Origin of the sequence: Aeromonas sp. QDB31 (assembly GCF_027707605.1) — a bacterium.
GTDB classification, from domain to species: Bacteria; Pseudomonadota; Gammaproteobacteria; order Enterobacterales; family Aeromonadaceae; genus Aeromonas; species Aeromonas media.
Genome location: NZ_JAPCIX010000014.1, coordinates 1 through 56,410, shown reverse-complemented (window position 1 = coordinate 56,410; position 56,410 = coordinate 1). Strand labels below are relative to the sequence as shown.

Below are 56,410 nucleotides of genomic sequence, written 5' to 3'. Positions count from 1 at the left end.
AGCGGCCAGGCGAGGGTCGGGGTGGCCAGCGATTCGGTCGGAATGGGCCACTGGGTGTGGTGTGCCATGGCCAGTACGTCCGGCTCCTCGCACAGGCGCAGCAGCAGCGGGCCGTTGTGCACCAGGGGACCGAGACTCAGGGCCGCCAGGGCATCGGCCAGCCTGGCGAAGGCCTCGGCCCGGCTCTGGCCGTGGGCGACCAGCTTGGCGATCATGGGATCGTAATAGGGGCTGACTTCATCGCCAGCGGCGACGCCGGTGTCGATGCGCACCCCCTGTGGCCAGTGCAGCCACTGGATGGGACCGCTGGCGGGCAAGAAGCCTGCCCCGACGTCCTCGGCGTAGAGGCGCGCCTCCACGGCATGGCCGCGCAGCACTACCTCTTCCTGAGTCAGCGGCAGCGGCTTGCCCTCGGCGACCGCCAACTGCCAGGCCACCAGATCCTGGCCGGTGACGGCCTCGGTGACCGGGTGCTCCACCTGCAACCGGGTGTTCATTTCCATGAAGAAGAACTCCTCCCCGCACAGCAGAAATTCGATGGTACCGGCCCCCACATAGTCGATGGCCCGGGCGGCGGCCACGGCGGCCTCGCCCATGGCGCGGCGAAGCGTGGGCGCTATATCCGGCGCGGGGGCTTCTTCTATTACTTTCTGATGGCGGCGCTGCAAGGAGCAGTCCCTGTCCCCCAGATAGATGGCGTTGCCGAGGGTATCGGCGAAGACCTGCACCTCCACGTGACGGGCGCGAGCCAGGTAGCGCTCGAGCAGCACCCTGTCATCCCCGAAGGCGGCCAGGGCTTCCCGTTTCACCGCCGCCAACGCTTCGTCAAACTCGCCTGGCTGTTCGACCCGGCGCATCCCCTTGCCGCCGCCACCGCTGGCGGCCTTGATAAGGAGCGGGAAGCCGACCAGATGTGCCTGATCACGCAGCAGCGCCACTCCCTGATCTGCGCCGTGATAGCCGGGCAGCACGGGGACGCCGGCCGCCTGCATCAGCGCCTTGGCGCCGGACTTGTCCCCCATGGCGAGGATGGCGGCGCCACTTGGGCCGATAAAGCGCAGCCCCTGGCTGGTGCAGGCGCTGGCAAAGTTGCTGTTCTCCGACAGAAAACCGTAGCCGGGGTGCACGGCGTCGGCCTCGGCCGCGTTGGCAATCTTCAGCACCTTGGCGGCGTCGAGGTAGCTCTCCCGCGCGGGGGCGGGCCCCAGGTGCCAGGCCTCGTCCGCTTCCCGCACATGCATGGCGCGAGCGTCGGCGTCCGAGTAGAGGGCTATGGTGTGAATGCCGAGGCGGCGTGCGGTCCGGATGATGCGCACGGCGATTTCGCCTCTATTGGCGATCAGCAGGCGTTTGATGGGAGCCTGATGTGTCATGTCTGCTCCTGGTGAATAAAGGCAAACTCGTTCATGAAGAGATCGAGGGGGGCAAGGCGTTGCTCCGCCCCCCGGTTATCCTCGCCGCAGCTGGCGACAAGAAGGCGTTTGATGGGCTGGTATTGAGTCATGTTTCATCCTTGAAACGGGGGCGCCAGCTGGGGGGGCGCTTGTCGAAGAAGGCCTGCATCCCCTCCTGGGCTTCGAGTCCGACCCGTACCCGGGCTATGGTCTCGACGGTGATCTCTTCGTGCTGATGACCGGGCTGGTGTTCGATGGTGGCCAGCAGCCGCTTGGTCTCCTTCATCGCCTCCGGGCCGTTGCGGCACAGCCGCATTCCCAAGGCCCGGCCCTCCGAGAGCAGCTGATCCGGCGTGCAGAGCCGGTGCGCCACGTTGAGGCGGCAGGCGGTGATGGCATCGAAGGGCTCGGCACTCAGCATGTAACGGCGGGCCTGACGCATTCCCATGGCGCGTACCACATAGGGGCTGATCACCGCAGGTACCAGCCCCAGGCTCACCTCGGAGAGGCAGAAGCGGGCGTCGTCGCTGGCCAGTACGATGTCACAGGCACAGAGCAGACCGAGGGCCCCGCCATAGGCCGCCCCCTGCACCAGCGCCACAGTGGGGAAGGGGAGCTCGTCCAGAGCTTGCATCAGCCTGGCCAGTACCCGGGCATCTTCCCGGTTCTTTTCAAACGAGGTGGGATCGAAGTCGCCCTGAAGCTGGTTGCGCATCCAGTTGAGGTCGGCGCCAGCGCAAAAGTGCCGGCCCTCTGCCCGCAGCAGCAGGACATGGGGGCGTTCTGCCAGCGGCTGGCCGTGGCGATGGGCCAGATCATCGAGGCAATCGAGCAGCTCCTGCATCAGATCGGCGTCGAGGGCGTTGTGGCGGGCGGGGCGTGCCAACACCAGCTCAACCAGCGGACCGTGGCGCTCCAGCCGACAGCCTGCCAGGGGGTCATTGTACAGTGGGTCGGACATGTCGAACTCCTTACATCCGGAAGATGCCGTATTGCTCGGGCCCGGGATTGGCTCCCTGGCAAGCGGCCAGCGCCAGGGCCAGCACGGTGCGGCTCTGGGCAGGATCGATCACGCCATCGTCCCAGAGACGGGCACTGGCGTAGTAGGGGTGACCCTGGCATTCATACTGTGCGATGACCGGGGCGCGGATGGCATCCGCCTCCTGCTCGTCCAGGGTCTTGCCGTCGGCCGCCAGCTTGTCCCGACGCACCTGCACCAGCACGTTGGCCGCCTGCTCGCCCCCCATGACGGAGATGCGGCTGTTGGGCCAGCTGAACAGAAAATCGGGCTCATAGGCGCGGCCGCACATGCCGTAGTTGCCAGCGCCGAAGCTGCCGCCGACGATCAGGGTGATCTTGGGTACCCGGCTGCAGGCCACGGCGGTGACCAGCTTGGCACCGTGCTTGGCGATCCCCTCCTTTTCCGCCTGACTGCCCACCATGAAGCCGGTGATGTTCTGCAGGAACAGCAGGGGAATGGCGCGCTTGTTGCACAGCTGGATAAAGTGGGCCCCTTTCTGGGCGCTGTCGCTGTGGAGCACGCCGTTGTTGGCGAGGATCCCCACGGGCATGCCCTGGATGCGGGCAAACCCAGTGACGAGCGTGGTGCCGAACAGCGCCTTGAATTCATCGAACACGGATCCATCCACCAGGCGGGCGATGAGCTCCCGGGCGTCGTAGGGGCGCTTGAGGCTGGTGCCCACCAGGCCGTAGAGCTCCGCGATGGGATAGAGCGGTTCGTCGTAGGTTGGTGCTGAGCTTGCGAAGCCCAACACCGGAACATCTCTCGATTGCGAGGGGGGATCCCCAAGATTGCCAACCAGGGTGCGGGCGATAGCCAGGGCATGGGCATCGTCCTCGGCCAGGTGATCGGCCACCCCGGAGTGGGCGCAGTGCACCAGGGCCCCCCCCAGGGCCTCGGCGCTGATCTCCTCGCCGGTGGCGGCCTTGACCAGCGGCGGGCCCGCCAGAAAGATGGTGGCCTGTTCCCTGACCATGATCGACTCGTCCGCCATGGCGGGCACGTAGGCGCCGCCTGCGGTGCACAGCCCCATCACCACGGCCAGCTGGGGGATGTTCTGGGCCGACATGCGGGCCTGGTTATAGAAGATGCGGCCAAAATGGTCCCGGTCGGGGAACACCTCATCCTGCATCGGCAAGAAGGCACCGCCGGAATCCACCAGATAGAGGCAGGGGAGGCGCAGCCGCTCAGCGATGGCCTGGGCACGCAGGTGCTTTTTCACCGTGAGCGGGTAATAGGTGCCTCCCTTGACGGTGGCGTCGTTCACCACCAGCAGGCAGAGCCGGCCCGCAATCTGGCCCAATCCGGTGATGATGCCGGCGGCGGGCACCGGCTCGTCATAGACCTGCCAGGCGGCCAGCGCCGAGAGCTCGAGGAAGGGGGAGCCCGGGTCCAGCAGCTGGTTGATGCGCTCGCGGGGCAACAGCTTGCCGCGCCCCTGATGGCGGGCGTTGTTGGCCGCGCCACCGCCCAGGGCTATCTCGGCGAGGCGGGCGTTGAGATCCTCGACCAGCCCCTGCATCGCTGCCCTGTTGGCGGCAAACTCGGCGCTGGTGGTATCCAGGCGGGAGTGGATCTGGCTCATGCGATCTCTCCCATCTGGTTGTTGTTGCCGATGGCAGGTGACAAAGGAAGCAGCATCATGCGTTATCTCCCATCAGCTCGCGGCCGATGAGCCAGCGGCGGATCTCGGAGGTGCCGGCGCCTATCTCGTAGAGCTTGGCGTCCCGCAGCAGACGACCGGTGGGGTATTCGTTGATATAGCCATTACCGCCGAGCAACTGGATGGCATCGAGCGCCATCTGGGTAGCGTTCTCGGCGGCAAACAGGATGGCGGCGGCGCAATCCTTGCGGCTGGTATGGTCCTGGTCGCAGGCGCTTGCCACCGAATAGACCAGGGCGCGGCTGCTGGCGAGCCGGGTATACATGTCGGCGAGCTTGCCCTGCACCAGCTGGAACTCCCCTATGGCCTGGCCGAACTGCTTGCGCTCGCGCACATAGGGGAGCACCACGTCCATGCAGGCCTGCATGATGCCAAGGGGGCCGGCGGCCAGCACCACCCGCTCGTAGTCGAGGCCACTCATCAGCACCCGGGCCCCGCCGTGCAGGGGGCCGAGCAGATTCTCTGCCGGCACGGCGCAGTGGTCGAACACCAGCTCGCAGGTACTGGAGCCGCGCATGCCGAGCTTGTCGAGCTTCTGGGCCGTGGTGAATCCCGGGGTGCCCGCCTCGACGATGAAGGCGGAGATCCCCTTGGCCCCGGCGGCCGGATCGGTTTTGGCATAGATGACGAAGGTGTCGGCATCCGGACCGTTGGTGATCCACATCTTGTTGCCATTGAGCACGAAGTGATCGCCCTCGCGTACGGCGGTCAGGCGCATACTGACCACGTCGGAGCCGGCCCCAGGCTCGCTCATGGCGAGGGCCCCCACGTGCTTGCCACTGACCAGATCAGGTAAATAGCGGGTCTTTTGAGCAGGGGTGCCGTGGCGGTGGATCTGGTTGATGCAGAGGTTGGAGTGGGCGCCGTAGGAGAGGCCGACCGAGGCGCTGGCGCGGCTCACCTGCTCCATCACCAGCACATGGGCCAGATAGCCGAGGCCCACCCCTTCATACTCTTCCGCCACCGTGATGCCGTGCAACCCGAGCTCACCCATCTGTGGCCAGAGGTCGCGCGGGAAGGCGTTGCTCTGGTCAATCTCGGCGGCGCGCGGCGCTATGACTTGCTGGCAGAAGGCCTCGACCTGCTCGGTCAGGGCGCGGAGGGTTTCATCCATCAGGGCATGCATCCTTGCTCTCCTTGGTTTGTGGTGCTCACCGGTGCCGCGCTCCCGAAAAAGGAGGGTTAACTGGTCAGTCCATCTGTGATTTAAGTTTACGTTAGCGTAAACGTAAATGAGTTGTTAGTCTAAGGTAAATTCGTTGAGTGCCGACTGCAAGGGGCATTCCCCGTGCGGGCAAACACAAGGAGTGAGAAAGATGAGCAGCGAGTGCATCCGGCCTGCCGGTCTGCCTGAGGGGGCCTGGCGTAGTGCCAGCCAGTGTGCAGCCAAGGAGAGTGCGGCATGAGCCAATACCACACCCAGTACGGCGATCTGCCGCTCTATATTGGCGGCGAGGCGTACCCCTCCGCGAGCGAGGCGTGGATCGAGGTGACCAACCCGGCGGATCAGAGCCTGCTGGCGCGGGTGCCGAGGGCCACCGCCGAGGAAGTGGAGCTGGCCGTGCGCCGCGCTCACGACGCCTACCTGCTGTGGCGGGAGGTGCCGGCCCCCGAGCGGGCCCGGGTCATGTTCAACTATCAGCATCTGCTGAAAGTCCATCATGACGAGTTGGCGACCCTGCTGGCCCGGGAGACCGGCAAGAACCTGGCGGATGCCAAGGGGGACGTCTGGCGCGGCATCGAGGTGGTGGAGCAGGCCTGCGGCATTGCCAGCCAGACCATGGGGGAGACCATGGGCAACGTGGCGCGCCGGGTGGATGGCCACTCCTGGGTGCAGCCGCTGGGGGTCTGTGTCGGCATCACGCCGTTCAACTTCCCGGCCATGATACCGCTGTGGATGTTCCCGTTGGCGGTGGCTTGCGGCAACGGCTTTGTACTCAAGCCTTCCGAGCAGGATCCCCTGACCCCCATGCGCCTGGCCGAGCTGTTCACCGAGGCGGGGGCGCCAGCGGGCATCCTCTCGGTGGTGCACGGCGGCGCCGAGCAGGTGGATGCGCTGCTGAGTCATCCGGATGTGAAGGCGGTCAGCTTCGTCGGCTCGGCCCGGGTCGGGGCGCACGTCTATCGCACCGCCACCGAACACCTCAAGCGCGCCCAGTGCTTCGTCGGTGCCAAGAACCACATGGTGATCATGCCGGATGCCAACAAGGCGCAGGTGCTGAGCAATCTGGTGGGGGCAGGGGTGGGCGCCGCCGGTCAGCGCTGCATGGCCATCAGCGTGGCGGTCTTCGTGGGCAGTGCCCGCGACTGGATCCCGGAGCTTGCCACCGAGTTTGCCAAGGTGAAACCCGGGGTCTGGCACGATCCGCAGGCGGCCTACGGCCCTCTTATCAGCCCGGAAGCCAAGGTACGAGTCGAAGGGCTGATCGAAGCCGGCATCGAGGAAGGGGCCGAGTGTCTGCTGGACGGCCGCTTCTGTGACGTGCCCGGCTACCCGGTGGGCAACTGGGTGGGACCCACCCTGTTTCGCGGCGTGACCCCCAAGATGCGCATCTACCAGGAGGAGATCTTCGGCCCCGTGCTTGCCTGCCTGGAGGTGGAGAGCCTGGACGAGGCGCTGACCCTCATCAACACCAACCCCTACGGCAATGGCACCTCGATCTTCACCGGCTGCGGCGCCGCGGCCCGCAAGTTCCGTCACGAGGTGGCGGTGGGTCAGGTGGGGATCAACGTGCCCATCCCGGTGCCGCTGCCGTTCTTCTCCTTCACCGGCTGGCGTGGCTCCTTCTACGGGGATCTGCACGCCTACGGCAAGCAGGCGGTGCGCTTCTACACCGAGACCAAGACGGTGACCGAGCGCTGGTTCGACGAGGACATTCCCAGCGGCCCCAACATGACTATCCACCTGCGTTGACGGCGGGATGCAGCAAATGATGTCCGGGCCATGGCACCGGGCACTCGGATTGAACGAACAAGCACAAGGAAGCGAACAAGATGGACTTTACCCTGACCGAGGATCAGCAGGCCTACATGGAGGCCGCCACCGCCTTTGCCAACGAGGCGCTCAAACCTCACGCCGCCCGCTGGGACAAAGAGCACGAGTTCCCCGTTGCCACCATCAAGCAGGCGGCTGCGCTCGGCTTCTGCGGCCTTTACACCCCGGAGCAGTACGGCGGGCTAGCCCTGCCGCGGCTCGACGCCAGTCTGGTCTTCGAGCGTCTGGCCATGGGCTGCACCTCCACCACGGCGTATCTGACCATCCACAACATGGTGAGCTGGATGCTGGGCACCTGGCTGCCGGCCGAGGTGGCGGCAGAGTGGGTGCCGAAGCTTGCCAGCGGCGAGCTGCTGGGATCTTACTGCCTCACCGAGCCGGGGGCGGGATCGGATGCCGCCGCCCTCAAGACCCGCGCCGTGCGCGATGGCGATGATTACCTGATCGAGGGCAGCAAGGTCTTCATCTCGGGGGCCGGCAGTACCGACGTGCTGGTGGTGATGGCTCGCACCGGTGGCGAGGGGTCGAAAGGGATCTCTGCCTTTATGGTGCCCGCCGACAGCCAGGGGGTTGTCTATGGCAAGGCGGAGGAGAAGATGGGCTGGAACAGCCAGCCCACCCGGGAGGTCGCCTTCAACGGGGTTCGCATTCCCGCCCGCTACCGCCTGGGGCAGGAGGGGGAGGGCTTCAGGTTTGCCATGCAGGCGCTGGATGGCGGGCGCATCAACATCGCCACCTGCTCGGTGGGAACGGCCCAGCAGGCCCTCGACGACGCCCTGGCCCATGTGCAGCAGCGCCAGCAATTCGGACACCCGATCAGCGAATTCCAGAGCGTGCAGTTCCGCCTCGCCGACATGGCCACCGAGCTCGCCGCAGCCCGCCTGCTGGTGCGCCAGGCCGCCGCCAAGCTCGACAGCGGCAGTCCGGACAAGAGCGCCTGGTGCGCCATGGCCAAGCGCTTTGCCACCGACGTGGGCTATCGCGTCTGCGATGAGGCTCTACAACTCTTTGGTGGCTATGGTTATATCCGCGAATACCCCCTCGAGCGTTACCTGCGCGACACCCGGGTACACCGCATTCTGGAAGGCACAAACGAAGTGATGCGGCTGATCATCGCCCGCCGCCTGCTGGGAGACCCGGGTCTGTCGCTGGAGTAGGGGGGCATTCTCTCTGACGGGTACAGTGCCGTCGTCAGGCTTTGTGAACCAGCCGAATTTAGGCGCCATTCAACCCTGTCATCATGGCGGCAGGTTTATTGACAAGGACAATGCAATGACAAGGATCAGGCTCGAATATCACGGTCACGTGGCCTACATCACCCTCGACCACCCGCCTGCCAACACCTGGACTCTGGCCAGCCTGCAGGCCTTCCTGCAGATGATGGTGGAGCTGGATGGTCGCCCCGACGTGGTGGCGCTGGTGATCCGCGGGGCGGGGGACAAGTTCTTCTGCGCTGGCGCCGATCTCAAGATGTTTGCCGACGGCGACCTGGAGCACGCTCGCGAGGTGGCAGAAGCCTTTGGTCGCGCCTTCGAGGCGCTGGCCCGCTTCCACGGTGTCAGCATCGCCGCCATCAATGGTTTTGCCATGGGAGGGGGGCTGGAAGTGGCGCTGGCCTGCGACATTCGCATCGCCGAGCAGCAGGCGCTGCTGGGACTGCCAGAAGCGTCGGTGGGCTTGCTGCCTTGCGCTGGCGGTACCCAGCGTCTCACCGAGCTGGTGGGCCCGGGTTGGGCCAAGCGGATGATCCTGTGCGGCGAGAAGGTGAGTGCCACCCTGGCCTACGAGATGGGGCTGGTGGAGGAGGTGGTGACCGAAGGGCACGCCTGGACGGCGGCGCAGCAGATGGCGCAGCGGGTGGAGTGCCAGAGCCCGAGCGCCCTGCGTGCCTGCAAGCGCCTCATCAACCAGGGGCGCAGCGGCCATAGAGATGCGGCGTTGCCGCTGGAGCGCAGCCTGTTCCTCGCGTTGTTTGACGATGCCAACCAGCGCGAAGGGGTGGTCGCCTTCCTGGAGAAGCGGGCCCCGCGCTGGCACTATGACAAACCCAGTGGAGAGTCCCATGACTGACCCCGTGCGCGTCGCAACCCATCCCACGGCGGACGGGTACCTCATCGGTGTCTTGACGCTCGACAGCCCCGCCTCTCTCAATGCCCTGAGCCTGCCGATGATCCAGCGCCTGCAAGAGGCACTCACGGCGTGGGAGCAAGATCCTGCCATCGTCTGCGTGCTGTTGCAGGGGGCCGGGGAGAAGGCGTTTTGCGCCGGGGGCGACATTCGCTCCTTCTATTACCGCCGGCAGGAGGAGAGCGAACAGGCGCTCTTTACCTATGCCCGCGACTTTTTTGAGCAGGAATACCGGCTCGATCACCACATCCACCGTTACACCAAGCCCCTTGTCTGCGTGGCGGATGGCATCTGCATGGGGGGCGGTATCGGCCTGTTCGCCGGTGCCGATTTTCGGGTGGTGACTGAGCGAAGCCTGTTTGCCATGCCGGAGGTGACCATAGGTCTCTACCCGGACGTTGGCGCCAGCTGGTTCTTGAGCCGGATGCCTGGGCGACTCGGACTCTGGCTCGGGCTCACCGGCGCCCGCTTCAACGGGGCGGATGCCATCGGCCTGGGGCTGGCGGATCACGCCATGGCCAGCCGTGAGCGGGCCGAGCTGCTGCCACGGCTCGCCACCCTCGACTGGGCTGCCAAAGAGGATCCACGTGAGCAGATAGATCAACTGCTGGGCGGGTTGCGGCGCGCCCTGGGGGAGGCGTTGCCGGCCTCCGTGATCCTGCCTCATCAGGGCAAGATTGATGACCTGCTGGCCGGGCGTTCCCTGCAAGGGGTGCTGGACAGGTTGAACCATGCCGTCTTCGATCCCGCCCTTGGCGAAGGGAGCCTGACGCAGGCCCGCGACACCTGCCGTGCCGGCAGCCCCATCAGCCGCGCCATCCTGTGGCGCCAGTACTGGCAGGCACGTCGCCAGTCGCTGGCCGAGGTGTTTGCCGACGAACTGGCGCTCTCGGTCAACTGCGTGCTCAAGGGGGATTTCGTGGAAGGGGTGCGGGCACTGCTCATCGACAAGGACAAATCCCCCCGCTGGCAGCCGCCCCGGCCCGGTGCTGACTGGCTCGACGATTTCTATCGCTGGCCCGAGGGGAAAAATCCCCTGGCCTGCTGAGGGGCCAGCGCTGCCAGGCAAGGGATGCGCTGGCCGAGAGGCCGGATTACGAACGGAGCAAGGAGCAAACTGATGACAAGGATTGGATTTATCGGGCTCGGCAACATGGGGGGGCCCATGGCCGCGAACCTGGCCAGGGCGGGCCACGCCGTGCGCGTGTTTGACTTGATGCCGGAGAGTGTCGCCAAGGCGATCGCCGCTGGCTGTATCGCTGCCGGGGATGCCCGCGAGGCGGTCACCGGCTGCGATCTGGCCATCAGCATGCTGCCGGCTGGCGAGCATGTGCGCGGACTCTGGCTGGCAGAGGGAGGCGGCCAGGATCTGCTGGGAGCGCTGCCGGCGGGGGCGCAGGTGATCGACTGCTCCACCATAGATGTGGCCTCGGCCCGCGCGGTGGGAGACGCGGCAAAGGCGCGCGGCATCCGCTTCCTCGATGCCCCCGTCTCGGGCGGGGTGACCGGCGCCGCGGCGGGCACCCTTACCTTTATCGTCGGTGGCGAGTCCGCAGATTTTGAAGCGGCCAGGCCCATCCTGGCCTGCATGGGTCAGAACCTGTTCCATGCAGGGGCGCTCGGGGCGGGCCAGATCGCCAAGATGTGCAACAACATGCTGCTCGCCATCCACATGGCGGGCACCGCCGAGGCGCTGGCGCTCGGGGTCAAGGAGGGGCTGGATCCGGGCGTCCTCTCCACCATCATGGGCAAGAGCTCGGGCAACAACTGGAGCCTGGAACGCTACAACCCCTGGCCCGGGGTGATGGAGAACGCCCCCGCGTCGCGCGGGTATGAGGGGGGCTTCATGACCCGGCTGATGGTCAAGGATCTGGGGCTTGCCATGGCGCTGGCCGAGCACGCCCACAGCGCCGTGCCCATGGGGGCACTGGCCCGCAACCTGTTCAACCTGCACGCAAGCCAAAGCCGGGAGAGCAAGGATTTCTCCAGCATTCTCGAGCTCTATCTGGATAAATCCCAGGACAAGTCCGGCGCGATGTGACGCGGGATCCTGCCTTTCATTCGTCATCCCGTCATCCGGGTCCAGGCAATAAGGAGCATTTATGGATATCACAGAAAAAGTCATCGCCATCACGGGGGCCGGGCGGGGGCTCGGTCGCGCCATCGCCCTGCGTCTGGCCAGTCAGGGTGCCGTGCTGGCGCTGATTGACGTCAACCGTGCCGATCTGGAGGTGACCGAGGCCGAGGTGCGCAGCCGGGATGGTCGCTGCGCCCTGTTCGTCTGCAACGTGGCGGATGAACCCGAGGTGGAGGCGACCTTTGCCGCCATGGAGGAGCAATTGGGCGCCCTGCATGGCCTCGTCAATTGCGCCGGCATATTGCGGGATGGCATGCTCATCAAGATGAAAGAGGGGGAACTGGTGGAGAAGATGAGCCTGTCCCAGTGGCAGGCTGTCATCGACGTCAATCTCACCGGTACCTTCCTCTGTGGACGCGAGGGAGCGGCCTTGATGGCGAAAGGGGGGCAGGGGGGCGTCATCATCAACATCTCCTCCATCGCCCGCGCCGGCAATATAGGTCAGAGCAACTATGCCGCCAGCAAGGCGGGGGTCGCCTCCCTGGTGGTGACCTGGGGGCGCGAACTGGCCCGCCACGGCATCCGGGTGATGGGCATAGCCCCCGGGGTCTTTGCCACCGACATGACGGCGGCCATGAAGCCCGAAGCCATGGCCCGGATGCAGCAGGCCATTCCGGTTGGCGCCCTGGGGCAGGGGGAGCAACTGGCCCAGACCGTGCAATTCATCCTCGCCAACGACTACCTGTCCGGCCGGATCATCGATCTCGACGGTGGCCTGCGACTCTAACCCCGGCGGTGATCCGCGACTGCCCCTTGCCACTGGCACAGGGGCATTTTTATTGCAGTTTGACCCAAAAGACCTGCCTGACGCCCAAGGTGGCACACTGCATGGGCATGCAGGGCTTCTTTGAAAAACAGGGCTGACATCATGGAAAAACATGAAAGATCAACGGGTCTTTCTGAATTTGAACCAGCTCACAGGCCGGGTGAGTGAGTGCTGTAGAATTGCGCGCGGTCAAGGCGGTGTGTGATTGGCACTGCGAAGGATTGCGGTCGGAATAGTCATGCAATATAGTTGCCGCCTTTTTCACGGGGTACGGATTTATCACCCCTCCCATATCGCGCGCTGTATGAATACGGATGCTCAGTCGCCGCTTAATAAAACAGGTTTGAGATGGACAAGAAACTAGGGCTCGGCGCCCTCATTTCGCTGGTGATCGGCTCCATGGTCGGTGCCGGGGTCTTCAGTCTGCCACAAAACATCGCAGCGCACGCCAGCGCCGGGGCCGTCGCCCTGGGGTGGGCCATCACCGGGATCGGCATGATCTGCCTCGCCCTGGTCTACCAGAACCTCTCCATGCGTCGCCCGGATCTCGACGGGGGCATCTTCAGTTACGCCAAAGCCGGTTTCGGTGATTTCGTCGGCTTCAACGCCGCCTGGGGCTACTGGCTCTGCCAGCTGCTGGCCAACGTCTCCTACGCCATCGTGGTATTCAGCGCCCTGAGTTACTTCTTCGACACCCCGGACAACGTCATCTTCGGCGACGGCAACACCCCGGTCGCCATCACGCTCGCCTCCCTCCTCATCTGGTCGGTGCACGCCCTGGTGCTGCGCGGCATCCAGGTGGCGGCCCTGGTGAACATAGTCACCACCATCGCCAAGATGGTGCCCCTCATCGTCTTCTGCGTCGCCGTGTTGCTCGCATTCAACATGGAGACCTTCACCCTGGACATCTGGGGGCAGGGCAACACCGAACTTGGCTCCGTGATGGATCAGGTCAAGTCCACCATGAAGGTGACGCTCTGGGTCTTCATCGGCATCGAGGGGGCCGTGGTGGTCTCCGCCCGTGCCCGTCATCGCAAGGATGTAGGCCGTGCCACCGTACTGGCGCTGCTCGGCGCCCTGGCGCTCTACGTCATGGTGACCCTGTTCTCCCTCGGCGTGATGAACCAGCCGCAGCTGGCGGCCCTGAAGAATCCCTCCACCGCCATGATCCTGGAAGCCGTGGTCGGTCCCTGGGGCGCCTGGCTCATCAACATCGGTCTGGTGATTTCCGTGATGGGGGCCCTGCTGAGCTGGACAGTACTGGCGGCGGAAGTACCCTATATCGCAGGCAAGACAGGGGTCTTCCCGGCCTGGTTCGCCAAGGAGAACAAGAACGGCTCGCCCCAGGTGTCGCTGTGGTGCTCCACCTGTCTGGTGCAGGCCTTCCTCATCATCATCTACTTCCAGAGCAGCACCTACCTGGCGCTGGTCAACATCGCCACCTCGGCGGCTCTGGTGCCTTACGTCTTCTCCGGCGCCTATGGCCTCAAGCTGGCGCTGCAGGGCACCACCTACGAGAACCAGCCCCATCAACGCAAGCGTGACCTGCTGCTGGCCCTGGTGGCCACCGTCTACGGCTGCTGGCTGGTCTATGCCGCCGGGGTGGAGTACCTGCTGCTGGTGGCGCTGCTCTACAGCCCCGGCATCTTCATCTATTGGAAGGCGCGCCAGCACCACGGCCTGCGCAGCCTCAACCGGCTGGAGCGGGGAATGACGGCGGCCCTGCTCGGTTGCGCCGTGCTGGCCTTCTACAAGGTGATGGACGGTACCATTCCCCTGCATTAATCGGCACAATAAAGAGATGGCGCAACGCCATCTCTTTTTTTATGGGCAATGGCGGTCAACTTGACCGCCATTCAGCTATATAAGGAATTTTTATGCTGTTTGTGGGTTATCTGGTGTTGGGGGCCTTCGCGGGCATGCTGGCGGGACTGTTCGGCATTGGTGGCGGGCTCATCATAGTGCCGGTGCTGGTCTTGAGCTTCCATGCCCAGGGGGTGGCTCCGGAGATCATTACCCACCTCGCGCTCGGTACCTCACTGCCCACCATGATCTTCACCGGTTTCAGTTCCCTGCGGGCACATCAGGAGGCGGGGGCGGTCGACTGGGTGATGATACGGCGCCTGGGGGCGGGCATGCTCATCGGCGCCTGGCTCGGTGGCATGACTGCGAATCTGCTGAGCGCCAGCACCCTCAACATCATCATCGGCTGCTTCGCCTGGACCATGGCGCTGCAGATGGGGCTCAACCTCAGGCCCAAGGCGGAGCGCCACCTACCAGGGCCGGTCGGTACCGGCATCGCGGGTGCCGTCATCGGCTGGCTCTCGGCACTGTTTGGCATCGGTGGCGGCTCCATGACGGTGCCTTATCTCAGCTGGAACAGCGTCCCCATGCGTAACGCGGTAGCGGCCTCCGCCGCATGCAGCATGCCCATCGCCCTGGCAGGCAGTCTGAGTTACCTCTACGCCGGCTGGGGTCATGCCGATCTGCCCGAGTGGAGTGTCGGCTACATCTACCTGCCGGCCCTGCTCGGTATCGTGCTGACCAGTACCCAGTTTGCCCGCGTCGGCGCCAGGCTGGCCCATAAACTTTCCCCCAAACGGCTCAAGCAGGCGTTCGCTCTGCTGATGCTGCTGGTGGGGGCAAAATTCATGCTGTTTAGCTGATCCATTCGGCAGATTGTTGAAAAATAAGGCGATCGGTTCGTCTCCTGGCAGAAAGCCATTGCATTGACAGGCCAGTTTGCCTATTCTCCTCGCCGGTGGTCCTATTGGTCCTCTCGCATTGATAACTCGTCAACCTGGTCAGGACCGGAAGGTAGCAGCCAAGGCGGGGGACTCGAGTGCCGGGATGTGGCTGGTAGGGCCACCACCTGTTTCTGCAATTCAATAAGTTAGCCTCCAATACCCCCTTCAGACCTCTTGGTAATCCACTTTGTGTGGACAAGAAGATGCTCGCCATCTGCCCCGCATTCCTTCTCTGTGTGCTTTTCGTTTCCTCTTCGCCTTGTTGTGATCCTGTTTTCTTCTCTTGGCAGTTGGCATTCGTCTGCGATGCCACCATGGCGTCTGGCCATTGTCTGTATGCCCGTTGTTTGAGGTGTTGTCGGATAACCCCGGCTCCTTGGTCTGTGGTTCTGAACCTGGCGGCGTGAGGTCGGCGCAATGCGTCCTGCTGGCATGCCACCGGGCCCGCGTATGGCGGGCCCGGTGGGGGTGTCACTCAAGGGGGATGGCGGCAACCTGGCGCTTGAAGGGAGTGGGCTTGTTGGCCTTGCGGTGTTCCGAGACCAGGATCAGCAGGCGCTGCAGGCCGATGAAGCAAAACAGCAGCAGGCCTATGATGATCTTGGTCCACCAGGAGCTGAGGGTGCCGTCGAAGTTGATGTAGGTCTGGATCAACCCCTGGATCAGCACCCCGAACAGGGAGCCGAAGACGGTGCCCACCCCGCCGCTCAACAGGGTGCCGCCGATGACCACGGCGGCGATGGCATCGAGTTCCACCCCGACGGCGGCGAGCGGGTAGCCCGCCGAGGTGTAGAGCGCGAACACGATGCCGGCCAGGGTCGCCAACGTGGTGGAGAGCAGGTAGATGCGGATGGTGGTGTGGCGTACCGAGATCCCCATCAGGGCTGCCGAGGTGGCGTTGCCGCCGATGGCATAGACGTTGTTGCCAAAGCGGGTGCGGTTGGCGAGCAGGATGCCAAACACCACCACCGCCAGCATGATGAGGGCCAGCAGGCTGAGGCGCCCGCCCCCCGGCACCTTCCACGACAGGCTCGACAGGTAGGTGAAGGTGGGGTGATCGATGGGCAGGGACTGCTCCGAAATGAGGAAGCTGGCCCCCCGCAGGAAGAACATGCCCGCCAGGGTGATGATGAAGGCGGGGATCTTCAGGGTGTCGATGAGCCAGCCCATGAGGGCGCCAAAGCCTGCTCCCAGCACCAGCACCAGGGGGATGGCCAGTATGGGGCTGACCCCCAGGTCCCCGATGAGCTTGGCCAGCAGCACGCCGGTGAAGGCGATGACGGCCCCCACCGACAGATCGATGCCCCCCGAGAGGATGACGAAGGTCATGCCCACCGCCACTATGCCGAGAAACGCATTGTCCGTCAGTATGTTGCAGATGATGCGGGTGGACATGAAGGCGGGGAAGGAGGCCAGGCAGAGCAGATAGCCCAGCACGAAGACCATGATGGTCACCATCAGGGGCAGGTTGCGTTTAAACATGGCGATTCCCTCGCTGGAACAGGTGATTGAGGGCCGGCGACTGAATGACCAGCACCGCCAGCACCACCATGGCCTTGACGATCTGGTTCCACTGGGGCTGGTAGCCGGAGAGCAGGATCCCGGTGTTCACTCCCTGGATGATCAGTATGCCGACCAGGGAGAGGGCGAGGTTGAAGCGTCCGCCCATCAGGGAGGTGCCTCCTATCACCACCGCCAGGATGGCGTCCATCTCCAGCCAGAGCCCGGCGTTGTTGGCATCGGCCCCGCGGATGTCGGCGGCGACTATCATGCCGGCGACGGCGGCCATCATGCCGCTCAGCAGGTAGGTGGCGATCACCACCATGGGGGTGTTGAGCCCGGCGTTCTTGGCGGCCCTGATGTTGATCCCCACCGCCTCGATGAAGAGGCCGAGGGCGGTGCGCTTGGTCAGCAGCCAGAGCAGCAGTGCCATCCCCAGAGTGATGATGATTGGGGTTGGCAGATAGAAGAGGGAGCCGCTGCCGATCCAGGCGAGGGCCTCGTTGTTGAAGGTGATGATCTGCCCCTCGGTGATGAGCTGGGCGATGCCCCGGCCCGCCACCATGAGGATCAGGGTCGCGACGATGGGCTGGATCTTGAACACCGCTACCAGCAAGCCGTTCCAGAGGCCGCAAAGCAAGCCCACTCCGATGACGGAGGCGAGAATGACCGGCAGGCTGTGACCGCCGGTGGCCAGGCTGGCCATGGTGGCCCCGCTGATGGCCATCACGGCGCCGACCGACAAGTCGATGCCGCCGGTGGCGATCACCAGCGTCATGCCGAGGGCGAGCAGGGCCACAGGGGCGCAGCGGTTGAGGATGTCGATCAGGCTGCCAAACAGCCGGCCATCCTGAATGTGGATGGCGAAGAAGTTGTCGGCGACCAGGGCATTGATGAGCAGCACGCAGAGCAGGGCCCCGCATTGGGCCGTGCCCGTGGGCAGCGCTCTGCGGGGGCGCGCCGGCCCGCCAGGGAGGGGGAGAGTGGATGACGTCATATCAGGCCTCACATGCAATGGCGTTCATGATGGCAGGGACGCTGAGGGCGTCCGTCGCAAGCTCTGCCACCTGTTTTCTGTCGCGCAGGACGATCACCCGGTCGGCATAACCCACCAGCTCCTCGAGCTCCGAGGAGATGACCAGCAGGGCCAGCCCGTTGGCGCAAAGGGATTCGATGAGCCGGATGATCTCGGCGTGGGCTCCCACGTCGATGCCCCGGGTGGGCTCGTCCAGGATCAGGAACTGCGGCTTGGTGAGCAGCCAGCGCGCCAGCAGCACCTTCTGCTGGTTCCCCCCGGAGAGAAACTGGATAGGTTGCTCCGGGCCCGGGGTCTTGATCGCCAACTGCTCGATGAGGCGAGCGGTGATCTCGTCCTGCTCCTTGCGGGGCAGGGGGCGCAGCCAGCCCCGCTGGGCTTGCAGGGCAAGCACCATGTTCTCGCGCACCGAGGCCGAGGCGATGATGCCGGCATTCTTGCGATCCTCCGGGCAAAAGCCAAAGCCATTGGCGGCCGCCTGGCGTGCAGAGCGGATAGTCACCGCTTTGCCCCGCACCCGACACTCGCCGCCATCCCTTGGCACTATGCCGAACATCAGCTCGGCGGTTTCGGTGCGACCCGACCCGAGCAGGCCGGCGAGACCCACTATCTCCCCTGGCATGACGTCGAGACTGAACGGGGCGATGACCCCGCGCTTGCCATAGTCCCTGAACGACACCGTAGGCTGATTGCTGCGCAGCGTCTTGCCGGCCCGCTTGAGGGCGTTGTCGTCCAGCTCGCGCCCCAGCATCATCTTGACCAGATCCAGTTGCGGCAGCGCGGCGGTATCGCGGGTACCGACCAGCTCGCCGTTGCGCAGCACAGTGATGCGATCGCTGATGGCGTAGACCTGATCGAGAAAATGGGTGATGAAGATGAGGCTCACCCCCTGGTCTCTCAGGTTCCCCATCAGGGAGAAGAGCATCTGCACCTCGCTGGCATCCAGACTCGCGGTGGGTTCATCGAGGATCAGGATCCTGGCGGACAGGGAGATGGCCCGGGCAATGGCCACTATCTGCTGCATGGCGACCGAATGGTGGCCCAGGGGCAGGGTGACATCCATCTCGAAGCCGTATCCCTCTATGATGGCCTGGGCCTGCCGGTTCATGGCGGCTCGATCGATGAGGCCGAAGCGGCGGGGTTCGTGGCCGATGAAGAGGTTGTCGGCCACCGACATGTTCGGCAGCAGATTGACCTCCTGATAGACGGTGCCTATCCCCAGGCGCTGGGCATGGGCAGTATCTGTCGGGGAGATGGGGACGCCATCGAGTTCGATACGGCCCCCGTCGGGCTGATAGACGCCGGTGAGTGTCTTGACCAGGGTGGATTTGCCGGCACCGTTCTCGCCGAGCAGCGCCATGATCTCTCCCCGACGCAGGGAAAAGTCCACCTGATGCAAGGCACGCACTCCGGGAAAGGTCTTGCAGATCCCGCGGGCGTTCAACAGGACATCCTGATTGTTCTGTGACATGAAAATAGGCTCTCCGATATAACGCGCCATATCGCAACGTTGCCGATATGGCGTGTTATTTAACAGGCTGGCTCAGAGGGCGAGCGGCATTAGTAACCCATGTCTTTTTTCAGCTCGAGCTGGGCCTGGGCACTTTCTGGCTCGAACAGAATAGATTCCGTCTTGATAAGTTTGGGGGGCTGGGTGCCGTCCTTTTTATAAGCCAGCAGGGCATCGAAGGCGGGGCCTGCCATATTCGGCGTCAATTCCACCGAGGCATTGGCTTCACCTGCCATCATCGCCTTGAAAATATCCGGCACACCATCGATGGATATGATCTTGATATCCGTACCCGGTTTCAGACCAGCTTCTTTAATAGCTTGGATGGCACCGATGGCCATGTCGTCGTTGTGGGCGTAGACGGCGCAAATATTCTTGCCGTTATTCTCCGCCTTGATGAAGCTCTCCATCACCTCCTTGCCCTTGCTGCGGGTAAAGTCCCCTGACTGGGTGCGGATGATCTTGATGGTGGGCACGGCCGCGACCGTATCGAGGAAGCCTTTCTTGCGATCCAGCGCTACGCTGGCCCCCACTGTGCCCTGCAATTCCACCACATTGCAGGCCTTGCCATCCTGCTGCTTGATGAGCCACTGGGCCGCCACGGCCCCTTCGTGGACGCTGTCTGCGGCGACCCCCGTCATGAAGAGGGCATCATCTTTCACCGTGATATTGCGATCCAGCAGGAACACCGGAATCTCTGCCTCTTTTGCCTCCTGCAATACCGGATCCCAGCCGGTCTGTACCACGGGGGCAATAAAGATGGCATCGACGCCCTGGGCAATGAAGGAGCGAATGGCCTTGATCTGGTTCTCCTGTTTCTGCTGGGCATCGGCAATTTTCAGGGTAATGCCGCGTTTTTGTGCTTCACTCTTGGCGACCGAGGTTTCCGCCGCCCGCCAGCCGGATTCAGAACCTATCTGGGAGAAGCCCACCGTCATCTCGGCAGAATATGCAGAGGCAGAGAGAATAAGGGTGCTGATAATGCCCGCCAGTTTCACTTTTTTATACATGTGACACTCCTTTGTGATGCATGGTGAAATAAACCAAAGCGACTCTGGTTTAATGGTACGGGTCAAGCGTATAGGCTCTTGGGTTTAACGACGGGAGATGGCTCACAGAAAATTTTCAGCAGCATGATGCTTCATACAAACAGCAGACAAGTTCATATATCAGGCAAGGGCTGCGTTGATTTATCTGCATATTTATTTATTTCAGCAACCATTGTGTCCAGAGTCGGCGTCCACGGGTATGCACAATAGGGAAAGGACCCGACGGTGCGCCGGGTTGGTACGCGCAGCCCATGTACCCCGCAACGGGTGCACGGGGAAGAGGAGCGAGGGGCCTGGCCCCCGGCGGTGAGGCGATGCCCTTGTCTCAGGGGCGCACCGCCGCCAGCAGGTAATCCACGAAGGCACGCACCCGGGCAGAGAGGTGGCGGTGCTGGGGATAGAGGGCGTAGAAGGGGCGGGATCGCCCCGCAAAAGGCGCCATGACTTCCACCAGCTTGCCCTGGCGGAGCGCCTCTGCCGCCACGAAATGGTAGATCTGGAACAGACCCCCGCCAGCCACCGCCCAGCCAAGGCCCGCCAGTACATCCTCCAGTACCCGCTGCCGACTGTGGACACTGACCTCGACGGGCAGCCCCTTGTCATCGATGAAGCTCCAGGGGAAGGGGCGCCCCGTGCTGGGGGTGATGAACTGGATCAGATCATGCTGGTGCAGTGCGTCCAGGGAGGTCGGTGGCGGGCGGCGAGCGGCATAGGCGGGAGAGCAGAAGACCCCGACGCTGGCCTCCTCCAGCTTGCGGGCGATCACCCGGGAGTCGCGTGGTTCACCCAGACGAATGGCGAGATCGTAGCCATCCTCCACGAAGTCGATGTTTCTGTTCGAGACATTGAGCTCCAGCTCGATCTCGGGATAGGCGGCCATGAAGCCTGGCAGCAGGGGCACCAGGCGATGGTGGGCATAGACGGTGCCCACGCTGACTCGCAGCAGCCCCTTAGGGTGGTGCTGGCGGCCGGTGAGGGCCCGCTCGGCCTCGGCAATCTGATCGAGGGCCTGCTGACACTGCGCCCGATACAGCTCACCGTCCTGGGTGAGGCGTACGCTGCGGGTGGTGCGATTGAAGAGTTTGACGCCGAGCCTGGCTTCGATGCGCTGGATGGAGCGACTCACCGAGGCCGGCGTCACCCCCAGCACCTGCGCCGTGGCGGTGAAGCTGCCAAGCTCGGCCGCCTTGCAAAAGAGCTCTATGCTGCCGAGCTGAACGGGGTCGAAGGCACGGGACATATATTCATCCATGTAAATAAACAAGTTCAATGGCGTCAGTTTATCCGCCACCAAGTAATCAGTAAATTCTTCATCCAGCGCGGCACCCTGCCGTTTGAGTGATCACCGTCCATTCCAAGGAGTATCAAGATGAAGAACACCCTCAAGGTCCTGCTGGCGTCACTGCTGCTGGCGACCTCCGCCGCGGCCAGCGCGGCGTCCAGGGGAGAGGTCCTGGTTTTGCTCTCGAGCGAGACCACATTGCCGCTCAAAGCGGGCAAGACAATGACGTCCGGTTATTACCTCAATGAGCTCGGAGTGCCCGCCGCCGCCCTGCTGGACGCGGGCTATGACCTGACTCTAGTGACCCCGAAAGGAAACAGGCCCCAGGCCGACAAGAGTTCCATCGACCCCCAATACTTCGCTGGCAACCAGCAGGAGATGGGACGCATCGCATCTGTGGTGGACGGCCTGCTCACCCCCGGCAAGGTGAAATCCCTGAAGGAGGTGTTGCAAGCTGGTCCCGAGCGCTATGCCGGCCTCTTCATCCCCGGCGGCCACGCCCCCCTCATCGATCTCGCCACGGATCCCGAGGTGGGCACCCTGCTGCGCCACTTCCATGAAAGTCAGAAGCCCACGGCAGCCATCTGCCACGGCCCCATCGCGCTGCTGGCGGCGCAGGGGGATGCGGCCGGGTTCGAGCAGTCGGTCATCGCAGGCAAGGCGGACGGCGCCAAGGAGTGGATCTACGACGGTTACAGGATGACCATCTTCTCCGACGAGGAAGAGGCGGTGTTTGAGGCCTCGCTCAAGGGCGACAAGCTGCGCTACTACCCGGCGCAGGCCATGGCCCGGGCCGGTGGCAAGATGCAGTTCGTCGCCCCCTGGCAGCCCGGTGTGGTGATCGATCGCGAACTCATCACAGGTCAGAATCCCTTCTCCGATCACACCCTGGCGAGCGCCTTTATTGCGGCGTTGGACAAGCAGCAAGGGGCGCGCTGACGCCAGGGGAGGCGCCAGGTTCTCGATCTCTATATGCAGGCAGCCCCGGGTGGGCTGCCTTTTTCATGCCTCGGCCTCGGCGAGAAACGCCTTCATGGCGGGGGTGATACTGTGTTTTCGGGTGATGAAGGCGATGGTGCCGGCGCTTGCATCGACCAGAGGGTGGCAGGGCAGCTTGAAGAGTTGCTGGGCGGTGGCGGCGATACCGGCACTGACCACGGCGCAGCCCAGGCCGTGGCTCACCCCGTTGGCCAGGTGGAACAAAGAGTCTGTCTCCAGCACCACCCGCAGGCTGAGCTGCTGGTGGGCGGCGGCCTCGTCGAAATAGCGGCGAAACTGCATGGTAGCGCTCGGCAGGATCAGGGGCAGATCCTGCAAGTCCGCCAGCCTCAGGGGCTGGCTCGGGGAGAGGTGCGGGGGCAGGGGCCCCAGCAGCGCCATGGGGTTGGGGTGGCGCAACTGCACGTCGAGGGCGCGGCGCTGATGCTCGGTGAGCAGCTCGTCAAAGCCGAGGCCGATGTCGGTCTGGTGCAGATCCAGCTGCTCGAGCAGGGTGCCGTGGGTCATCACCGACAGGCGCAGGCTGACCTTGGGAAAGGCGTCGTTGAAGCGCTTGAGCAGCGGCATGATGTCGATGCTCGACTGGGGCACCATGCCGATGCGCAGGGTGCCAGATAGCGCGCCACCAAACAGGCTCAGCTCCTGGCGCATGGCGTCCTGCTCCAGCAACATGCGCTCGGCGTGGCACAGCACCACTTCCCCCGCCTGGGTCAGCGCCACGAACTGGCTGTTGCGCACCACCAGCTCGGTGCCGAGGGATTTCTCCAGCGCCGTGATGCTGGCGGACAGGGTCGGCTGGGTGATGAAGCAGGCCTTGGCCGCCTTGGCGAAGTGACGGTGCTGGGCCAGCTCGTAGAAATAGTGCAACTGCTTGATGTTCATCGAAGAGGGGGGCTTGGCATGGAGGATGGTCGACAAAGTTAATCAATCGACATCGCCATGGCAATAGAGGTTATCTATCGGTGAATAGATTTGTTTCATTGGTTTTGGGGGAACGACTTATCTAAACTTGAGGCCCGAATACAGCTTATAAGCGTCTCGCATGAACCCTTTCAATTCACGGTTGCCCAGGCTGGATGAGCTGGTGGAAGAGGTGGCCGTGTCCGTCAACATCAATGGCATCAACCACGCCGTCATGATGGCCACCCCGGACGATCTCGACGACTTCGCCATCGGCTTCCTGTTTGGCGAGGGGATCATCGGTGGCAATCACGATGTGCACGACATCCAGAGCACCCCGTCGGAGCAGGGGGTGGTGCTCGACATCACCATCGCCAACCGCTGCCTGGCTGAGCTGGGGCGACGCAAGCGCCGCCTGGCCGGGGCGAGCGGCTGCGGCATCTGCGGGGTGGAGGCCATCGAGCATGCGCTGCCCGAGCTTATCCCCCTGACCCCGGGCGCCCCCCTGGATCCCGCGCGTTTGCGGGACTTGCGCGAACGCATCGCCCCCTGGCAGAACAAGGCCCGCCAGAGCGGCGCGCTCCATGCAGCCCTGGCGCTGGATGATCGCGGCGAGATCCTGGCCTGCCGGGAAGACATAGGCCGTCACAACGCCCTGGACAAGCTTATCGGCATGCAACTGCGCCAGCCCGCGCAGGCCGCCACCCTGGTCATCACCAGCCGCTGCGGCAGCGAACTCATTCACAAGGCGGTGCAATTTGGCGCCGCCCACCTCATCAGCCTTGCGTCTCCCAGCCAGCTCGCGGTGCGACTGGCCCTGAAATACAACCTGACCCTCATTTATGTGCCCAGATCCGATGCCCCGGTCTGCTATGCCAGCCCCCGCGCCCTGGATCACGTTGGAGAACCCCATGTCCCGTCATATTGAAAAACCGGCCAAGGCCGGCGGCTTTTCCTCCCTGCAGTCCACCTTCAAGCAGGTGCTGCAGAGCCAGAAGACCCGGCAGAACATCAAGAACCTGCTGCGGGTCAACCAGACCGACGGCTTCGACTGCCCGGGCTGCGCCTGGGGTGACAACAAGCAGGGGGCCTTCCAGTTCTGCGAGAACGGCGCCAAGGCGGTGGCCTGGGAGTCCACCGGCAAGACGGTGGGGGCAGACTTCTTCGCCGAGCATTCGGTGCGCCGCCTCGCCACCCAGAGCGACTACTGGCTCGAATACCAGGGGCGCCTGACCGAGCCCCTGCGCTACAACCCGGCGACCGGTCACTACGAGCCCATAAGCTGGGATCAGGCCTTTGCCCTCATCGCGGACAAGCTGAGCAGCCTGGCCAGCCCAGACGAGGTGGAGTTCTACACCTCGGGGCGCGCCAGCAACGAGGCCTCCTACCTCTATCAGCTGTTCGGCCGTCTCTATGGCACCAACAACTTCCCGGACTGCTCCAACATGTGCCACGAGGCGAGCGGGGTGGGGCTGATCCAGTCCGTCGGGATTGGCAAGGGCACCGTGGTGCTCGATGACTTCGACGCCGCCAAAGCCATCTTCGTCTTCGGCCAGAACCCGGGCACCAACCACCCGCGCATGATGAATGCCCTGCGCAAGGCGGCTCGCCAGGGGTGCCAGATAGTCACCTTCAACAACCTCAAAGAGGTGGCCCTCGAGCGCTTCGCGAGCCCCCAGAGCCCAGCGGAGCTGTTGACCCCGGCGGCCACCCGCATCAGTCACCAGTACCTCACGCCAAAGCTTGGCGGTGACATGGCGGCCATTCGCGGCATGGCGAAATACATCCTGGAAGAGCAGGGGGATCGTATCGATCTCGCCTTCATCGAGCAGCACACGGCGCACTTTGACGACTACCTGGCGCAGGTGAAGGCCACGGAGTGGGCGCAGATCGAGGCGCAATCCGGGCTCGGTCGCGAGGAGATCACCCGGGCGGCACAGATCTTCGCACAGAGCGACAGTGTGATCAGCTGCTGGGCCATGGGGATCACCCAGCACAAGCACTCGGTCGACACCATTCGCGAAATCGTCAACCTGCACCTGATGTGCGGCCAGATTGGCAAGCCGGGAGCCGGGCTCTGCCCGGTGCGCGGCCACAGCAACGTGCAGGGCAACCGCACCATGGGGATCAACGAAAAACCCAGCGCCGCCTTCATCGACCGGCTGGAGCGCCGCTTCCCGGTGGGCCTCAAGCGCACGCCGGGGCACAACGTCTACGAGGCCCTCAAGGCCCTCCATGGCGGCAAGAGCAAGGTGCTCATCTGCCTCGGGGGCAACCTGGCGGCCGCGGCGCCGGACACCGACTTCACCTATGAGGCGATGCGAAGGAGCGAGCTCAACGTGCAGATCAGCACCAAGCTCAACCGCAGCCACCTCATGGTCTCCAAGGATGCCCTGATCCTGCCCTGCCTCGGCCGCACCGAGCTCGACACCCAGCGCACCGGGGTGCAGAAGATCACCGTGGAAGACACCTTCAGCATGGTGCACGCCTCCACCGGCATGAACGAGCCGGTCTCGCCGCTCTGTCTCTCCGAGATCGACATAGTCGCGCGCATGGCCGAGGCGACCCTCGGCAGCGATCGGGTGGACTGGCTGGCGCTGCGGGACGATTACGCCCTGCTGCGCAACCTCATCGCCGAGACCATCGCCGGCTTTGACGACTTCAACCGCCGCATCGAGGAGCCTTGCGGCTTCCACCTGGAGAACAGTGCCGCCCTGCTGCGCTGGAATACCGCGAGCGGGCGCGCCGAGTTTCGGGCGAGCCGCTTGCCGGACTCCATCCTGCCCGAGTGCACCAGCCACGCGGAGCAGATGCAGGATCAGCCCGTGCTGCTGCTGCAGAGCCTGCGCTCCCACGATCAGTACAACACCACCATCTACGGCATGGACGACCGCTACCGCGGCATCAAGGGGCGGCGCAACGTGGTCTTCATGAACGAGGAGGATGCCCGTCGCCTGGGGCTGGCCGAGGAGCAGCAGGTGGACATGACCGCCATCTGCAACGACGGGCGCGAGCGGGTGGTGCGCGGCTTCAGCATCATCTTCTACGAGATCCCCAGGGGCAACATCGCCGCCTACTACCCGGAGACCAACCCCCTGGTGGCCATCGAGAGCATAGGGGAGGGCTCCTTCACCCCCACCTCCAAGTCGGTGCCGGTGCTGGTGACCCCAAGCCAGGCACAGACCGCCAGCCTCGCCGCCAATCTGTAAGCGTCCGCTCCCGACCCCCTGCCCAGGCAGGGGTTTTTTCATGTCCGGTATTCGCCCGGCGCCATCCTTTGGCGAAGCTGTACGGCGATTGTATGGCGCACCATCTTGCGGTGGCTGGGGGCGGGGGATGCCGCTATGCTGCGGCCCTCTCCCGGCCCCGCGATGCAAGGTGGCGGCCGGCAACCTGAACCTCGACGCGCCTGCCAGACAGGGTGGCCTCGCGCCGCCGGTTTGCCGTGCGCGATCCTGTGCGGATATCACACATGCGCAATGCAATTTCCCCCCTGATGGCCGGCCTGGTCCTCACCCTGGCGGCCAGCCCCGCGATGGCGGCGGATCCCGCCGGTGTAGAGACACAAACGCGTCAGGACGACAGCGAGGCGAAGGGGGAGGAGCAACCAGACGAGCGCTCCCCCTGGCTGTTCGTGCCCTTGTTGAGCTCCAGTCCCAAGCTGGACACGGCGGCAGGCATGATGGTGGGTTACCTGCACCAGTTCGATGAAGGCTCGCGCCCGTCGCTGTTTACCCTGTCCGGCAAGTACACCACCTCGGAATCCCTCATCACCAGCGCCTTTGCCAAGACGTCGTTCGGAGCGGATCACCACCGCATCGTCGGTGGCGTCATTCTTGGTGACATCAACAACAGCTACGAGGATTACCTCGGCACCGGCCGTGCTCTCGAGACCAACGACAACTTCCGCTCCGCCTTCCTGCGTTACCTCTATCGGGTGGAGGGGGACTGGTTCGTCGGCGGCATGGCGGCCTACTCCAACTACGAGATACAGGGACAGGATCTGCAATCGGATCAGATCCTCGATGAGCTGGGGCTGGAGGGCTTCACCTCGGGGGGGCTGGGACTGGTAGTGCAGCACGACTCCCGGGACAGCGACTTCAGTGCGACCCGGGGCTGGTACCTCAACGTCAACAACCTGGCCTACCGGGAAGGACTGGGGGGAGAAGCGGATTTTGACATCTACCGGGTCGACTACCGGGGCTACTGGAGTCACGGGGATGGTCATGTGCTCGCCTGGCGCAATCGCAACCAGTTCTCCCACAACGCACCGAGCGGCTCCTATTCCCCCATCTACCTGCGTGGCTACACCCCGGGGGAGTATCTGGGCCAGCACATGTCGGCGGTTGAGGTGGAGGAGCGCTACAAGCTTGCCGAACGCTGGACCCTCACCGCCTTCGCCGGGGTAGCCTGCCTGTACGGCGATGCCGTAAACGGGGAGTCCCTCGACTGTGGCGACCGCGACAACGTCTACCCCGCCTGGGGGGCTGGGATCCAGTACCTGCTCAAGCCGGAGGCGGGCATAGTCGCCAACCTCGAGTATGCCATGGGCAAGGACGACAACGCCGGCATCTATCTGAAGATGGGCTATAGCTTCTGACGCGGGGCTGTGTCAGGCGCCGGCCACCACCACGCAGTTGCGGCCTCTGTGCTTGGCCTGATAGAGCGCCTTGTCCGCCTGCTTGAGCACGGCACCGAGATCGCTGGCATCTCCCGGCCAGTGGGCGACCCCGAGGGAGATGGTGATGCGCCCGGCTTGCCCCATCTCGTGGCTCTCTACCCTCAGTCGCAGCCGTTCGGCGATCCGCTCTGCCTGTACCCCGGAGACCCCGGGCAGCAGCAACAGGAACTCCTCGCCACCGCTGCGGCACAGGGCGGCATCGGCGCGAAGGTCCTGCTGCATCAGGGTCGCCAGGGAGACGATGACGGCGTCCCCGACGTCGTGGCCGAAGTGGTCATTGATGGTCTTGAAGTGATCGATATCGAGGGCGATGACTGCCAATGGCAGGGACTGCGCCTGATAGTCGTCCAGCATCTGCTGCATCGCCCGCCGGTTGAAGAGGCCCGTCATAGGGTCGGTGTGACTGTCGTTGTGCAGCTTGTCGATCTTGGTGTTGAGCAGCCCTAGTCCCTTGAGGATGGCCTGCTTGAGCTGGGCCGCCTCGAAGTACCAGGCGCGGATGCTGGAGATGTTGGAGGCCGCCTCCTGCTGATCCATCAACCTGGCCCGGTTGGCCAGTTGCCGCAGGGGCCGGGAGATGACGGTGGCCGAGAGCCAGATGATGAAGAGGATGAAGAGGGTGACCGGGATCATCCCCTTCAGGATGTCGAGCATCTGCTGATCCAGCCCGGCCAGGGTGGCGTTGCGGGGGCGCTGGGCCACCACCCCCCAGCCAGCCCCGGTCACGGGGGCGAAGCCCGCCAGCATCTCTGTTCCCCGTGTGTTGAGCACGGCTTGTGCCCCTTGCTTCCCTTGCAACACCTCGTCCACCACCGCATTGTCACTTATCTTCTGGCCGATGCGTTTGGGGTCCGGGTGATAGATCAGGGTCTTCTGCCGGTCGACCACGTAGAGGTAGGAGCCATCCTGGTAGTAGTGCTGGCCCAGCAAGCTGGAAAGCACGCTGGCAGACTGCAGGTAGATGCTGCCGGCGACAAAGCCGAGAAAGCGCCTGTCCGCCGAAAACACCGGGTAGGAGAGGCTGATGAGGTAGTTGCCCGAGAGGGAAACGAGAGGGTCCGAGATGAGTGGCTGCTGGCTGGCGAGACTCTGGCGGGCGCTGCGGGAGGTTAGCTTGGCCCCCTTGATCTTCAAGGTCTCGGGGGAGACGGCGACGACGACGGACTCGGTGTTCACGACGGCTACCGAGTTGAAGGTGTTGGTACGCTCGCGCAGCTGGGCCACCTCCTGCTCCAATCCCTTGACGTCGTTGGCCTGCAGCAGCGGCGCCAACTGGGTGGCGCTGTAGGCAAGCTGCCCCTGGGCGGCATTCAGCATGGTGTCGGCGGAGGCGGCGAGCTTGGCGGCATAGACCCGGTTGGCCTCCAGGGTACTGTCGATCAGCAGTTGTCGCTGTGCCTGATGGATGGCGTAGAAGCTGTTGCCGAAGGTAGCCAGCACGCCGAGCACGGCCAGGGCCAGGATGAGGCGATGGAGATCAAACCTCAGCAGCCAGTGGGATAGCATTGGAGAAACGAGTCCTTGTCGGTTGGCGCCGAACGCCGGGGCCATGGTGCAATTTTACGGGGGCTGCCCGCTCAAAAGCTACCGTTAATGTGGTTCTCGAACGATTCTGCCCTGCGCAAGGAGCCGTCGCCGCGCTATGGCTCGCTACTGCCTTGATCACCCAGGGCGGTGAGAGCGGGATCACCGAGCTCGGCCACCGTCTGCCAGAAGGGGGCGATGAGGGGGTTATCCCCTCCCGGCGGGCGAATGAGGCCGATGATCCAGCTCGCCTCGGCCTCCCTGAGGGGAAGGGTGATCACGTCCGGGTGCTCTATGGTGGTGGAGGAGGGGACCAGGGTCCAGGCGATGCCCGCCGCCGCGGTGGCGATGCCGGCGGCGAAGTCGTTGACGTACTGGATCTCCTGAAACCTCAGTCCGCTCTGTGCCAGGTAGTGCACGAACTGATCGTGGAAGGAGGGGGCCTTGTCCCGGCGCAGGATGGCGAGCGGCTTCTCCAGCAGATCCGAGAGCCCCGTCACCCCCTGGTAGCCGGCGGGCAGCACGGCGACGAAATGGGCGCGCACCACAGGCAGCACTGGCCAGCCCTTGGGGGCGGGCAGGCGGCAGAAGCCGAGATCCAGCCTGCCTTCACTGAGCGCCAGCAACTGGTGATGGGTGGAGAGATCGTTGAGCTCGATGCCGACCCCGGGGCGGCTGGCCCGAAAACGGGCGATGGCGGCGGGCACCAGCAGCTTGGTGGCGACCCCGAAGCCGATGCGCAGGGTGCCGCCATTGCCCGCCAGCACATCGCGGGCGGTGCGACCGAGCTGCTCGCACTGGGCCACCAGAGCGCAGGCATCCCCGTAGAGGGCGCGTCCCAGGGGGGTGAGCCGGGTGCTGCTGGCGTTGCGCTCGAACAGCTCGCCGCCAAAATCCGCCTCCAGCCGCCGGATCTGCTTGCTCAGGGCCGACTGGGTGATGTGCTGGCGCGCCGCCGCCTGACCGAAGTGCAAGACCTCCCCCAGGGTGACGAAGGCCTTCAGATCCCGCAACTCCATCACGACTCCTTCATTCCTGTCTGGAATATTGAATGGCAAAAATTGTCATTGGACGGAATTCTAGAACTGTTCGATGCTGATGCCAATTCGTTTTGACGCCCGCCAGTGCCCCCAGGGGGAGAGGCGGCACCATCCTCAAGCAGCAGGAGACAAGCCAGATGCACCATCCCAAGTTCAACGACTTCCCCGCAGATTTCCTCTGGGGGGCCGCCTCTGCCGCCTACCAGGTGGAAGGGGCCTGGAACGAAGACGGCAAGGGCCCCTCGGTGTGGGATCTCTTCACCAAGTTGCCGGGCAAGACCTTCGAGGGCAGCAACGGCGACGTGGCGGTGGATCACTACCACCGTGTGGAAGAGGACGTGGCGCTGATGGCCGAGATGGGGCTCAAGGCCTACCGCTTCTCGGTGAGCTGGCCGCGCATCTTCCCAAGCGGGCGCGGTGAGGTGAACGAGGCGGGGCTTGCCTTCTACGAGCGGCTCATCGACGCCCTGCTGGCCCACGGCATAGAGCCTGTGCTGACCCTCTATCACTGGGACTTGCCCCAGGCCCTGCAGGACGAATACGGCGGCTGGGAAGACAGGCGCATCATCGACGACTTCGAGCACTACTGCGTCACCCTGTATCAACGTTTCGCCGGCAAGGTGAAGTACTGGGTCTCTTTGAACGAGCAGAACTACAACCTGACTAACGCCTACCAGCTCGGCACCCATCCGCCCGCAGTGCAGGACAGGAAGCGCTTCTTCGCCGCCAACCACATCGCGTTTCTCGCCAACGCCCGGGTCATCAAGGCGTTCCGCCAGCATGTGCCAAACGGCCTGATTGGCCCGAGCTTTGCGTACTCCCCCGCCTATCCGGCCTCCTGCGCCCCGAGCGACATGCTGGCGTTCGAGAATGCCGAGGAGTTCACCAACCTCTGGTGGCTGGATGCCTACTGCTTCGGCCGCTACCCCCAGGCGGCGCTCGCCTACCTGAGAGAAACCGGCGAGGCCCCCGAGATACTGCCGGGGGATCTCGAACTGCTGCGCGAAGGCACCCCCGACTACATAGGCGTCAACTACTACTACACCCTGACCTTCACCGACAATCCCCTCGGCGGTCAGACCATGCAGCGCATCAACACCACGGGGCAGAAGGGCACCACGCCGTCCAGCGGCGTCCCCGGTCTCTACAGGACAACCCCGAACCCGCACCTCGAGACCAGCAACTGGGACTGGGCCATCGATCCCACCGGGATGCGCATCGCCCTGCGTCGCCTCTCGTCCCGCTACGGCCTGCCGCTGATGATCACCGAGAACGGCCTCGGCGAGTTCGACAAGCTGACCGCGGACGGCCGGGTGCAGGATGACTACCGCATCGCCTATCTGCACAGCCACCTCAAGGCCTGCCAGGAGGCGATGCAGGACGGGGTAGAGCTCATCGGCTACTGCGCCTGGTCCTTCACCGACATCCTGAGCTGGCTCAACGGCTATCAGAAGCGCTACGGCTTCGTCTATGTGGAGCGCGACGAGCAGGGGGGATCGCTGCGCCGCATCAAGAAGGAGAGCTTCCACTGGTACAGTCAGGTGATCGCCTCCGGCGGCAAGACGCTGTAACGACCTGTCTCTGGCTCCTAAAAATACAGAAGGCCCCTCGCGGGGCCTTTTTCATGGCTGGTGGGCAGCGTCGCAGGGAAATGACGGCCTAGATAAACATGCCTCCCGAGGCTTCGATGCGCTGGGCGGTGAGCCAGCGGCAGTCATCGGAGAGCAGGGCGGCGATGGCACCGCCGATGTCGTCGGGCTGGCCGACCCGGCCGAGCGCCGTCTGGCTCGCGATAAAGGCGTTGACCCCCTTGTCGTCGCGCACCACGCCGCCGCCAAAGTCGGTCTCGATGGCGCCGGGGGCCAGCACGTTGACGGCGATGCCGCGGGGGCCCAGCTCCTTGGCCAGATAATGGGTCAGCACCTCCACGCCCCCCTTCATGGCGGCATAGGCGGCATAACCCGGCATGGCGAAGCGGGTGAGGCCGGTGGAGAGGTTGATGATGCGCCCGCCATCACGAAGCAGCGGCAGCAGCTTCTGGGTCAGGAAGAAGGTCCCCTTGAGGTGGATGTTGAGCAGGGTATCGAACTGCTCCTCCGTGGTCTTCTCGAAGCTGGCACGAATGCCGATCCCAGCGTTGTTGACCAGATAGTCGAACTGCGGACGTTGCCACTCCCGAGTGAGCAGTTGTTTCACCTCCTCTGCGAAGGCGACAAAGGAGGCGCTTACCCCCACATCCAGCGCCAGGGCATGGGCCTGAACCCCGAGCGCCCTGGCCTCGGCCACGACGGCTGCCGCCTCGTCGGCCTGGCTGCGGTAGGTGATGATGAGATCCACCCCCTTGGCCGCGAGGGCGAGGGCGCTGTGTTTGCCGAGGCCACGACTGGCGCCGGTGATGAGGGCGATGGGTCTGGACATGGTGTGACTCCTGTGGGTGACAAGGGCTCGGTGCGAGCCGACCGGATCACTGTATTGTTCCTTTATTGCCGGATAAATAGCGCGATAATGAAATCACTGTTCCGTTTGAAGAGACAATCAGGCCATGGATCAACTGGATGCGATGAAATTGTTCGTGCGGGTCGCCGAACTCGAGAGTTTCACCCGCTGCGCCGAGCAACTGGGCATTCCCAAGGCGACCCTCTCCGCCGCCATCCGCAGGCTGGAGGAGCGCATGGGCACCCGGCTCCTGCTGCGCACCACCCGGCGGGTGCAGCTCACCACGGATGGCCAGCTCTGCTACGCCAGGTGCCGGGATCTGCTGGCGGACATGGAGGAGTTTAACGGCCTGTTTCGCCAGGGGGGTCAGATCTCGGGGCAGTTGCGGGTAGATATGCCAAGCCGGATGGCGCGCCATCTGGTGATCCCGGCGCTGCCCGCCTTCCTGGCGCAGCACCCCGACTTGCAGCTGATGCTGAGCAGCACGGACAGGCGGGTGGATCTGGTGCGTGACGGGTTTGATTGCGTGGTGCGGGTGGGGGCGCTGAAGCCCTCCAGCCTGGTGGCGCGGCCCCTTGGCCACTATCGCCAGATCAACTGCGCCAGCGCCGCCTACCTGGCCCGTCACGGGGTACCGCAGACCCTGGCGGATCTGGCCGGGCACCGGCTGGTCCATTATGGCTCCGGGCAGGGGCGCAGCGAGCCGGGGTTCGAGTACCAGCTGGAGGATGGCAGCCGCGCCCTCTTGCCGATGGCGGGGCCCTGATGGTCAACGACAGCGAGACCTACCTGGCAGCGGCCCTGGCGGGGCTTGGCATCATACAGATGCCGAGGGTGGGGGTGGAGGGGCTGCTTGGGCGCGGCGAGCTGGTGAGTCTGTTGCCCCGGTGGCAGGCGCCGCCGCTCCCCATCCACGCCCTCTATGCCCATCGCCGCCAGCTGGCGCCCAGGGTCCAGCTCTTCATCCACTGGCTGGCGGAGCTGCTCGCCAGGGCCCTGGTCGAGGGGTCAGAGCCGGCTGCGCCTTGAGCGGTATTCGCTGGGGGAGAGGGCGAATGCCTCCTTGAAGAAGCGGGTGAAGCTGCTCTGGCTGGCAAACCCGAGGCGCCCGCCCACCTCCTGCAACTGCAGGGCAGGGTCTTGCAGCAGCCGGCAGGCCTCCTCCCTTCTCACCTGCTCCAGTAGGGCCGAGAAGTGGCACCCTTCCTCGCGCAGGTGGCGGTTGAGGGTCCAGCGGGTCAGCCTGAGGGCCTCGCAGACCCCCGCCAGCAGGGTGGGGGAGTCGACGCTCTCCTGCCAGAGCCGCTGACGGATGAGCCCGAGCACCCGCTCCCTGTAGTGGCTGCTCGGGCGCAGCAGCCGCATCTGGCCGTCGAGCTCCCCCAGCAACAGGGGTTGCAGGGGGCCGTTGCAGCCGCCGTGGGCGAGATCGAGCAAGGCCGCGGGGAAGCGCAGCTCAAAGCGCTCTCCCCGTTGCAGCCGCTCCCCCAGCCAGGCCCCCAGCTCGCGCCACAGCTTGGGCCGCACCGGGGTGGGCAGCACCAGCTGGCCCTGGCCGGGGTGGTAGAACTGCAGCAGGGCATAGAGGTGACCGAGGTTGGCCAGGCTGCTCATGGCGATCACGTCCGGGTGATCGGACTCCGAGTGGTAACTGAGCCTGGCCTCTCCCTCTTCCTCCCGCAGGACGATTCTATCGCACTCGCCGATGAGGGGGCGGTAGGCGAGAAAGAAGTGCAGGGCCTGGCGCAGGGTGGCGGCGTTGCAGCAGAGGCTCGCCAGCGGCAGGTAGTCGGCAAAGAGCCCCGCGAGCGAAGGGGGCGACCACTTGTGGGACATGTCCAGATGGGGGGCGACCCGGGTCAGCAGCCGGAAGTGGCGCTGGGCGTCGATCCGCCCCTGGGGGAGCAGCAGCTCTTCTCTGGCAATACCGGCTTCTTGCAGGAGCTGGGCCGGATCCCTGCCCTCTCTCTGCCAGTGGTTGAGGCAGTGCAGGGCTATCCGGTTGGAGACTGTCTTCACGGCGAAAATCCTTGTCGGCGGTGGCCCACCATCATCCGCCAACGGCCATGAATTGCCGTGAGCCAGGTTCGGCTTCATGTTTCAGAAATGTAACCAAGGGTAACCCTGCAACCCTTTTCACACTTTTCGAACTTGCTCCCAACCGGCAATTCCCTGCACCCGCAGGGCAAGTGAGGCGGGCCGATTTTGCATACAGTGGCCACTCCTACACACACAAGGAAGATAACAATAATGAAACACCACTCGCTCTCCCGAACCCGCGTCGCCCTCACCATAGGGGCCCTGCTGCTGGCAGGGTGCAATGACAACGACTCCACCCCCAAGCCGGCGCAGCCCACCCTGGGCCACCGCACCGTCAGCCTGATCGAGCAGGACGGCCTGCAATTCAAGGATCTCGATGGCAGCGGCACCCTGACACCTTATGAAGATTGGCGCCTCGGAGCCGCCGAGCGGGCCCGGGACCTGGTGGGCAGGCTCTCCCTGGCCCAGAAGGCGGGCCTGATGATGCACGGCACCCTGGTGCTGGACGCAGACGGGCGGGTCAACCTCACCGCCATGGACAAGATGCTGCGTGAGGATGGCGTCAATACCTACATCACTCGCATGGCGGGGGATCCGGCGGCCATCGCCGACGACAACAACCGGCTGCAGGCCCTGCTGGAAGGGGTGGGGCTCGGCATCCCCATGACGGTGAGCACGGATCCCCGCAACCACTTCACCCATGATCCCAACGCCACCAGCATAGGCGCCGGGGCCTTCTCCCAGTGGCCCGAGACCCTGGGGCTCGCCGCCATCGGCGATGCCGCCCTGGTGCAGCGCTTTGGCGACATCGCCCGTCAGGAGTACAGGGCCGTCGGCATTCACGAGGCCCTCTCGCCCCAGGCGGATCTCGCGACCGAGCCGCGCTGGGGCCGCATCAACGGCACCTTCGGCGAGGACAACCTGCTCGCCAAATCCCTGGTCAAGGCCTACATCGAGGGCTTCCAGCAGGGGAGCGACGGCATAGGCCCGGAGAGCGTGGTCACCGTGGTCAAGCACTTCGCCGGGGCAGGTCCTCAGAAAAACGGCCTGGATGCCCACAACCCCTGGGGCAAGGAGCAGGTCTACCCGGGCGGCCAGTTTGCCTATCACCTGGTGCCCTTCGAGGGGGCCTTCGAGGCTAGGGTGGGGGCAGTGATGCCCTATTACGCCCTGCCCGAGGGGCTGACCTACGAAGGGCAGACCATCGAGGAGGTGGGCTTTGGCTTCAACCGCCAGATCCTCACCGACTTGCTGCGGGGCCACTTCAAGTTCGACGGCGTGGTGCTGAGCGACTGGGGCATCGTCAACGACTGCGACAGCCGCTGCGAGCAGGGGCTGACCCAGGATGAGGTGACGGCGGGCGTCAGCCCCTGGACAGTGCCCTTTGGCATGTCCTGGGGGGTGGAGAAGCTCACCAAGGCCGAACGCTACGCCAAGGCCATCGACGCCGGGGTGGATCAGTTCGGCGGCGTGGAAGATCCCGCTCCCTTGCTGGCGGCGGTGCAGAGCGGCCTGGTGACCGAGGCGGCCATCACCACCTCGGCCGAGCGGATCCTGGAACAGAAGTTCGCCCTGGGACTGTTCGAGAACCCCTATGTGGATACCCAGGCCGCGGTGGCCCTGGTGGGCAAGGCCGAGTTCCAGCAGGAGGCCCAGGCCGCCCAGGCGGCGTCCCACGTGTTGCTGAAGAACGAGGGATCCCTGCTGCCGCTCAAGGCCGACGGCAAGCGGGTCTACCTGCATAACGTCAATGCCGAGGTGGCCGCGGCTAACGGTTACACCGTAGTGACTGAGCTGGCCCAGGCCGATCTCGCCATAGTGCGGGTCAATGCCCCGGGTGAGCAGGATCCCCGCTTCCCGTTTGGCAGCATCCACTTCGGCCAGCTCGGCTTTGCCAGCGCCGATCAGGTGGTGCAGGAGACGGCCCACGAGGGGGTCTACCGCGGGGCGGACGAGTACGCCGCCATCCAGGCCATCACGCAGGCCGGGGTGCCCATGGTGCTCTCCGTCTATCTGGACAGGCCCGCCATCCTGACCGAGGTGGCACCGGCAGCCCAGGTGCTGCTCGCCAACTTCGGTGCCCTGGATCAGGCGCTGTTCGACGTCATCAGCGGCAAGGCCAAGGCCAGTGGCAAGCTGCCCTTCGAGCTGCCCTCCAGCTGGCAGGCGGTGCAAAACCAGCACCCGGACGTGGCGAAGGACTCCGCGAACCCGCTCTACCCTTATGGTGCCGGTCTGGCCTATTGAGGGCGAGCCCGACATCCATCATCAAGGCGCCTGCGGGCGCCTTTTCCATGGGGATCATCCATGGGGCATAGCTGATTGCCTTGCCCGGGACAGGCGCCGCATCCTTGAGCACCCCACGAGGGGAGGAGCATGGGTCCTTTTTCCGGTTGGAGGATCCCGAGATTTTGATCCGCGCGATGGTGGGGGCTGCGAGAGCGGGTTGTCGCCGATATGCGCGGACTTCTGTTCGGTATCAATGGCCATTGACGGGAACATGTCGGCAATCAGTTCACTGAATACCCTAGCTAAAGGTGAGATACGTTCTCAACTGATCCTTGCCATTAATGTCAATGATGTAGTTAATGGGGTGCTATTTGCTCAAAAATGGCAGGCATATAACAAACATTTCAGATCACTGTTAGTTGTTATACTCTTGAGCAGGAGCATATGGAGATGTCAGTGACTGCTATCCGGACTCCTGAAAGCTGCAAATCCAAATAGTAATAAAAAGCAGTGTGAGGTGTACATGTATAATGAACGAACATTCGACCCCAATTTCTTATCTGAAATCGGCCCCGACAAGAATATCAATATCCCCGTTTCTTTTATCCAGGATCTTACCCAGGCAGCGTCACTTCAGGATGTATTGAATGTCATGGATAATTGGATTTTCTATCTTTTTTCTGCGGAGCGGGCCAGCATAACAATCAAGGAAAATGATACCTCTTTGAAACTTTATTCCGTGATGGGAAGCAATGCCATACCAATGGAATCTCTGGTGCCGATAAAGGGCACTATGGTAGGACGAGTATTTTCAACCAGCATGTTGACCATATGCGATGACCTGAGCCAATCCAGTGATCTGGATTGTAATATATTGTCCCGGTATGGCATGGGGTGTTGCATGGATGCGCCAATGATACAGGGAGTAGGGTGCATAGGGACGTTAAATGTAGCGCATCGGGAGAAAGCCTACTACACCTCTGAACATGCAATAATATTGCAATGTTTGGCGAATTGGCTTGCGCTTAATATAAAATTGCATCTTCAATTTACCGAGATGGAATTGCAGGCATCGACAGATTACCTGATAGAAACGGCAAACCGAAGGGCCTTCATGAGTGAGGGTGAGCGCAGGCTGATGATATCCAAATCGACCAATATACCTCTGGCCATCGGTATACTCGATCTGGATCATTTCAAGAGCCTCAATGACAAATATGGCCATGATGCCGGTGATTACGCCTTGAAAGAAGTCGCTAATGTTGTCAAGAAAAACATGAGAGCCGAGGATATCTTTGCCCGTATTGGTGGTGAAGAATTTGCAATGATTATTACGGGTCACCCTCCTGACAATCATGCAGACTTATTTGATAATATCCGGGCAGTTATTGAGGCACAGGTCATTTATTATGATGGGGCACCAATAAAATTAACCGCCAGTATAGGTTTTTCATCGCTGCTGCATCAGGATACAGAATTAAGCTCAATACTCAAACGGGCAGATGATGCGTTGTATGCTGCGAAAAGGAATGGCCGTAACCGGGTTGAATTCAACGATGGATAGCCTCCTCTGCACCGTTCTGGTTATGGATCGGGATATGCTGATATCGGGCTCGCATGAGCGAGAATAGCCGGTTTTTCCCCTGTACAGATCCGTATCATCCCTCCGCTGGTTTGATGGTGCAAAACCAGCATCCGGACGTGGCGAAGGACGCCGAGATTCCCCTGTCCCTAGGGTGCCGGCTGGTCTATTGACAGGCAAGCGCGGCCATCGACCATCTCCGCTTGGGAAAGCAAAGGGTGATTTCAGCTATTCCCCGATGCATTAAGGGATATCATCCGCGACTGCGGGTGGTGCGCTGGCTGGTCGAAGGCTGTCACCAGCTCTGGAAAAGTGCAGGCACCCGGGTCGATGTGTCGAGAGTGCCGCGCCGGAGCGATATTGAGCACATGTGCGTCATCTTGGCGTTTATCACGGTGTGGTTGCTACAACTGTGCGTTATCAGGAGCGCGCAGCGTGGTGAAAAGGGGCTGAGCCCGAACGGCGGGCAGTGGCTGTGATTGAAGGTGGAGAAAACAGCATTACCGGCGGCGACACCGACCATGCATTGGGTCTGCAGGATGCTGGCCATCCTGGGCGGCAGGAAAGACAGGAAACGAGCGGGAGGCCTCCATCGAAAGGTGATGGGAAGGATGGTTCAAGTTACAAACCATCCTTGAAGGCTAAGAGTGGGCCTTGTCTCTTGTCCACGATGCGTCGTGCTCACGAGACCGGCCCGGGGCTGGTTTCGTTGGGCCGAAGGCTCGTGCCCGTCAGAGCTGCTTGTAGAAGAACTGGGTCGCTGCCAGGGTGCCGTCGGCGCTCTTGGCGAAGTTCGGGATCTGGCCTGCCTCCTGGTAGCCCAGCTGGCGGTAGAGGGTGGAGGCGATGTCACCGACCCGGGTATCCAGTACCAGCAGGGTGCGCCCGGCCTCGCGGGCTCCTTGCTCCATGGCATTCATGAGGGCGCGGCCCACCCCCTTGCCGCGTGCCTGGCTGTGTACCATCAACTTTTCCACCTCGGCCCTGTGGCCCCCGTTGGCCTTGGTACACAGGGAGAGCTGCAGGGCGCCTACCAGATGGTGCTGATCGAAGGCCACCCAGAGCTTGCGCACTCCGTCGGCCAGCTCCCCTTCGATACCTTGCCAGTACTCCAATCCCCGCTCTTCCTGCAGGGGAGGCAAGAAGCCCACCGAGGCGCCACTGGCCACGCAATCTTGCAGCAGGGTGATCAGCGCAGGCTTGATGCCTCTGGTGCTATCGACCTCAAGGATCTCCATTGAAACTCCTCTTCTTGTATTCCATTGCCAATCAATTCGGGATTAACGGTTCAATCTTGCTCTGTCAGCCGGAGCTAAAAGGCTGTCCACGAGTCATCTCCCTAACGGATCAAGCCCTGCTCTGCCAGCCATTGAAACAGCAGGCGGGAGACCGGCGAGATGTCATCCAGATGGCGGCTGTCCAGCCAGCGTAGCTCGGCGATCTCCGCCGAGGCGGTGGGGCTGCCGTCAGCCTCGCCGGTGTAGCAACGCAGATTGACATTCACCCCTTGCGGCTTGCCGTCGGCCTGGGCGCTGAACTCGCAGGCGAGGCGCAGGGTCTCGGGTTTGAGGCTGACCGCCAGCTCCTCCGCTATCTCGCGCACCAGGGCCGCCTGGTCGCTCTCGCCCGGCTCACGCTTGCCGCCGGGGATGTAGTAGAGGGCCTTGCCGTGGGAGCGGGCACAGAGCAGTTGCCCCTCCTTGAAGGTGAGCCAGGCGAGTTTGTCGATCATGGGGCTGATTCCTCTTGTAGAAGGTGGGCTGACTGCTCGCACAAGGTACGATAGGAGCGGGTTTCCCGCATCTCGGGGCCGAGCCCCAGCCGGGTGGCCAGCGCCAGCAGTTGCTCCCGGTAGACGGGCAGCGCGGTCTCCTCGTCGGTCATGATGGCGAGCTCGGCAAAATCGCCGATCCCGGCAAGGTGATCCACAGTGACGTGGAAGGGGCCAAGGAAGTAGATGCTGCGCCGCTTGTCGATGGTCAGCACCGGCTGGTAGCCCAGGGTGCACACCATGCTGATGGCCTTGTCCGAATCCGTGATATTGACCGCCTCGCAGCGATCGGGCCCCGGTCCCTTGACGATCCAGAGCCGGATGCCGGAGGGGGCCATGGTGCGGATCACCAGGCTTTTCTGCTCCCTCGCCAGGGCGCGGTCCGCCGTGTCGAAGTAGCAGTCCTGCTCATGATTGTCCGCCACCATCACCTCGGGGCCGAGGGACTCGAGGGCACGGAGGAAGGCCGCGCTATCCGCCAGGCGGTATTTGAACTCCACCTCGAAGCGACCCTGAAAATGTGTGGTCATGGCTCGGCACCGGCACCCAAACGGAAAATGAATAGGGCAGACTAGCAAAAGCGCGGGGCTCGCCCAAGCACCGGGATCACAGCCTGGCGCCGACTGCTCTCTTTATGACCATCTGGTGAGGGAAAATCCGCCCTGGTGCACAGCTTGCGGCCGGGCAACTGGGCGCCGCCTGGGGGCTGTGCTCTAATAAGCTCCCTCTTTGGCGGTAGTGCTGCCGCCCTGAACATCGACAACGAGGCGGCGGCCCGGGCCGCGCCAATGGAGCCACAGATGCAGATCACCAGATTGAACCGCTTTATCGGATTGGGGGTGGCGGGCAACTTCGCCGGCCATCTGGAGCAGGCAGGGGAGGCGGCAGATTTCGTCGCCGTCAAGGTCGCGGACAAGGTTGCCCCCAAGGCGCTGTTCCCCTTCTATGTGCCGGATCATCCGGGCCAGCTCGGCGTCTTCCCATTGAGCGGTGAGGCCATCTTCCTGCCAGAGGCGGCGGTGAGCGGTGACGAGAAGGTGCAAATCGAACCCGAGGTGGCGCTCTGGTGCGAGCTGGAGTACGCAGGGGAGCAGGTGGTGGCCATCCATCCCAAGGCGTTCGGCGCCTACAACGACTGCTCCATCCGTCGCCCCAACGCCAAAAAGATCAGCGAGAAGAAGAACTGGGGGGAGGAGAGCAAGGGACTGGCGGCCACTCTGCTGCCCCTTGGCAGTTTTGCCCCGGGCTGCGAGCTAGACGACTATCGCATCGCCTGTTACCTGGAACGGGATGGCGAGCTGCATCCCTATGGGGTTGACAGTGCGGCGGTGGATTACAGCTACTTCCATCGGCAGCTGCTCGACTGGGCCATCGACAAGTTCAACCATCAGCAGGATGAGGGCCCGGCTGAGCATATCCAGGGGCTGCTGGCCCAGGCGGGGCACCCGGCCCATGCGCTCATCAGCATAGGGGCCACCCGCTACACCCCCTTCGGCGAGACCCACTTCCTCGCGCCTGGTGACACTTCCTGCGTGGTGGTCTACCCGGCCAGCCGTTACGGCGAGGCGGATATTCGCGAAGCCATTCGCTGCCGCACCTTTGGCCCGGATGTCTCTGCCCTGTTGCAGGCGGTCAGGGTTCGCTGATCTCTTCCTTCCCCCGCGCCCGTGGGGGAAGGTTTGCCACCTCTTCCTCTTCGCCAGCTACGGCGCCGGGCTGACATACCGTCATGAGTTGTTTTAACATTCAGCCTCTGTCGCACCCCTGCTAGAGACCCATGATGCTGGAGTTCAAAACGATCGGGCTGTTTCTGATCACCGCGGTGGCCGAGATCGTCGGCTGCTATCTGCCTTATCTGTGGCTGACCCAGGGGCGAAGCCCCTGGTTGTTGCTGCCCGCGGGTCTGAGTCTTGCCCTCTTTGCCTGGCTGCTCTCCCTGCATCCGACCGCCGCCGGCCGTGTCTATGCCGCCTATGGGGGCGTCTATATCTTCGTGGCCATCCTCTGGCTCTGGGCGGTGGATGGCATCAGACCCACGCTGTGGGACTGGGTCGGCACCGGGGTCGCCCTGACGGGCATGGCCATCATCATGTTTGCCCCCAGATCCGCATAGGGCGGCGCTGGGGCACACCGAAGATCAGGAGGGTTACCATGGTGGTGATCAGAGCGTGCAGGGAGCAGGATCTGGCGGGTTTGCTCGGCCTTTACGCCGAGCTCAGGCCCCGGGATCCCGTGCTGACGCCATCGGTGGCGAGGGCGGCGCTCAGGCAGCTGCTGGCCGAGCCCGGGGTGCGGATCCTGGTGGCCGAGGTGGAGGGTCAGCTGGCCGCCACCTGCCAGCATCTGGTGTTCGGGGTGACGGGGCGCTCCCCCCTGGATGGTCAGGGCAAGCCCTATCCCCTGCTGCACATGGCCTTGGCCGCCGAATAAGGGCGCCAGAGCATAAAAAACCGCCCGAAGTGGGCGGTTTTTTTGTGTCAGGTCGGCAGGGGGTTGCCTCACTCCTCGCTGGAGTTGTCCTGATAGTCGTCCCGCTGGGCCTTGGGCAGGCGGCGCATGGGGGTGAAGCCGATGTCTTCCCCCACGACCTCGCGCTTGCGAGCCGGGGCCGGCTTCTTGGGGCCGTCCCCTTTGGCCTTGCCTTTGGCCGCGTCAGGCTTGCCCTTGGCATTGTTGCTCTTGGCGTTGGCATGGCCGCGGGCACGGGGCGGGTTTTGCACCGGCTTGCTGCCTGGCAGGGTCTGGCGGCTCGGTTTGCCGCTCGGCTCGTACCCTTCCATGATCTCCACGGTCAGGGATTGGCCGATCAGGGCCTCGATATCCTTGAGCTGGCCCAGCTCGTCCTGGCTCACCAGGGAGATGGCTTCGCCACCACGGCCGGCGCGGCCGGTGCGGCCGATGCGGTGGATGTAATCCTCCGCCATCTGAGGCAGCTCGAAGTTGATCACATGGGGCAGCTGATCGATGTCCAGGCCGCGTGCGGCGATGTCGGTGGCGACCAGCACCCGCACCTTGCCCTCGCGGAAATCGGCCAGCGCCCGGTTGCGGGCACCCTGGCTCTTGTCGCCGTGAATAGCGACCGTATTGAGGCCATCCTTTTGCATCTGCTGGGCGAGGCGGTCGGCGATCTGCTTGGTTCGCACGAACACCAGCACTCGCTGCCAGTTGCCACGGCCGATCATGTGGGAGAGCATCTCGCGACGGCGTTCCCGGTCGACCTGGATGACGCGCTGGGTCACCTGATCGGCGGCGGTGTTGCTGGGATCCACCTCGATCAGGGTGGGGTCATTGAGCAGATCGTCTGCCAGCGCCTTGATGTCGTTTGAGAAGGTGGCGGAGAACAGCAGCGTCTGACGCTCTTCCGGCAGCGCATTCATGATGCGGCGAATGTCGGTGATGAAACCCATGTCGAGCATGCGATCTGCTTCATCCAGCACCAGCACTTCCAGGGCGCTCAGGGTGAGTGCCCCCTGGGTCAGCAGATCCAGCAGGCGGCCCGGGGTGGCGACCAGGATGTCGACCCCGAGCTTGATGGCGTCCAGGTTTGGCTTGATGCTGACGCCGCCATAGGCGATCAGGGTGCGGAACGGCAGATGATGGGCGTACTTGATGATGCTCTCGCCCACCTGGGCGGCGAGCTCCCGGGTCGGGGTCAGCACCAGGGCGCGGACCTGACGGCGGCCGCCACGGCCGTGGTTGGCCAGCAGACGGTGCAACATGGGCAGGGTGAAACCGGCCGTCTTGCCTGTCCCTGTCTGGGCGCCGCCCAGCACGTCCTGACCGGCCAGAATGGCCGGGATGGCTTGCTGCTGGATGGGGGTGGGCTGTTCGTAACCCAGCTCCTTGACGGCCCGCAGGATGTGCGGTGACAGACCCAGTTCATTGAATGACATGTTCGAGAGAAACTCCGAGCCTTGGGCTCAACGGGTGACGGCAGCCTTGGCCCGTCACGACATGGAAGAAGGTGGGTAGCGGGTCAGGACACGGCCTGATCCCTTCAGGCCCGTCCCGCGGGCGCTACGACACGAAAAAGATAATGGGCGCGTAATATAGCAGAAGTGACGAAGACACGCAGTAACGGCGTCACGAATGAGGACCCGGAACACCGAGGGGCGGCCAACTGATGGGAGAGGGGCCACGCCAGCCTGTCGCACGGGGTGCCCCGCTCACAGCAGCGCCTGGATGGCCCCCGCCAGATCCTCGGGCTTGGTCTGGGGGGCGAAGCGGTCCACCACCCGGCCCTCCCGATCGAGCAGGAACTTGGTGAAGTTCCACTTGATGGCCTCGCTGCCGAGCAGTCCGGGCTTTCGCTGCTTGAGCCAGCGATAGAAGGGGTGGGCCTGCTCGCCGTTGACCTCGCACTTGGCCATCAGGGGGAAGCTCACCGGGTAATCCACCTGGCAGAAGCGGGCTATCTCCTCGGCATCGCCGGGTTCCTGGTGGCCGAACTGATCGCAGGGAAAGCCCAGGATCACCAGTCCCGCCGGGCCAAACTGGCGATGAAGGGCCTCCAGCCCGGTATATTGGGGGGTGAAGCCGCAGCGGCTGGCCACGTTGACCACCAGCAGGACCTTCCCTTGCAAGGCGTCTCTCGGGAACTCGCTGCCATCGAGTCGTTGCAGGGGAATTGGGGGCAAGGGCATGGGGTTCTCCTGGGCCGTGGATGCAAGGGGAAGGCCCGTGTCGGGCGCTGCTTGCACGTTAACGGGCCCGGAGCGGCGGGGCAAGGGGAAACCACGACTGATCCTATTGATGGCGGGACTTCTCAAGAGAAGCAATCCGGTTTGTGCCAACAGGGGGAAGTCGCTACAAAGCGCACTCTCTCCACTCGCTGCGAGTCAATCTTGGACTATCAAGCCGTCATGGATGCCATTTACACCCGGGGATGGGTGATTGTGGATGATTTCTTAACCGCCGCCGAGGTGGATGCCTTGCGGGCCTGCCTGCCCGATGAGTGGCAACCTGCGGGGATAGGGCGGGAGGGGCTGCATCAGGGCAACCCGGAAATCCGCCGGGATCAGATCCACTGGCTGGATCCCGATCAGGGCGCCCCCGTGGCCGACTATCTGGCCCGCATGGAGTCCCTGCGTCTGGCGGCCAATCGCAACCTGATGCTGGGGCTGTTCGACTACGAGGCCCACTTCGCGCGCTATCGCCGCGGCGACTTCTATGCGACCCACCGCGACGCCTTTGCCGGGCGATCCAACCGCCGTCTCACCTCGGTGTTCTACTTGAACAACGGCTGGCAGCCCCAGGCGGGGGGCGTGCTGCGGGTCTATGACAACGACGAGCAGTTTCTGATGGATGTCTCCCCCAAGGGGGGGCGCCTGGTGCTCTTCCTGTCGGAGGAGTTTCCCCACGAGGTGCTGCCCGCGAGCGAGGAGCGCTACAGCATCGCCGGCTGGTTTCGGGTCAATGGCAATGGCGCCGGGCGGGTCGATCCCCCTCGCTGAGTCCGTTTCGTCCCGTTTTTGACACAGGCGCCGCTTTTTACGGGTCAGTATGGGGGGATGGCGTCCCCATCGGCTGACAAGGCTTCCTCTCCCTTGCTACACTGGCCGCACTTATGTTCGTATCTGGCTTCGCCCGTTGTTTGGTGCGCAGGTCGCGCAGCCGGATTTTCCCCGGCCATGACGAAGCCGCTTCTCCCAAGGGATCACATCTAATGAAGAACATGCATGTCTTGCTGCTGTGCGGCGGCGGTGGCGCCGAGCACGAAGTCTCTCTGCGCAGTGCCAATTTCCTCGAACAACAGCTCGGTCTTCTGCCTGGGGTCGAAGTGACCCGGGTCGAGATGTTCGCCGACCGCTGGCTCAGTGCCGACGGCCGCGAGTGCAAGCTGGGGCTGGACAAGCTGCTCTCCTTTGACAGCGTGGCCCGTCCGGTGGACTACGTGGTGCCCTGCATCCACGGCTATCCGGGTGAGACCGGCGATCTGCAATCCTTCCTCGAGCTGGCGGGCCTGCCCTATCTGGGGTGTGACGCCGAGGCGAGCAAGATCTGCTTCAACAAGATCAGCACCAAGCTGTGGCTCTCCGCCATCGGCATCCCCAACACCCCTTATCTGTTTTTGACCGAGCAGGGCGACGCGGCGCTCGCCGAGGCGAGAGCCGCGCTGGCCAAGTGGGGCAAGGTGTTTATCAAGGCGGCCTCGCAAGGGTCATCCGTGGGCTGCTACTCCGCCAGCAACGAGGCGGAGCTGGTGCAAGGGATCAAGGATGCCTTCGGTTACTCCGAGCAGGTGCTGATCGAGAAGGCGGTCAAGCCCCGCGAGCTGGAAGTGGCTGTCTACCAGTACGGTGACGAGCTGGTGGCCACCTATCCCGGGGAGATCTGCGTGCCTCAGGACAAGTTCTACACCTATGAGGAGAAGTACAGCAGCGCCAGCCACACCGAGACCGCGCTCAAGGCCGAAGGCCTGACCCAGGCTCAGTCTGACGCCATCCATGCCTACTCCCTCAAGGCTTTCCGCCAGCTGAAGTTGACCCATCTGTCACGCATCGACTTCTTCCTGACCGAGGATGGCGAGATACTGCTCAACGAGATCAACACCTTCCCGGGCATGACTTCCATCTCCATGTTCCCGAAACTGCTGGAGCATCACGGTCACAGCTTCGCGGCCTTCCTCGAGCAGAACCTGCGCCCCGTCTGAGGGTGCCGACAAGGCATGTCAATAAGCGAGGGGCCCAAGGGCCCCTCTGTCGTTTCTGCGGTGTTGCATGGTCCTCAGGGCTGCTGGCAATCCCCGGGGAAGGGTGTGAACAGCCAGATGTGTGCCCCTTGCGGATCGGCGATGAGCGCCATGCGCCCGACGGTGGGGATGTCCATGGCGGGCACCACCAGGCTGCCGCCATGCCGGGTCACTTTGGCCAGCCTGGCATCGACGTCATCGACCGCTATGTAGGTCGCCCAGTGGGGCGGCACGCCAGCCATCTGGGGGTTGTCCCGGGTGGACTGCACCCCGGCCACCGGTCGGCCGTTGACCACCAGCATGGGGTAGTTGCCCCCCTCCATCTCCATGAGCTGACTCTCCCAGCCGAGCACCTCGGCGTAGAAGCGGATCCCGGCCTCGCCGTCCGGCACATAGAGCTCGTGCCAGGTAAAGGTGGATCCTTCGGCCAGGGCGTGCTCTCTGGCCATGTCTGGTTCTGCCATCTTGTCCTCCTTGTCCCATCGGCCTTCCCGTGCGTGGGATGATGGGATGATGGGATGAGGACCAAGTATAGAGCGGTGCGTCGGGCCTGTGCGTCTGGCTGGGCAGATGCCGCGCACCTTGCTCCCGGCAGACCCGCCCGCTACAATCTGCCCCCTTTTTCCCGCAGACCCTGTCGCCGAGCCGCGCCCCATGAAGCCCATCCCCGATCATGCCGTCAATCGCCTGCGCATCTGGCGCAAGAGCATCTCAACCCGTCCCTTTCTCGCCCGTGGCGGCAGCGTGCCCCGCTGCGAGGCCTGCCAGCTGCGTCATGCCTGGTGTGCCTGCGAGTGGCGCCCCGAGCTCAAGGCCGAGGCGGGCTTCTGCCTGTTGATGTATGACAGCGAGCCCATGAAGCCGTCCAACACCGGCCGTCTCATCGCCGATGTCTTGCCCCAGACCACCTGGGCCTTTCTCTGGAAGCGCACCCAGCCCCATCCCGAGTTGCTGGCCCTGCTGGCGGATCCCGCCTGGCAGCCCTATGTGGTGTTCCCCGCCTGCGAGAAGAACCCGGCCCGGGTGACCGAGCAGGTGGTCCTGGCCCCCGGCAAGAAGCCGCTCTTCATCCTGCTGGACGGCACCTGGCCCGAGGCGCGCAAGATGTTCAACATGAGCCCCTATCTGGATGGTTTCCCCGTGCTGTCGGTGCGGCCGGATGCGCTCTCCACCTATGGCATGCGGGTCGCTCACTGCGATGAGCATCTGTGTACCGCCGAGGTGGCGGCCTGCGTGCTGGAGGTGGCCGGGGAGCTGCAGGCAGGGCAGGCGTTGCAGCACTGGTTCAATCTGTTCAGCAGCCGCTATATGGCGGGCCGGGTCAGCCGGGCCCCGGGCGAGGACGAGACCTCGCTGTTGCAGGCCCTGGAGACGATCAAGGGGGAGGTTGCCGAGCGGGGCGAGGCAGCGCTGGTTTAACCCTGTTCAGCAGCCGCTATATGGCGGGTCGGGTGAATCGGGCTCCGGGCGAGGATGAAAGCTCGCTGTTACAGGCTTTTGAGGCGATCAACAGAGGGGTGGCCGGGCCTGCCGTGGAGAGGGGCGAGGCCAGCGTGGCAACGCGGGTTTAACCGACTCGGCAGCATGACGAAGGCAGGGGACGGGCATCATCGGACAAGCTGATCACCCCAAGCGCCGCGCCTGTGATCAAGAGTGGGTGGAATTGGACTGACCGCCTGCTGCTGTTCCGTTCACTTTGGCGGTCGATGCCAAGGTGGCGACCTATTGATGAAAATCAGGCATTGGATCGATCGCCTGCCACTGCGCCGTTCGCTTTGGCAGCCGATGGCAAGGCAGTGGTCTCATTGATGAAAATCAGGAATCAATTGGCTGCCATTGTTTCGTTAGCCTCATGAGCCCGCCCCCGTTAGGATAGCGACCTGCATTGTGCTCAAACAGGACACCCGGGATTGCCGCAGGTGGCCACATCACACGAGGTTTATGGATGGAACTGGAACTGCTCACCCTGGTTGCCCTGTTCGGGGTCGCCCTCATCGCCGGCTTTATCGACGCCATCGCCGGAGGCGGCGGCCTGCTGACGGTGCCGGCCCTGCTCGCCACCGGCATGCCGCCCGCCCTGGTGCTTGGCACCAACAAGTTGCAGAGCAGTTTCGGCTCCTTCTCCGCCACCTGGTTCTATGCCCGCCGTGGGTTGCTGGAGTGGGGCATCATCTGGCCGGCAGTCATTTGCACCTTCATCGGCGCGGCCCTCGGCACTCTGGTGGTGCAGACCATAGACGCCGCCATTCTGGAGCGGCTGCTGCCCTTCCTGCTGGTGGCGTTTGCCTGTTACTTCTACTTCTCCCCCAGGGTGAGCGATGCGGAGAGCCAGCGCCGCCTCACCCCCATGATGTTTGCCCTGCTGGTGGGGGGCGGGGTCGGCTTCTATGACGGCTTCTTTGGTCCCGGCACCGGGTCCTTCTTTGCCATCGGCTTCGTGGCGCTGGCGGGCTTTGGCATGGCGCGGGCCACGGCCCACACCAAGTTGCTCAACTTCACCTCCAATATCGCCTCCCTGCTGTTCTTCGCCCTCGGTGGCAAGGTGGTGTGGAGCGTCGGTTTTTGCATGGCGTTGGGTCAGTTCATCGGGGCCCGCTTCGGTTCCAAGCTGGTGCTCAAGAAAGGGGTCAAGCTCATCAAGCCGCTGCTGGTGACCGTCTCCCTGGTGATGTCCGCCAAGCTGGTGTGGAGTCAGTACCCCGAGCTGTTCAGCTGGCTGGTCTGAGTCAGCTCTAGCCTTGGCTCACCCGGGCGAAATGGGCCCGGATCTCCTCGACCAACCGCTGGATGCGCGCCCGTTTCAGGCTGCTTGGGCGATAGACCAGGTGCAGTGGGCGCGCCAGCCCCGGCAGGGCGCGCGCCCGTTTCCCCTGAGCCCCCACTAGGGCCAGCAGACCGGCCGGCAACAGCACGGGGCCTATGCCGGCCTTGGCCAGCTCGATCAGCGCCAGGTAGGAGTCGAGCTCCATGGCCGGCACCAACCCGAGCGCGGCCAGGGGATCCCGCAGATAGCGATTGGAGGGGTTCTCCAGATCCATGGTGAGTATCTTGCGCACCTTCTCCTGCGCCAATAATTCCTCATTCACCTCTGCCTCGCTCAGCTTGCCAGTCAATGTTGCTTGCAAGGCGATCTGATGATCCGGCTGCACCACCTCATCCCCATCGTCCCCCACCAGATAGAAGGGCTCTTCCAGCAGCAGCTCGGCGCACAGGCCGTGACCGGGGGGCAGGCGACCGGCACAGATGCCAAGCAGGGCGTCCCCCCCGCGTACCCGCGTCAGGATCACCGGCGTATGGTGAGTGGAGAGGGCAAGGTGGGGATCCCGGCCCAGGTAGTCGTGCATGAAGCGGGCGAGGTAGCCCGCCAGCAGGGTCTCGGAGCAGGCGACAGGCAAGGGAGTCTTGTCGGTGAGGGTCTGGCTGTCCGCCAGCACCCCCTTCATCTCCGCGAGGCTCGGGGCTACCCGGGCGAGCAGCTCCCGGGCCTGGGGGGTGAGCCGGATCTGGCGGCCATCCGGCTCGATGAGCCGCTTGCCAAGGCGCTGCTCCAGCTGGGTGATGCGTTTGCTCACCGCCGACTGGCTGATATAGAGGCGGCTCGCGACCTTGGCCATGGTGCCCTCGCTCGCCAGCAGGCAGAGTGTCTCCAGCCCTTCCAGTAACATCGTCTCTCCGGTCATCCTCTGTAGGGAGCCGTTACCTTAGGGGCTGGTGGCATCAGGGGCAAGTACCGTTTGCAGCCCTCGATAACGGCCAGCGCCACGTCTTGACGGGCGGGGCGAAGATCACCAGGTTGCCGATGAGGCTCACCACCACCCCCATGATGGAGACCGTCTGCCAGACGAAACCCTCATACAGGGTGGAGAGGCTGAGCGCTACCAGGGGAAACAGCACGGTGGCATAGGCGGCCTTGCTGGCGCCGATGCGCCCCACCAGGGTGAGGTAGGCGGTGAAGGCGATGACGGAGCCGAAGATGGCCAGATAGACCATGGCCGCGAGGTAGCGGGGCTCGGTCGGCAGGGTCAGCGACTGACCGAGCACCATGACCCAGCCCAGCAGCAGCGCCACCCCGTACACCATGCCCCAGGGCACCATCTGCAACACCTGGTAACCCTGACGCTGACCACGGGCGGAGACAAGGTTCCCGAGAGAGAAGCAGAGGGTGCCGCCGCAGGCGAATAGCAGCCCCTTCCAGCCGTTTGCACCCAGTTGCGCATCTGCCAGCACGGGCCAGAACAGCAGCAGGGTACCAAATAGGCCCAGCAGTGACCCCTGCAACCAGCGCAGGCCGGGGCGTTTGCCCTCGAACAGCCAGAGGTTGAGGCCGTTGAAGATGCTGGCGCTGGCGAAGATCACCGCCGACAGACCGCTCGGTATATAGAGGGTGGCGTGATAGAAGCAGAGAAAGTTGGTGGAGAAGAGCAGGGCGCCGAGCAGGGCCGCATAACGCTGACCCGCCCAGGGTAGGCGAGGGAACCTGCCGCTCACCGTGAGCAGGGCAAACAGCGCCAGCGCCGCCAGGGCGAAGCGATAGAGCACCGAGACCTCGATGGGAATGGGGCCGAGCTGCCAGGCGATGGCGATCCAGGTACTGCCCCAGATGAGGACGGTGGAAACATACAGCAGGAGATTCATGAGCGGATCCGATGAAAAGGAGAGTGACATGGGGATCAGCATGGATCGGACGGCGTGAGCTGGCTTGCACCATCTTGCGGTTTTTTGTGGCCGGCAGCAGCGCTTGGCGAGCCGCCGCGATAAGATGACGGCACGGGAACAAGGATGGGGCAGACAGGTGCAGCAGAGACGACAGGCGGGGGTGTTTGATGCCCTGGTCAGCACGGGGGCGCGGCTGGAGGACTCCTGCTGGCTGGAGCCCGGGCTCGGGGTGGCCAGCTGGCGCAACCGCTACGATCAGACCCGCTACCACAAGCCGGGTCACCACACCATCAGCGTCTATCTGCAGGGGGGCGAGCAGACCGAGCGCCTCGACGGTCCCGGCGGCCATGGCGGTACCGGCAAGGTGTGCATCATGCCCGATCACCACAGATCCGAATGGCTGGTACGCGAGGAGTTTCGCTTCTTCCACCTCTACTTCACTCCCGCCCACTTCACCCGCATCGCCGAGCAGGTGTGCGACAAGGAGGGGCGCCACCTGGTGTTGCAGGACAAGACCTTCATCGAGGATCCCCAGGCCGCGGCCCTGGTGCAGGCACAGCTGATGAAGCTGGACTGGCAGCACGGGGTCGATCGCATGGCGCTCTCCCACGGCGCCTGGATGCTGATGTTGCACGCCTACCGTCACCATACCCGGGAGGCGCCCAGCCTGCCGGAGGTGCGGGGCGGCCTGGCGCCCGTCGTTGTCCGGCGGGTGCAGGAGTACCTGCTGTCTCACCTGGCGGACTCCGTGACCTTGAGCGATCTTGCCCGGGAGGCTGGCCTGAGCGAATACCATTTTGCCCGCATGTTCGGCCAGAGCCTGGGCTGCCCGCCCCATCGTTACCTGCTGGGGCTCAGGCTCCAGCGGGCCAAGCAGCTGCTGGCAGGAAGCGATCCCCTGGCCAGCATTGCCGCCCAGTGCGGCTTCTCCTCCCAGGCCCACTTTGGTAATCGTTTTCGGGAGGCCTTTGGCCTGAGCCCGGGGCAGTGGCGCGCACAATTGTCATTCTCCTGTCACAGATAACGCTGAGACTCTGGGTAAAAGAGGTGTACCCTCTGCCTCTTACCCACAAAAAGGAATGCCCATTGAATCATCGCAAACGTCAGACCCGCACCCGCCACCTCTGGTTCAGCCACTGGAATGCTCCGCAAGACCGCCTCTCTGTTCCCACCCCACCCGAACCCGCAGTGCCTCACAGTTCCCGCTGAAAACCCCAAGACCCGATAGGATTTTTCCGGCAACTTTGCCACTATTGCGCCATCAGGATGGACTGGATATGGCCGCATGTTTCTGGAACGCATTGAAGTCAAAGGTTTTCGCGGGATAAATCGGCTCTCGCTCGGGCTGGATCACACCACGGTTCTCATCGGTGAGAACGCCTGGGGCAAGTCCAGCCTGCTGCGTGCCCTCTGGTGCCTGCTGGGGGATGCCGAACCCTATCAATTCAGTCGCGATGATTTCCATCAGCCCGAAGATCCCGAGCTGAGCCCGTCGCGCACCCTGCAACTGGTGCTCACCTTCAGCGAGTACCGCCCCCAGATGTGCCAACACTCCCGCCGATTGGCGCGCCTGGGTTCGGCCTGGATCCCCCACAAGGACAAGTTCCACCGGGTGCACTATCGCGCCAGCGCCGAACTGCAGGACGACGGCAGCGTGCAGAGCACCCATGACTTTCTCGATGGCATTGGCAAGAGCCTGGCCATCGACAACAACGAAGAGCTGGTACGGCTGCTCATCACCATGAACCCGGTGTTCCGGCTGCGGGATGCCCGTACCGCCCGCGACGGCATAGAGCGGCTGCCCTGGGACGATCTCTCCGAGCAGCGACTCGGGGAGCTCGCCGGCAAGCTGACCGATGAGCCCCAGCGCATCGGCGAACCCGAGCTGAAAGAGGCGCTGCAGGCGGTACAGCAGTTGATGGAGCACTACTTCAGCGCCCTGGCCCCCATCAAGCACAAGCCGCGCAGCCAGCGGGAGATAGTCAATCGCCCCATGACCCTGCGCAATCCCGGCAACTTGCAGGTGCTGCTGCGCAATGCCGATAACCGGGCCCTGCAACTGGCCATGGCGGGCATGGCCGCCATGCTGCTCCATGCCCGCGGCAACCGCGAGTTGGAGGAGGGGGCCAGGCCCATCCTGATGCTGGAAGATCCCGAGAGTCGCCTGCACCCCACCATGCTGGCACTGGCCTGGGGCCTGCTCGAGCAGTTGCCCGGTCAGAAGCTGCTCACCACCAACTCGGGGGATCTGCTCTCTTCCCTGCCACTCAATCAGGTGCGCCGCCTGGTGCGCCGCCAGCATGACATCCTCTGCCACCAGTTGGGGGGGGAACGTTACAGCAGCGATGACCTGCGCAAAATCGCCTTCCACGTGCGCATCAACAGACCCATGTCGATGTTTGCCCGTTGCTGGTTGCTGGTGGAGGGGGAGACAGAGATCTGGCTGCTTTCCGAGCTCGCCCAGATCTGTGGCTACAGCCTGCGGGCGGAGGGGGTGCGCATCATCGAGTTTGCCCAGTGCGGTCAGGCCCCTCTCATCAAAGTGGCCCGCGACTTCGGCATCGAGTGGCACCTGCTCACCGACGGTGACGAGGCGGGCGCCAAGTACGCGAGCTCGGCTCGTTCCCTGCTCAAGGGGGAGCGTGAACGGGACCGGCTGACCCAGCTGCCCTCGGCGGACATAGAGCACTACCTCTACCAGAACGGATTCGAGGCGGTGTTTCGGCGCGAGGCGGGTGTCGGTGGGCGCTCCACCCTCAACGCCGGGCGCATCATCTCCAAGGCCATTCATCACCGCAGCAAGCCCGGCATGGCGCTGGCCGTGGTGGAGGAGGCGGAGCGCCTTGGCAGCGAACACATTCCCCTCATGCTCAAGCAGATGTTCGCGCGAGTGGTCGCCCTGGCCCGCGGCCAGAGCTAGTCTCGCAGGCGTTGGGAATAGGGGCGGGTTTGGGTATACTCGCCCCTCATTTTTGCTGCCGGAGACCCTATGTTCGTCCAACTTCCTTTTTGGCTCTTTTCCCTGACCGGCCTGATGGCCCTGGGGGCCTTGATCGCGCTCGGGATCGTCTTGTGGCGCGGGGATCTCTGCCCGGGCCAGCGCTCGCGGATCACCAACCAGCTCTTCTCCATCTGGGTGATCACCGGCCTCTCCCTGATGCTGGGAATTGAAGCCGGGGTGACCGGCTGGCTTCCCTGGTGTGGGGGAGCCGCCCTGATCCTGGGGATAGTGCTCTCCCTGGCCCAGTCCCGCCTCGAGGGCAAGCGTGCCATTCCCGCCACCCTGCTGTGGTTGCCCGCCATGCCGCTCGCTCTCTATGGCCTGGGTCTGCTGCAGATCCAGGGCTGGCTGAATGGTGTGCTGCAGATGGTGCTGCTGGGCTCGGCCTTTGCCCACCTGATGCTGCTGCGTGCCCGCCACCGCCTGCAGGCATTCAACCTGCTGCTGCCGCTGGCGGGGCTGTTGGCCGCCATGCTGAGCCTGATCTGGCTGGCGGTGCTGGTGAGCGGGCAGGACAATGGCGCCGGGCTCGATGCCCTGATCCCCGGGGTGCTGACCCAGGCGGGCTTGCTCATTGCCGCCCTGCTGCTCTGGTTCAGCCCTCTCTACCGGCAGCAGGAGACGGCCCCCGTGGTGTTGTCCGTGACCCTGTGCGGTCTCATCATCGCCCAGATAGCGGCGACCAGCGTGCTGCACCAGCTGGCCTGAGTCGCACAGTGGCAAGCCAGGGAGTAAGCCCGCGTCTGTATAGATGCGGGCTTTTTCATACATAGAGAGGGGTATGTGGCACGCCGGAGCCGGTAGCGCAGCCTGGCAGGCGAGGGCCTTGAGTGGCAAGGTCGGCACCTAGTTGACTGAAAAAACTACGGTTTGTTGCAAAAGAACACAACATGTGATGGTTTAATCCCCTGGTAAACTTTTTTTAGGATAATTACTTGCAATCTCAGCGTTGGAGCCTATTATTGGCGACCTCAGACGCGGGGTGGAGCAGCTCGGTAGCTCGTCGGGCTCATAACCCGAAGGTCGTCGGTTCAAATCCGGCCCCCGCAACCATCTGAGTGTCGACATCGACGACAACCTTCGGGTGATAGCTGATGAAGACGATTCGAACTGGCTACTGCTCTGCCACTTCGAAAAAATACGGACGCGGGGTGGAGCAGCTCGGTAGCTCGTCGGGCTCATAACCCGAAGGTCGTCAGTTCAAATCTGGCCCCCGCAACCAACTATTTGTGTTCATGGCAAGGCTGATGCCAAGCGGTGAACGTAAAGACAGCAAACTACCTCTGCTCGGTAGTGCGCGGTGATGAAGGCAGTACAATTCGGACGCGGGGTGGAGCAGCTCGGTAGCTCGTCGGGCTCATAACCCGAAGGTCGTCAGTTCAAATCTGGCCCCCGCAACCAACTATTTGTGTTCATGGCAAGGCTGATGCCAAGCGGTGAACGTAAAGACAGCAAACTACCTCTGCTCGGTAGTGCGCAGTGATGAAGGCAGTACAATTCGGACGCGGGGTGGAGCAGCTCGGTAGCTCGTCGGGCTCATAACCCGAAGGTCGTCAGTTCAAATCTGGCCCCCGCAACCAACTATTTGTGTTCATGGCAAGGCTGATGCCAAGCGGTGAACGTAAAGACAGCA

Annotated in this window: 48 protein-coding genes, 4 tRNA genes, 1 other RNA gene and 2 pseudogenes (1 of these 55 cut by a window edge); 32 read left to right on the top strand and 23 right to left on the bottom strand. The window is 63.7% G+C overall.

The genetic code is table 11. The features are described from left to right. The 5 genes in view from PG898_RS14465 to PG898_RS14445 are tightly spaced (at most 55 nt apart) and all read right to left on the bottom strand, a layout consistent with a single transcriptional unit that may run on beyond the window. A protein-coding gene (locus PG898_RS14465) for an ATP-binding protein (RefSeq protein WP_270824325.1) crosses the window boundary here: on the bottom strand, positions 1-1,373 show its 5' portion. Its footprint begins 589 nt before the window's first position; 1,373 of the gene's 1,962 nt are visible here — the first part of the coding sequence; the start codon lies at positions 1,371-1,373; its stop codon lies off the left edge, out of view. Beyond that, the gene (locus PG898_RS14460; protein WP_268746738.1) at positions 1,370-1,504 is read right to left on the bottom strand and encodes a hypothetical protein; all 135 of its coding nucleotides are present in this window, start codon (positions 1,502-1,504) and stop codon (positions 1,370-1,372) included. Before PG898_RS14460 ends, PG898_RS14465 begins: the two co-directional genes overlap by 4 nt. After that, a complete protein-coding gene (locus PG898_RS14455; RefSeq protein WP_043130750.1) occupies positions 1,501-2,355 on the bottom strand; it encodes an enoyl-CoA hydratase-related protein in 855 nt (284 codons plus the stop codon). The genes PG898_RS14460 and PG898_RS14455 overlap by 4 nt, the downstream gene beginning before the upstream one ends. 10 nt (positions 2,356-2,365) lie before the next feature. Next, on the bottom strand, positions 2,366-4,000 hold the full coding sequence (locus PG898_RS14450; protein ID WP_043130747.1) for a carboxyl transferase domain-containing protein: 1,635 nt from the start codon (positions 3,998-4,000) through the stop codon (positions 2,366-2,368). A 55-nt stretch (positions 4,001-4,055) separates the two neighbouring features. After that, entirely contained in the window at positions 4,056-5,204 is a 1,149-nt protein-coding gene (locus PG898_RS14445) for an isovaleryl-CoA dehydrogenase (RefSeq protein WP_171269797.1), read from the bottom strand. A 276-nt stretch (positions 5,205-5,480) separates the two neighbouring features. Here PG898_RS14445 and PG898_RS14440 point away from each other — a divergent pair, with 276 nt between their 5' ends. The 9 genes from PG898_RS14440 (at position 5,481) to ffs (ending at position 14,968) form a co-directional block, all read left to right on the top strand. After that, entirely contained in the window at positions 5,481-6,992 is a 1,512-nt protein-coding gene (locus PG898_RS14440; RefSeq protein WP_263685437.1) for a CoA-acylating methylmalonate-semialdehyde dehydrogenase, read from the top strand. Positions 6,993-7,072: 80 nt separating this feature from the next. Continuing rightward, positions 7,073-8,230 carry an acyl-CoA dehydrogenase family protein gene (locus PG898_RS14435; RefSeq protein WP_005324156.1) on the top strand — a complete coding sequence of 386 codons (1,158 nt, stop codon included), beginning with the start codon at positions 7,073-7,075 and terminating at the stop codon, positions 8,228-8,230. A 115-nt stretch (positions 8,231-8,345) separates the two neighbouring features. Further along, entirely contained in the window at positions 8,346-9,143 is a 798-nt protein-coding gene (locus tag PG898_RS14430; RefSeq protein WP_041205865.1) for an enoyl-CoA hydratase, read from the top strand. Beyond that, entirely contained in the window at positions 9,136-10,248 is a 1,113-nt protein-coding gene (locus tag PG898_RS14425; protein ID WP_270824324.1) for an enoyl-CoA hydratase/isomerase family protein, read from the top strand. Before PG898_RS14430 ends, PG898_RS14425 begins: the two co-directional genes overlap by 8 nt. A 72-nt stretch (positions 10,249-10,320) precedes the next feature. Then, positions 10,321-11,241: a 3-hydroxyisobutyrate dehydrogenase gene (gene mmsB / locus PG898_RS14420; RefSeq protein WP_226169352.1), complete on the top strand. Its 921-nt coding sequence runs from the start codon at positions 10,321-10,323 to the stop codon at positions 11,239-11,241. Positions 11,242-11,302: 61 nt separating this feature from the next. Next, a complete protein-coding gene (locus PG898_RS14415; RefSeq protein ID WP_005324164.1) occupies positions 11,303-12,064 on the top strand; it encodes an SDR family oxidoreductase in 762 nt (253 codons plus the stop codon). A gap of 387 nt (positions 12,065-12,451) precedes the next feature. Then, positions 12,452-13,888, top strand: coding sequence for an arginine-ornithine antiporter (gene arcD / locus PG898_RS14410; protein WP_005324166.1), 1,437 nt, complete (start codon positions 12,452-12,454; stop codon positions 13,886-13,888). Between the two features lie 92 nt (positions 13,889-13,980). After that, positions 13,981-14,769, top strand: coding sequence for a sulfite exporter TauE/SafE family protein (locus tag PG898_RS14405; RefSeq protein WP_005324168.1), 789 nt, complete (start codon positions 13,981-13,983; stop codon positions 14,767-14,769). A 102-nt stretch (positions 14,770-14,871) separates the two neighbouring features. After that, positions 14,872-14,968, top strand: an RNA gene (ffs, locus tag PG898_RS14400) — signal recognition particle sRNA small type. A gap of 353 nt (positions 14,969-15,321) precedes the next feature. Here ffs and yjfF read toward each other — a convergent pair. The 5 genes from yjfF to PG898_RS14375 all read right to left on the bottom strand — a co-directional run bounded on the left by yjfF (position 15,322) and on the right by PG898_RS14375 (position 21,185). Beyond that, positions 15,322-16,332 (bottom strand): galactofuranose ABC transporter, permease protein YjfF, encoded by a 1,011-nt coding sequence (gene yjfF, locus PG898_RS14395; protein WP_005324217.1) that lies wholly within the window; start codon positions 16,330-16,332, stop codon positions 15,322-15,324. Continuing rightward, positions 16,325-17,347 (bottom strand): galactofuranose ABC transporter, ATP-binding protein YtfT, encoded by a 1,023-nt coding sequence (gene ytfT / locus PG898_RS14390; protein WP_270824323.1) that lies wholly within the window; start codon positions 17,345-17,347, stop codon positions 16,325-16,327. Before ytfT ends, yjfF begins: the two co-directional genes overlap by 8 nt. A 1-nt stretch (position 17,348) precedes the next feature. Further along, the gene (locus PG898_RS14385) at positions 17,349-18,857 is read right to left on the bottom strand and encodes a sugar ABC transporter ATP-binding protein (RefSeq protein ID WP_041205854.1); all 1,509 of its coding nucleotides are present in this window, start codon (positions 18,855-18,857) and stop codon (positions 17,349-17,351) included. Between the two features lie 89 nt (positions 18,858-18,946). After that, positions 18,947-19,906 (bottom strand): galactofuranose ABC transporter, galactofuranose-binding protein YtfQ, encoded by a 960-nt coding sequence (gene ytfQ / locus PG898_RS14380; RefSeq protein ID WP_042655967.1) that lies wholly within the window; start codon positions 19,904-19,906, stop codon positions 18,947-18,949. A gap of 364 nt (positions 19,907-20,270) precedes the next feature. Then, on the bottom strand, positions 20,271-21,185 hold the full coding sequence (locus tag PG898_RS14375) for a LysR family transcriptional regulator (RefSeq protein WP_268420765.1): 915 nt from the start codon (positions 21,183-21,185) through the stop codon (positions 20,271-20,273). 129 nt (positions 21,186-21,314) lie between these two features. Here PG898_RS14375 and PG898_RS14370 point away from each other — a divergent pair, with 129 nt between their 5' ends. Continuing rightward, on the top strand, positions 21,315-22,166 hold the full coding sequence (locus PG898_RS14370; protein ID WP_270824321.1) for a type 1 glutamine amidotransferase domain-containing protein: 852 nt from the start codon (positions 21,315-21,317) through the stop codon (positions 22,164-22,166). A gap of 63 nt (positions 22,167-22,229) precedes the next feature. On the opposite strand, the gene PG898_RS14365 is transcribed toward PG898_RS14370, so the two are convergent. Then, a complete protein-coding gene (locus PG898_RS14365; RefSeq protein ID WP_270824340.1) occupies positions 22,230-23,108 on the bottom strand; it encodes a LysR family transcriptional regulator in 879 nt (292 codons plus the stop codon). A gap of 160 nt (positions 23,109-23,268) precedes the next feature. Between PG898_RS14365 and fdhD the strand changes: the two genes are divergently transcribed. The 3 genes from fdhD to PG898_RS14350 all read left to right on the top strand — a co-directional run bounded on the left by fdhD (position 23,269) and on the right by PG898_RS14350 (position 27,726). Continuing rightward, positions 23,269-24,054, top strand: a complete 786-nt coding sequence (fdhD, locus tag PG898_RS14360) for a formate dehydrogenase accessory sulfurtransferase FdhD (RefSeq protein ID WP_270824320.1) — start codon at positions 23,269-23,271, stop codon at positions 24,052-24,054. After that, positions 24,038-26,335 carry an FdhF/YdeP family oxidoreductase gene (locus PG898_RS14355; protein WP_270824319.1) on the top strand — a complete coding sequence of 766 codons (2,298 nt, stop codon included), beginning with the start codon at positions 24,038-24,040 and terminating at the stop codon, positions 26,333-26,335. Before fdhD ends, PG898_RS14355 begins: the two co-directional genes overlap by 17 nt. 263 nt (positions 26,336-26,598) lie before the next feature. Further along, positions 26,599-27,726, top strand: coding sequence for a hypothetical protein (locus PG898_RS14350; RefSeq protein WP_270824318.1), 1,128 nt, complete (start codon positions 26,599-26,601; stop codon positions 27,724-27,726). A gap of 12 nt (positions 27,727-27,738) precedes the next feature. On the opposite strand, the gene PG898_RS14345 is transcribed toward PG898_RS14350, so the two are convergent. After that, complete coding sequence (locus PG898_RS14345; RefSeq protein WP_270824317.1) at positions 27,739-29,313, bottom strand: sensor domain-containing diguanylate cyclase; 1,575 nt, start codon at positions 29,311-29,313, stop codon at positions 27,739-27,741. Between the two features lie 134 nt (positions 29,314-29,447). Next, the gene (locus PG898_RS14340) at positions 29,448-30,350 is read right to left on the bottom strand and encodes a LysR family transcriptional regulator (RefSeq protein ID WP_270824316.1); all 903 of its coding nucleotides are present in this window, start codon (positions 30,348-30,350) and stop codon (positions 29,448-29,450) included. 158 nt (positions 30,351-30,508) lie between these two features. Between PG898_RS14340 and PG898_RS14335 the strand changes: the two genes are divergently transcribed. Then, positions 30,509-31,942, top strand: a complete 1,434-nt coding sequence (locus PG898_RS14335; RefSeq protein WP_270824315.1) for a glycoside hydrolase family 1 protein — start codon at positions 30,509-30,511, stop codon at positions 31,940-31,942. 88 nt (positions 31,943-32,030) lie between these two features. Here PG898_RS14335 and PG898_RS14330 read toward each other — a convergent pair whose 3' ends face one another. Next, on the bottom strand, positions 32,031-32,789 hold the full coding sequence (locus PG898_RS14330) for an SDR family NAD(P)-dependent oxidoreductase (RefSeq protein WP_270824314.1): 759 nt from the start codon (positions 32,787-32,789) through the stop codon (positions 32,031-32,033). 124 nt (positions 32,790-32,913) lie between these two features. On the opposite strand from PG898_RS14330, the pseudogene PG898_RS14325 reads away from it, so the two are divergent. Further along, a pseudogene (locus PG898_RS14325) lies at positions 32,914-33,836 on the top strand (LysR family transcriptional regulator). Here the strand turns inward: PG898_RS14325 and PG898_RS14315 are convergent. Next, a complete protein-coding gene (locus tag PG898_RS14315; protein ID WP_226169320.1) occupies positions 33,816-34,826 on the bottom strand; it encodes a helix-turn-helix transcriptional regulator in 1,011 nt (336 codons plus the stop codon). The pseudogene PG898_RS14325 and the gene PG898_RS14315 overlap by 21 nt on opposite strands. Positions 34,827-35,057: 231 nt before the next feature. Between PG898_RS14315 and PG898_RS14310 the strand changes: the two genes are divergently transcribed. Together PG898_RS14310 and PG898_RS14305 are read left to right on the top strand one after the other, a co-directional pair. Next, a complete protein-coding gene (locus tag PG898_RS14310; RefSeq protein ID WP_270824310.1) occupies positions 35,058-37,094 on the top strand; it encodes a glycoside hydrolase family 3 protein in 2,037 nt (678 codons plus the stop codon). 505 nt (positions 37,095-37,599) lie between these two features. Further along, positions 37,600-38,640, top strand: coding sequence for a sensor domain-containing diguanylate cyclase (locus PG898_RS14305; RefSeq protein WP_270824308.1), 1,041 nt, complete (start codon positions 37,600-37,602; stop codon positions 38,638-38,640). A 749-nt stretch (positions 38,641-39,389) separates the two neighbouring features. On the opposite strand, the gene PG898_RS14300 is transcribed toward PG898_RS14305, so the two are convergent. The 3 genes from PG898_RS14300 to PG898_RS14290 all read right to left on the bottom strand — a co-directional run bounded on the left by PG898_RS14300 (position 39,390) and on the right by PG898_RS14290 (position 40,959). Then, on the bottom strand, positions 39,390-39,896 hold the full coding sequence (locus tag PG898_RS14300; protein ID WP_042648525.1) for a GNAT family N-acetyltransferase: 507 nt from the start codon (positions 39,894-39,896) through the stop codon (positions 39,390-39,392). 101 nt (positions 39,897-39,997) lie between these two features. Then, complete coding sequence (locus PG898_RS14295) at positions 39,998-40,390, bottom strand: NUDIX hydrolase (RefSeq protein WP_263686329.1); 393 nt, start codon at positions 40,388-40,390, stop codon at positions 39,998-40,000. Beyond that, positions 40,387-40,959 carry a class IV adenylate cyclase gene (locus tag PG898_RS14290; RefSeq protein ID WP_270824303.1) on the bottom strand — a complete coding sequence of 191 codons (573 nt, stop codon included), beginning with the start codon at positions 40,957-40,959 and terminating at the stop codon, positions 40,387-40,389. The genes PG898_RS14295 and PG898_RS14290 overlap by 4 nt, the downstream gene beginning before the upstream one ends. Positions 40,960-41,229: 270 nt before the next feature. Between PG898_RS14290 and PG898_RS14285 the strand changes: the two genes are divergently transcribed. From PG898_RS14285 to PG898_RS14275, 3 genes and pseudogenes are all read left to right on the top strand, one after another. Further along, positions 41,230-42,075 (top strand): DUF5718 family protein, encoded by an 846-nt coding sequence (locus PG898_RS14285; protein ID WP_005329304.1) that lies wholly within the window; start codon positions 41,230-41,232, stop codon positions 42,073-42,075. 134 nt (positions 42,076-42,209) lie between these two features. Continuing rightward, the gene (locus PG898_RS14280) at positions 42,210-42,542 is read left to right on the top strand and encodes a YnfA family protein (protein ID WP_043129774.1); all 333 of its coding nucleotides are present in this window, start codon (positions 42,210-42,212) and stop codon (positions 42,540-42,542) included. A gap of 38 nt (positions 42,543-42,580) precedes the next feature. Beyond that, positions 42,581-42,779 (top strand): annotated as a pseudogene (locus PG898_RS14275) (GNAT family N-acetyltransferase); the annotation flags it as partial. A gap of 148 nt (positions 42,780-42,927) precedes the next feature. Here PG898_RS14275 and PG898_RS14270 read toward each other — a convergent pair. Continuing rightward, positions 42,928-44,322, bottom strand: a complete 1,395-nt coding sequence (locus PG898_RS14270; RefSeq protein ID WP_005329315.1) for a DEAD/DEAH box helicase — start codon at positions 44,320-44,322, stop codon at positions 42,928-42,930. Between the two features lie 273 nt (positions 44,323-44,595). Beyond that, on the bottom strand, positions 44,596-45,072 hold the full coding sequence (locus tag PG898_RS14265) for a glutathione peroxidase (RefSeq protein ID WP_270824302.1): 477 nt from the start codon (positions 45,070-45,072) through the stop codon (positions 44,596-44,598). Positions 45,073-45,273: 201 nt separating this feature from the next. Between PG898_RS14265 and PG898_RS14260 the strand changes: the two genes are divergently transcribed. Both PG898_RS14260 and PG898_RS14255 read left to right on the top strand, forming a co-directional pair. Further along, complete coding sequence (locus tag PG898_RS14260; RefSeq protein WP_042648122.1) at positions 45,274-45,882, top strand: 2OG-Fe(II) oxygenase; 609 nt, start codon at positions 45,274-45,276, stop codon at positions 45,880-45,882. A 212-nt stretch (positions 45,883-46,094) separates the two neighbouring features. Further along, positions 46,095-47,081, top strand: a complete 987-nt coding sequence (locus PG898_RS14255) for a D-alanine--D-alanine ligase (RefSeq protein WP_139751622.1) — start codon at positions 46,095-46,097, stop codon at positions 47,079-47,081. A gap of 74 nt (positions 47,082-47,155) precedes the next feature. On the opposite strand, the gene PG898_RS14250 is transcribed toward PG898_RS14255, so the two are convergent. Beyond that, entirely contained in the window at positions 47,156-47,584 is a 429-nt protein-coding gene (locus PG898_RS14250) for a VOC family protein (RefSeq protein WP_139751619.1), read from the bottom strand. A 190-nt stretch (positions 47,585-47,774) separates the two neighbouring features. On the opposite strand from PG898_RS14250, the gene PG898_RS14245 reads away from it, so the two are divergent. Both PG898_RS14245 and PG898_RS14235 read left to right on the top strand, forming a co-directional pair. Continuing rightward, positions 47,775-48,539 carry a tRNA-uridine aminocarboxypropyltransferase gene (locus PG898_RS14245; protein ID WP_270824301.1) on the top strand — a complete coding sequence of 255 codons (765 nt, stop codon included), beginning with the start codon at positions 47,775-47,777 and terminating at the stop codon, positions 48,537-48,539. A gap of 526 nt (positions 48,540-49,065) precedes the next feature. Further along, positions 49,066-49,845, top strand: a complete 780-nt coding sequence (locus tag PG898_RS14235; RefSeq protein ID WP_270824300.1) for a TSUP family transporter — start codon at positions 49,066-49,068, stop codon at positions 49,843-49,845. A gap of 7 nt (positions 49,846-49,852) precedes the next feature. Here PG898_RS14235 and PG898_RS14230 read toward each other — a convergent pair whose 3' ends face one another. Beyond that, positions 49,853-50,785 (bottom strand): LysR family transcriptional regulator, encoded by a 933-nt coding sequence (locus PG898_RS14230; RefSeq protein WP_270824299.1) that lies wholly within the window; start codon positions 50,783-50,785, stop codon positions 49,853-49,855. Positions 50,786-50,837: 52 nt separating this feature from the next. Next, positions 50,838-51,755 (bottom strand): DMT family transporter, encoded by a 918-nt coding sequence (locus PG898_RS14225; protein ID WP_042648116.1) that lies wholly within the window; start codon positions 51,753-51,755, stop codon positions 50,838-50,840. A 124-nt stretch (positions 51,756-51,879) separates the two neighbouring features. Here PG898_RS14225 and PG898_RS14220 point away from each other — a divergent pair, with 124 nt between their 5' ends. The 8 genes from PG898_RS14220 (at position 51,880) to PG898_RS14185 (ending at position 56,357) form a co-directional block, all read left to right on the top strand. After that, positions 51,880-52,800, top strand: a complete 921-nt coding sequence (locus PG898_RS14220; protein WP_404801057.1) for a helix-turn-helix domain-containing protein — start codon at positions 51,880-51,882, stop codon at positions 52,798-52,800. A gap of 62 nt (positions 52,801-52,862) precedes the next feature. Continuing rightward, the gene (locus tag PG898_RS14215) at positions 52,863-52,985 is read left to right on the top strand and encodes a hypothetical protein (protein WP_264160698.1); all 123 of its coding nucleotides are present in this window, start codon (positions 52,863-52,865) and stop codon (positions 52,983-52,985) included. A gap of 76 nt (positions 52,986-53,061) precedes the next feature. Then, a complete protein-coding gene (locus PG898_RS14210; protein WP_270824298.1) occupies positions 53,062-54,696 on the top strand; it encodes an ATP-dependent endonuclease in 1,635 nt (544 codons plus the stop codon). A 69-nt stretch (positions 54,697-54,765) separates the two neighbouring features. After that, positions 54,766-55,485: a hypothetical protein gene (locus tag PG898_RS14205; protein WP_270824297.1), complete on the top strand. Its 720-nt coding sequence runs from the start codon at positions 54,766-54,768 to the stop codon at positions 55,483-55,485. A gap of 268 nt (positions 55,486-55,753) precedes the next feature. Then, positions 55,754-55,830, top strand: a tRNA-Met gene (locus tag PG898_RS14200). A gap of 92 nt (positions 55,831-55,922) precedes the next feature. Further along, positions 55,923-55,999 (top strand) — tRNA-Met (locus PG898_RS14195). 102 nt (positions 56,000-56,101) lie between these two features. Then, positions 56,102-56,178 (top strand) — tRNA-Met (locus PG898_RS14190). A 102-nt stretch (positions 56,179-56,280) separates the two neighbouring features. Next, a tRNA-Met gene (locus tag PG898_RS14185) sits at positions 56,281-56,357 on the top strand. The last annotated feature ends 53 nt before the right edge of the window (positions 56,358-56,410 follow it).

Excerpts from the sequence above, each read along its gene's own strand:
- PG898_RS14340 (WP_270824316.1), bottom strand. The coding sequence starts at position 30,350 with ATGGAGTTGCGGGATCTGAAGGCCTTCGTCACCCTGGGGGAGGTCTTG.
- PG898_RS14375 (WP_268420765.1), bottom strand. The coding sequence starts at position 21,185 with ATGTCCCGTGCCTTCGACCCCGTTCAGCTCGGCAGCATAGAGCTCTTT.
- PG898_RS14245 (WP_270824301.1), top strand. The coding sequence starts at position 47,775 with ATGAAGCCCATCCCCGATCATGCCGTCAATCGCCTGCGCATCTGGCGC.
- ytfQ (WP_042655967.1), bottom strand. The coding sequence starts at position 19,906 with ATGTATAAAAAAGTGAAACTGGCGGGCATTATCAGCACCCTTATTCTC.
- PG898_RS14300 (WP_042648525.1), bottom strand. The coding sequence starts at position 39,896 with ATGGAGATCCTTGAGGTCGATAGCACCAGAGGCATCAAGCCTGCGCTG.
- PG898_RS14305 (WP_270824308.1), top strand. The coding sequence starts at position 37,600 with ATGTATAATGAACGAACATTCGACCCCAATTTCTTATCTGAAATCGGC.
- PG898_RS14385 (WP_041205854.1), bottom strand. The coding sequence starts at position 18,857 with ATGTCACAGAACAATCAGGATGTCCTGTTGAACGCCCGCGGGATCTGC.
- PG898_RS14230 (WP_270824299.1), bottom strand. The coding sequence starts at position 50,785 with ATGTTACTGGAAGGGCTGGAGACACTCTGCCTGCTGGCGAGCGAGGGC.
- PG898_RS14450 (WP_043130747.1), bottom strand. The coding sequence starts at position 4,000 with ATGAGCCAGATCCACTCCCGCCTGGATACCACCAGCGCCGAGTTTGCC.
- fdhD (WP_270824320.1), top strand. The coding sequence starts at position 23,269 with ATGAACCCTTTCAATTCACGGTTGCCCAGGCTGGATGAGCTGGTGGAA.
- PG898_RS14365 (WP_270824340.1), bottom strand. The coding sequence starts at position 23,108 with ATGAACATCAAGCAGTTGCACTATTTCTACGAGCTGGCCCAGCACCGT.
- PG898_RS14455 (WP_043130750.1), bottom strand. The coding sequence starts at position 2,355 with ATGTCCGACCCACTGTACAATGACCCCCTGGCAGGCTGTCGGCTGGAG.
- PG898_RS14430 (WP_041205865.1), top strand. The coding sequence starts at position 8,346 with ATGACAAGGATCAGGCTCGAATATCACGGTCACGTGGCCTACATCACC.
- PG898_RS14280 (WP_043129774.1), top strand. The coding sequence starts at position 42,210 with ATGCTGGAGTTCAAAACGATCGGGCTGTTTCTGATCACCGCGGTGGCC.
- PG898_RS14285 (WP_005329304.1), top strand. The coding sequence starts at position 41,230 with ATGCAGATCACCAGATTGAACCGCTTTATCGGATTGGGGGTGGCGGGC.
- PG898_RS14265 (WP_270824302.1), bottom strand. The coding sequence starts at position 45,072 with ATGCCCTTGCCCCCAATTCCCCTGCAACGACTCGATGGCAGCGAGTTC.
- PG898_RS14210 (WP_270824298.1), top strand. The coding sequence starts at position 53,062 with ATGTTTCTGGAACGCATTGAAGTCAAAGGTTTTCGCGGGATAAATCGG.
- PG898_RS14350 (WP_270824318.1), top strand. The coding sequence starts at position 26,599 with ATGCGCAATGCAATTTCCCCCCTGATGGCCGGCCTGGTCCTCACCCTG.
- PG898_RS14295 (WP_263686329.1), bottom strand. The coding sequence starts at position 40,390 with ATGATCGACAAACTCGCCTGGCTCACCTTCAAGGAGGGGCAACTGCTC.
- mmsB (WP_226169352.1), top strand. The coding sequence starts at position 10,321 with ATGACAAGGATTGGATTTATCGGGCTCGGCAACATGGGGGGGCCCATG.
- PG898_RS14335 (WP_270824315.1), top strand. The coding sequence starts at position 30,509 with ATGCACCATCCCAAGTTCAACGACTTCCCCGCAGATTTCCTCTGGGGG.
- PG898_RS14290 (WP_270824303.1), bottom strand. The coding sequence starts at position 40,959 with ATGACCACACATTTTCAGGGTCGCTTCGAGGTGGAGTTCAAATACCGC.
- PG898_RS14405 (WP_005324168.1), top strand. The coding sequence starts at position 13,981 with ATGCTGTTTGTGGGTTATCTGGTGTTGGGGGCCTTCGCGGGCATGCTG.
- PG898_RS14310 (WP_270824310.1), top strand. The coding sequence starts at position 35,058 with ATGAAACACCACTCGCTCTCCCGAACCCGCGTCGCCCTCACCATAGGG.
- PG898_RS14225 (WP_042648116.1), bottom strand. The coding sequence starts at position 51,755 with ATGAATCTCCTGCTGTATGTTTCCACCGTCCTCATCTGGGGCAGTACC.
- PG898_RS14270 (WP_005329315.1), bottom strand. The coding sequence starts at position 44,322 with ATGTCATTCAATGAACTGGGTCTGTCACCGCACATCCTGCGGGCCGTC.
- arcD (WP_005324166.1), top strand. The coding sequence starts at position 12,452 with ATGGACAAGAAACTAGGGCTCGGCGCCCTCATTTCGCTGGTGATCGGC.
- PG898_RS14205 (WP_270824297.1), top strand. The coding sequence starts at position 54,766 with ATGTTCGTCCAACTTCCTTTTTGGCTCTTTTCCCTGACCGGCCTGATG.
- PG898_RS14435 (WP_005324156.1), top strand. The coding sequence starts at position 7,073 with ATGGACTTTACCCTGACCGAGGATCAGCAGGCCTACATGGAGGCCGCC.
- PG898_RS14255 (WP_139751622.1), top strand. The coding sequence starts at position 46,095 with ATGAAGAACATGCATGTCTTGCTGCTGTGCGGCGGCGGTGGCGCCGAG.
- PG898_RS14370 (WP_270824321.1), top strand. The coding sequence starts at position 21,315 with ATGAAGAACACCCTCAAGGTCCTGCTGGCGTCACTGCTGCTGGCGACC.
- PG898_RS14355 (WP_270824319.1), top strand. The coding sequence starts at position 24,038 with ATGTCCCGTCATATTGAAAAACCGGCCAAGGCCGGCGGCTTTTCCTCC.
- PG898_RS14440 (WP_263685437.1), top strand. The coding sequence starts at position 5,481 with ATGAGCCAATACCACACCCAGTACGGCGATCTGCCGCTCTATATTGGC.
- PG898_RS14220 (WP_404801057.1), top strand. The coding sequence starts at position 51,880 with ATGACGGCACGGGAACAAGGATGGGGCAGACAGGTGCAGCAGAGACGA.
- ytfT (WP_270824323.1), bottom strand. The coding sequence starts at position 17,347 with ATGACGTCATCCACTCTCCCCCTCCCTGGCGGGCCGGCGCGCCCCCGC.
- PG898_RS14425 (WP_270824324.1), top strand. The coding sequence starts at position 9,136 with ATGACTGACCCCGTGCGCGTCGCAACCCATCCCACGGCGGACGGGTAC.
- PG898_RS14345 (WP_270824317.1), bottom strand. The coding sequence starts at position 29,313 with ATGCTATCCCACTGGCTGCTGAGGTTTGATCTCCATCGCCTCATCCTG.
- PG898_RS14330 (WP_270824314.1), bottom strand. The coding sequence starts at position 32,789 with ATGTCCAGACCCATCGCCCTCATCACCGGCGCCAGTCGTGGCCTCGGC.
- PG898_RS14415 (WP_005324164.1), top strand. The coding sequence starts at position 11,303 with ATGGATATCACAGAAAAAGTCATCGCCATCACGGGGGCCGGGCGGGGG.
- PG898_RS14250 (WP_139751619.1), bottom strand. The coding sequence starts at position 47,584 with ATGGCAGAACCAGACATGGCCAGAGAGCACGCCCTGGCCGAAGGATCC.
- PG898_RS14460 (WP_268746738.1), bottom strand. The coding sequence starts at position 1,504 with ATGACTCAATACCAGCCCATCAAACGCCTTCTTGTCGCCAGCTGCGGC.
- yjfF (WP_005324217.1), bottom strand. The coding sequence starts at position 16,332 with ATGTTTAAACGCAACCTGCCCCTGATGGTGACCATCATGGTCTTCGTG.
- PG898_RS14445 (WP_171269797.1), bottom strand. The coding sequence starts at position 5,204 with ATGCATGCCCTGATGGATGAAACCCTCCGCGCCCTGACCGAGCAGGTC.
- PG898_RS14235 (WP_270824300.1), top strand. The coding sequence starts at position 49,066 with ATGGAACTGGAACTGCTCACCCTGGTTGCCCTGTTCGGGGTCGCCCTC.